Source organism: Parabacteroides caecihominis (assembly GCF_023656785.1).
GTDB lineage: Bacteria > Bacteroidota > Bacteroidia > Bacteroidales > Tannerellaceae > Parabacteroides > Parabacteroides segnis.
In genome coordinates, this window is sequence record NZ_JAMOKS010000022.1 from 1 (window position 1) to 57671 (window position 57671).

Here is a 57671-nt window from a genome sequence, read left to right on the forward strand (position 1 = left end):
CTGATTGCAACTCTACATCTCGAGATAGTTTACTTCTACCGATCGGTTAATTCAATTATTCATACAACAAATATATTGAATTAATCTTGCTTTGGTGAACTATGCAAAGTTAGAGCATCTCCAGTACTCCGGATAAATTAATCGTATGTTTCTTTATGTCCAGCTTATAATTCAGAATATTATTCCACACCCAGTCGGCTTGCCGATTATTAGTCATACTGGCCACATTCCGTGTATCCTGATAAGAAACGCTTCTTTCATCATAATAATATCCTCTGGAAGAGAAAGCCGGATTATAGGCAAAATTCGTATTATAAGTAAGGTTTTTTGCCAGATTGATCTCTGCAAAAATCCTGAAAAAGATCTTCCATTCTTCCGTTTTATCCTTGTAGACTTCATCGCTTTCATTCAGATACGGATTCTTTACAAAAGGATCGCCAAACGGGTAGGTATTGTAAGAACCATCAGCATCCTTCACCGACGTCAACGGAGACATCCTGATTACCGTACCGAACACATCCGGTTTATCATTTTTAATTGTATAATAAGCACGGTTAGAGATTCCGACTTTCATAAAAGGCAATACCTGATGGGATAAATCGGTAGTCAGGTAAAAATTATTGTAGTTATTATTCTTATAACGACTATCGTCATTCCGGTAATTAAACGAGATTTTATACTGAGTTTTGTCATTTCCTGAAGAAATAGTAACCAGATGGTTGGTCCAGAAACGTTTCCGGTTAAAGTATTCGCCCGTCCAGTCCGTATTCATTTTTCCCATATTGGACAGTTCTGCTCCGGAAAAAGCTTTAGCATCATCAGCTTCACTGTTCCATGTTCCGGCAGCTCGGTATGCTTCACGTTTGAATGCAATATATTCATCTGCATCCATCACTTCGAAAGAGCCCCAGTCATTTACTCCGACTCCGGCAAACCCATCATAAGAAACAATCGTTTTACCTTTCTTCGCCTGCCGGGTTGTAACCAGAATTACGCCATTAGCACCTCTTGCCCCGTATATAGCGGTAGAAGAAGCATCCTTTAATACATCAATCGATTCAATATCACCGGGATTTATAGAAGCCAACGTTTCATTATAAGGTATCCCGTCCAACACAATCAACGGGTCATTACTGGCATTTCGGGAACGTGTTCCACGGATTCGAATGGAACTACCATCCATTCGTATACCCGGAACTCCTACAAGGCTGGTCGTAATATCGTTGGCTGGTATTCTACCAATCTTTTCTGAACTGATAGAGGCTACCGAACCTGTTATATCTTTACGTTTCATAGAAGTATAACCTGTGACAACAACATCTTCCAATCCGATAACGTCTTCCGCCATCACAATGTTGATCTCAGTACGACTTCCAACTGTTACCTCCTGGGATAACATTCCTAAATAGGAAAAGACAAGTATGTCTTTGGGATTCAGATTAGCAAAAGAGTAAGCGCCTTCCTCATCAGTAATGGTTCCGGTTGTACTTCCTTTTACACTTACATTGACACCAAACAAGGGTTCCCCATTAATATCTTTTACGATTCCAGACACATAATTGTCTGTTTTTAACACGGGGGGGGGGGTTAACATATGTTTTGATTCCGCGGCAACCGGCAGAACCAAAACCGACATGACTAGAATCATTGGAATTTTCATTCTTCGATTCAAATCCTGAGCGAAAAGTTTAGACAATTGATTAACTTGTTTCATACTCTTTATTTTTAATTAGCAATAAATATTGTTAGATAAGAAGATTATATTATTTATATCACAAACCACGCATATTAACACAAGGCAATAAATACAAACATATAACAACATATTAAAACCTTTTATATCTGTCATAATATTTATCCGGGATTAAAGCCTACTACGAGTGCTCTCCCCTTTTATTTAAAGACAAAGTAAAAGATTCCATTTTACAAATTCATAATAAAATACTCCGATATTCTTATATTATCTTACTATATTATTAATTAGAATTTAGTTAAATAAATCAGACTACCGCTCTATTCCCCAGGAATAATTCGGTGTCGGTCCCATTTCCAATGTGAGAGTACCTCCTTTTAACAATTCGGAAGCCGGAAAACGGAAAGACTGGAGTTGCTTGCCATTCAGAACAGCACTCTGAACATATTTATTGACACGGGAAGCATTGTGTGCTTCTATCGTAAATGTTTGCCCTCTGCCAAAACGTTCGCCCAAATCAATGACAACCTTTTCATATAACGGACTAGCGATCTCATAAACAGGCTCGATGCTACAACCACCATCTGTCTGGAAGAGCCCCAGGGCAGCCATCACAAACCAGGCACTCATTTGTCCCTGATCTTCATCTCCCAGATAAGCATTTGCCATTCCGCCCCCGTAATAACGTTCAATGATGGAACGACTCCATTCCTGAGTTAACCAAGGTTGTCCCACCCAGTTAAACAAAAAGGCAAAATGCATGGACTGTTGATTTCCCTGAACTACCGGATAATCCCAGTACTGATCATTGGGTGCATTGTAACGCCAAGGTTCACTCGCTCCGAATCCCCATTGAAGACGTTCAACAAAACGGTCTTTTCCTATCATTTCAGCCAAAGCCGGAACATTTTGGGGAACAAAATAAGTCAATTGCCAGGCATTTCCCTCCACATAATGATGGTTCGCACCTGAATGGAAAGGATCAAAATCTTTACTCCAACTTCCATCACTATTCCGCATCTGAGCATAACCGGTTTCCGGATTTATCGCATTTTTCCACCACGAACCCCGTTCTGCAAATACTTTAGCGTCCTCCTCTTTCCCCAGTGCCTCAGCTAGTTGAGATACTGTCCAATCGTCATAAGCATATTCCAGTGTATTAGAAAAACGTCCGAGGTCTGCCGGAACATACCGGTGTTTCAGATAGGGCATCAAATCACGATTTCCTGCATAACCACCACAGACTTTCTGACTCGGGGTAGTCTGCATCTTTTTAACAGCAGCAAAAGCTTTTTCCCCGTCAAAACCACGAATACCCATTTGCCAAGCACTGACAATCAAAGGTATTTCATGTTCTGCTACCATTACCGGAATATATTCCATGCCAGCAGGACCTTTAGCCAACCAACCATTCGCATCATACATCGCCAATTGTGACTTTACCCAACGATTACTCCACTCCGGCGTCACCAGATTCCAAAACTGATTCAGATTCCAGAACGTATTCCAAAAAGCATCACATCCCAAAGCCACATCATCCGGATCTGAAAACCGACGGACCTTTTCATCGGCAGATACCCATTCTCCGTTTACATCGCTCCAGATATTACGGCTACACAATGCCCGATACATATTAGTATAAAAACGCACCTTCTCTAAACGGTCATTTGTCGAGATCAGCACACGGTTAAACAAATCGTTCCATACATTTACCTGATTATTCCGTACCTGATCAAACTGCCAGCCAAAAGGTGAACTGATTTCTTTCTCCAGATTTTCAGCAGCATTTGCTATACTGACCAAAGAAATACCTGAACGCGCCTGTACTACCGGTGATTTTTTTGCATCAAACTGTAACCAGACACCGGCATTCTTTATATTTTGGGCCGTCAGATGTTCCGTCTTTTCCCTCTTCTCATTGATCCAACCACCCATCGATTCTATAGGCTGGTCAAACTCTATCACAAAATGAAGGGTATATTCCTGATCTGCATCAGAACTCCATACATATTTAGACAACTGATGACTGTAGCCCTCGATACGAGTATCGCTGACTTTTTTTATTTCAACATCCTCTAATTGGTAATCATATTCAGCCGGGATATGCAGATCAACCAAGACCCGGGCACTATCCTTATCGGAAGGAAAAGTATATCGCTGAAAACCGCAATGAGTTGTGGCTGTCAACTCAGCTCTAATACCATAATCCGTAAGGTCTACCTTATAATAACCCAAAGGAGCTTCTTCCGTCAGTTTATCTATCCGGGAACGATAGCCTGAATCCGGGTCGGTTTCATCACCGACAATCGTTTGTAACGGTCCATTCGTCGGCATCATACCCAGCCCTCCCATCGTCCATTCGTGTATATGGCTAAAACATCCTACGCTCTCGAAAGTAGGCTGATATCCGGCCTGCCAACCGGCATTCTGATTATCAGGACTCAGTTTTACCATTCCGAAAGGCATCCAGGGACCAGGTGCAATCATCCAACGGGAATGGGCTGTGCCAATACGGGTATCTACATACCGGGCAAAAGTCTGAAGAGGCTGAGGCTTACGTTCCACCTTTCCTTTCTGCAATAATTTACCATCTGCCCGAACCTCGAAAGTACTGATCTGCGAAGATGCAACAGCCGGCATCGGAACTTCCAGGCAATAACGTGCTGTATCCAGCACAGTTGAAAATATCTCTTTTCCATCCAATTCGACAGCAAGAGCCGGCTGTCCTTCCAAATGTTCCACATCAACGAGCAAAGGCTGCTTGTTTCCACTATCGGTAGCCACTTCATAATCGGCAGCCTCCACAGAACGAACAAATGCTTTTTCCGGATTCACCAAACGGACACGTGAAGGGCCTTGCAAACCGACATGATCAAACAAAAGCCACGAACCTTCCAATACGGAAAGCGTAATACTGTTTCCTCCCTCACGTAATACTCCTTTCTTCACCGGAATAGACAGATGAATCGGTTTCGCCTGACTCATATCCCCTGTAATAGAAGCATCGCTTCCTCCTGAAGTCAATTGAATTTTCTCTTCCTGACTATTATTAATCAAGACTTTCAACAAAGGAGGTTTATGAGGAGAATTATCAGCCAAATCAACGATCAACGACCACTCCCCTTCTTCCGGAATATTTTCCAATCCGAAAAGGATATTCACGTCATGTGTCCTTAAACCTGCGGTAGACCAAGTCCCACCCCATTGATCGGCCGGACCGGGCAAAACATAAGGGAATGATTTTTTCACATCACTCTTCCCGACCAAGAAATATCGATCCTCAAAACCAAAGTCATTAGCCAGAAAATCTTTATACCGATCCGGTCCCAAAGCCAATTCAACAGTAGAACTATCAGGGACACCTATATTCCAAATCTGTCCCTTATTGTCAGGTATTGTACAAGAGGTTACAGCCAGTACACACAGACAACTTGCCAAAAGTATTCTTTTTCTCATAACTGCAAAGATTATTTATGCAGCAAAAGAAGCGATCTTCAGCGAATCCCGCAAGTCATATTATTCTGATTGAGTTATACTATGTTCTGATTCTTTCTTTCGGTATACGGAAGGAGAAACTCCCATCACTCTTGTAAAGATACGCGAGAAATAGGCGGGTTCCTCAAATCCCAGTTTAATAGATATCTCATTCAATTTAAGATTAGTAAGCACTATATACTGACAGGCTTTCTGAATTTTCAGCCGAATAAAATAATTAATCGGTGACATTCTCGTCTCTTTTTGGAAAAGCATTGAGAAATGTGATGGAGAGTATTTAAAGTAAGTAGCTAATTGTTCCAGCGTCAGATTTCGTTCCACATTTTCCTGCATATAGTGGATCACTTTCGATGAGAATGAATATTCTTTATGAGTAGGTAAATTATAATAACGGAACTGTTCCAGATATATGAACGAACTCAGGAACATATAAAGGCACATACTGGAATAGATCATATATTCCTTTGTGTATCCCATAGAGAAACAACTGTATATCTCCTCGAATAACCGTATCCTGTCCTGAAGCCGCGAATGTTCTCCCGGCAAAATATCTTTGGGCATGTTGTAGGACGGGACAAACTCTTTACATAGTTTTCCTTTAAAATGAAGGAAATAGATGGTCCACGGATCATGCTCGTCCGCTCCAAATGAATAGGGGACATCGGGTGGGATAATGATATACTGGTTTTCAACGACCGTATAAGTCTTTCCATAAATAGTATACCAACCCTTTCCTTCCGTACAATAGATCAGCATCGCATATTTAGAGCCCTGGTCCTTTTGTACATAATGATACTTTACCTTCGGAAAGAAACCGATTTTCCTAACATACAAATTTCCGATAAGCGGTTCGCTGCTGTACGAATCCAGTAATTCGTCCGGCAGGGAAACAAAACGTTCTCCTTTGAATCCTTCCTTAATCTTTATCATGGCTTCAATCATAAGACCTGTTCCAATAAAGAAAACCTTCGCTTTCTCTAACCGGGAACTTACGGTCGGTTTACGATGCGAAGATACAAAAAAACTCCGCCGGTTTCCCGACGGAGTTTCTATCTTTAATACTTTCGGACTTTTCAGTCTTTCGGGTACCTTATTTACTTAACAACAGTTTTAACTGCGCTTTCGCCTTCAACAGCTACTACAACGATACCTGCCGGAGCAGAGATTGTAGCATTGTCAGATGAAAGAACTGTTCTTGCGATTGTCTGTCCTAATACATTTGTTACAACAACTGTCTTATTAGCAGCACCCTGGATTGTTACAGAACCTACGCCACCGAATACGTTGAATCCATCAACTGTAATGTCTTCGTTGCCTACTGGCGGGCTGTAAGAATCTTCGTCAAACTGCATGTCACCTGTAACAGGTTCAGTAAAGATTGAAGTACCGAACTCAGCGATGTCAGATGAAGCAGATTTTACAATTGAAGGAGAATAGCTATAAGCTGTTACGCGTACTGCATATTCAGTCTTCGGCTGCAAGTTGATTGCTCTGATTGAAGTTGAAGTAGGACCTACTTCTTCTGATTCAATACCCTGAACAAAGAGGAAGTCCCATTTGTCAGATTCTTCCATGTAGCTAGCTACCGGCAGAGAACCGAAGTCAGGATTCCAGTCATTCTTATTGAATGCGCCAGTATTTTCTTCAAGACCATCTTTTTCGTCACGAGACAAACGAGTTGTGTTAGTGAATTCGAAGATATCGATCTGCTTGCCACCTTCTTTCAACAGAACTGTATAAGTGTTAGCCGGGCTCAAATCAGCGTCAACGTCAAATGCTTCAGCCTTATAAGCTTCATTCAGATGAGTATTTGTTGAAATAACATCCATTGTCTTATATTCAGCACCATTCTTCATGATAGTCAGCTTATAGTTGTGGTGCAGCAACGGATTGATAACTTCACCTGTTCCGTTGAACAATTCAACCATGATTGTACCTTCTTCAGCTTTCACTTCAGAGATAAAGATATTCTTAGAAGTGTTCTGTTTTTCGTACTGACCAAGTTCTACTTTATAGTAGTGAGCACCCGGAACTGCAGACCATCTGAATTCAGCCTTGCTACCGTTAATGTTGTCAGACAAATATTTAGTATCAACTACAGGAGCACCCAGAACCGGAGAATAATTAACCGGTAGATCTACTGTACAGTTGCACAATGTGCTTGCTGCTAATACGTCTGCAACCAGGTCATGGTCGCTCTTGTCAGCCAACAGGTCGATAGAAACCGGAATAATAGCTTCGCTTACATATTCAGCCTGGTTCTTACCTTCAGTAGAAGCGATCAATGCACCAGCAGGAGAGATAGCGATTACTTTAGATACTTCTTCAGTAGGATCAATTGCCGGCAGGTCTTTACCAATCAGATAGATTTGTTTAGTTGCAGCAATGTCATCATCAATGAATGTAACAGCACCGAAGTCTAACTTAGCCAACTTAGCAGCTTTTGTATCAGCTGTAGCAGCGAAATACAGTTCAGGTTGTTTAACATCACCATAGATACGAGTAGCTACAGTATCGTTACGATAAGCTCCATAGATATAGAACAAGTTTGTATAACTGTTAGTTTGTCCCTTATTGTTTTCTACATCTTTATCAGCATACTTTTCATCCAAACCATATACATAAGTCCAGCTGATCTGGTCTTTGATCTGCATCGGATACAGACGAACTGTGTCGTTTACATAATTATAGATGAAGTCTTTGTTATCTATTGCTGAATGGATTGTATCAGGAACGATACCAGCCTTGTCAGACGGTTTGAATGTAGACTTAACGTAAGCAAGTAATTCACCATATTTGTTAGGAATCAATTTGCCAGCATCCAAAGTACCAATGATAACAGTTGTATCGTGGTCGAATGCACCAATCTTATTAGACATGCTTGTTTCTACAGTTACCGGAGCAACAAGGTTCAAACCTGCGATAACGAAAGTACCATCTTTCACTTCGTAGCACTGTTCCTGACCCAGGTAATAAGTAGCATAGTTCTTAGTATAAAGATCACGGAATACGTTAGAATCATATTCACCATGTTCAAACTCATCAAGATTCTGGATATTTCCTAACAGGCTGGTATAAGCACCTACCGGTTTGTCACCTGTCAAAGTAGAAACAAGACCCTTAAATACAGAACCAACAACATTGAACTGGTTGAAACCTGTCAATTCTTTTTCCCATCCCGGATGATTAGCTTTACCGTCACCTGCATCATTTGTCAACAGACCGAACTGAGCCATATCGGTAAGGATTTCTTCTGTCGGAACCAAATCAAATTTAGCCTGAGGAGTATATCTAACCTTAACGGCAATACCGTTATTTTTCAGGGCATCCAGATTTGCTTGTTTGTACGGAACACGGATATACAATGTGTCACCAGCACTTTCACCACGCCAAACAGATCCTGGCTGCGGTTCAAGACCACCAACATCACCACGATTCCAAACGGCATTTGCATATTCTGTTGAGAAATAGAAGTTCTTATCTTGTACAACTTCTCTTTCACCAATTTCCATAGCCTGTTTGTACAGACGGATAGTTGTAAAGTTAGGATCGTCAGCATCCGGTTTCAAACCTGTAGCATATACATGAACGACATGGTTACGAGAAGAACCACCGATACCCCATACATAAGAATCTTTATTAGTAAAGTAAGGAGCTGCAAATACTTCAGCACCACCCTTAACAGCTTCACTTATATAACCGATAAGACCACTTTCTCCTGAATTTCTGTCAGCAGCAGCAAGTAAACCGTCTGTAATGTTCATTACATTAGCTAATGTACTTGATACAGTAGCAACAACGCCATCTTCTGTTTCAACACCTTTCCAGTTAGTCCATACGTGCTGAGTGCGAGCAGATGTAGTCAGAACACCCGGATAATAAACTTCACCCAGATTGATCAAATCCTGTCCTGAATAACCTTCGCAATCATCCTGAGTATTCAATGTAGCTGACAAGCCCCATTTTTCTTCAATATTATAAGCTTCATCCTGATCGATGTTCATGTTTTCTGAAGCAAAGTGGAAAGCAGCTTTCACTGTCCAGTCTTCATTCAGATTTCCTAAGCAATCGATAGCAGCATCCGGAATACATCTTGTATGTTTAAATCCAGCAACTAATTCACCTTCGAAGTACCAGTTGAATCCTAAGAATTCAATCTTATCTTCCCATCTGTCGGTAGAACCCGGATCAGCCGGAGTTAATAATTCCAGATTTAATGCACCACCATCACAAGGAGCCATAGCTTCCATTCTCACAGCAGCCTCAGGCACAGGACCAGAGCCTTCTGCACAATCTAAAATAAACTTAGGCAGATATGTGAAATCAATAGATGTTTCAAGAACTTCTTCATATTTTGTGAATACCAAGTCATCACCGAATTTGAATGTACCGCGAGCATCTACGCTATGTCTTACAAATGCTGTATCCGTACTGGATGCAGTAGTTGTAGCAAACATATAGTCAGCCAATTCCCACTGGTCTTTCACTGTACCCGGCTCTACATGATAAACAACCTTTACATTAGACCAGTCAACTGGATTGTAGCTATTAAACAAACCTGCACGTACATAGAAACTTCTACTTCCGTCAGCTTCTGTTGCTTGAGCAAAGTTACCTGCAGTAACAGCTGTATTACCAATCTTTTCAAGAACGATAGGAGCTTTCACATTCAGTTTCAAATAAGTAGCTTCAACGTGGTGAGGAGTTGCAGCACCAGCCATCTTATCATTAAACTTCCAGATCTTAACATCCATTTCAGAAGCTTCGCATTCAGTAGAACGGTTAACACCTACACGGAATTCTTTTTCTTCTTCATATACTATTTCTACATCCGGACGAACGAAATCAAGATTAACACTTGAGAACAATGTTACAGGTTCCAAAGTATTATCTGTTGCATTTTCATCAGGTTCAGACAGTTCTGATTCAAGAACGATATGTACAATAGAGTTATCAATATCGACTTCACCAGAATTAGCCATATTAAACATTACCTTATATGCATCAGGAGTTTTTACACCATCAACTTCAACACCATCTTTATCGATAGTGAATCCACCCTGATATTTTTCATTATAAGGCAATTCCTGAGCACCTGTACCATCCAGCTTATAAGCCTTAGCACTAGCAATCTTCCAAACCAGGTGACGGTTTACGTCATCATTTTTCAAACGACTAATGAAAAAATGGAAACTTGTTGCATCGCTCAAACCTCTTGTATCGAATGTAAATTCAACACGACCCTGTCTTGTTTCAGTCGGTCTAACACCCAGATAAGTAATATTACCTTGAGTAATAACACCATATTGAGGTTGATTTACATTATCATATAGCTTGTCACCAGATACATACTGACCACCAGCTACATTGCCTGCCGCAGAATCAAAAGCAACAAATACCCCTGGAATAAGAGTTCCAACATTCACATCCTGCAAAGGCAGAATATAATTCCAGTAACCGACTGTTTGATCATTGACATACTTTAAGGCACCTCTATTGAGAAGGTCAAATTTCGCAGCTTCTTTCAATTCATCCGCAGTCGGATCTTCAAAATCGGCCTTGTAAGTATCAGCACCTGTCTTGTACCAGGCTGGGACCGCATTTTGAGCAAAAATTGAAAAACTACTGCTTGCCACAAGGAACGCGGCGAACAAAGTAGAAAACTTTTTGTTCATAATCAAATAATTTAATTAGTAATAAAATATAAAGTTCAAATAAATCTTTCTATCAAAATAAAGTTCTGACGACTACTTACCGTCGCATTCATCTGTGCATACCTTGCACCTAAATTCTTATGCAAATATACATATCTTTTTTTGTTGCACTATTTTTTTGTTATATTTTTTTCCCTTTAACCATGCTTTCTTATCCGATTCTTACCTTAAATCGTACAAAGGGGACGGTTTTAAGGACATATCCAACCATTAGCACTTCATTTCCTGCAATATTCCCTATACATTATTATATATAACAAAAAACGGCCACCTCCTTTTCGGGAAGCAGCCGTTTCCGGTTTTATCTTGATGGGAAGATATTACATCATACCACCCATGCCGCCACCCATACCCGGGTTCATCGGAGGCATAGCAGGAGTATCTTCTTTCTTCTCTGCGATTACACATTCTGTTGTCAGGAACATGCCAGCGATAGAAGCTGCGTTTTCCAAAGCAACACGAGTCACCTTAGCAGGGTCGATTACACCGGCAGCGCACAGGTTTTCATATTTGTCGGTACGAGCATTGTAACCGAAGTCACCTTTACCTTCTTTTACTTTCTGAACGATAACGGCACCTTCCTTACCAGCGTTCTCAACAATCTGACGCAACGGTTCTTCGATAGCGCGTTTTACGATTTCGATACCAGTTGTTTCGTCTTCGTTTTCACCCTTCATGCCTTCCAATGCTTCAATAGCACGGATGTAAGCTACACCACCACCAGGAACTGTACCTTCTTCGATAGCAGCACGAGTTGCATGCAAAGCATCGTCAACACGGTCTTTCTTTTCTTTCATTTCCACTTCAGAAGGAGCACCTACGTAAAGAACAGCTACACCACCTGCCATCTTAGCCAGACGTTCCTGTAGTTTTTCTTTGTCGTAGTCAGAAGTAGTGTTTTCGATCTGAGTTTTGATCTGACCGATACGAGCCTGGATAGCAGCTTTGTCACCGGCACCGTTAACGATAGTTGTAGTATCTTTGTCTACAGTGATCTTTTCAGCAGTACCCAACATATCCATTGTAGCACCTTCCAGCTTCAAGCCTTTTTCTTCAGAGATAACAACACCGCCAGTCAGCACTGCGATATCTTCCAACATAGCTTTACGACGGTCGCCGAAGCCCGGAGCCTTCACTGCACAGATCTTCAAAGAACCACGCAGACGGTTTACAACCAAAGTAGCCAATGCTTCGCTGTCGATATCTTCAGCGATGATCAATAGAGGACGACCGCTCTGAACTGCCGGTTCCAGGATAGGAAGCAAGTCTTTCAATACAGAGATCTTCTTGTCGTAGATCAGGATATACGGATTTTCCATCTCGCATTCCATCTTTTCTGTGTTGGTTACGAAGTACGGAGAGATGTAACCACGGTCGAACTGCATACCTTCAACTACGTCAACTGTAGTTTCAGTACCTTTCGCTTCTTCCACTGTGATAACGCCTTCTTTCTTCACTTTCTGCATAGCTTCAGCAATCAGTTTACCGATAGTTTCGTCACCGTTAGCAGATATCTTGGCTACGTGTTCGATCTTTTCGAACTGGTCGCCAACTTCTTCAGCCTGTTCAGCGATCTTTTCAACCACTTTGGCAACGGCTTTGTCGATACCGCGTTTCAGGTCCATCGGGTTAGCACCTGCTGTAACGTTCTTCAAACCTACACCGATGATAGACTGTGCCAATACAGTAGCAGTAGTTGTACCGTCACCTGCATTGTCGTTTGTTTTAGAAGCTACTTCCTTTACCAACTGAGCACCCATATTTTCAAACGGGCAAGCCAGTTCCACTTCTTTAGCAACAGTTACACCGTCTTTTGTGATGTGAGGAGCACCGAATTTCTTTTCGATGATCACGTTACGGCCTTTCGGGCCTAATGTTACTTTTACAGCATTTGCCAATTCGTCCACACCTTTCTTCAAAAGGTCGCGGGCATCCATATCGTACTTAATTTCTTTTGCCATGATTATATTGTTTTATTATTTCCGTTTAATGAATTAGATAATAGCTAAAATGTCAGACTGACGCATGATAAGATATTTCTCACCATCCAGTTCGATTTCTGTTCCTGCATATTTTCCGTACAGTACAGTATCGCCACCTTTTACAACCATTTCTTCATCCTTTGTTCCGTTACCCACGGCAACAACTTCACCTTTTAAAGGTTTTTCTTTTGCTGAATCCGGGATAATGATTCCGCCAAGTGTCTTTTCTTCTGCTGCAGCCGGCTTGATAAGCACTCTGTCTGCTAATGGTCTAATGTTCATCTTACTATATTTTTAATTGTTAATAATATTATGTTTACATGTGTTTTTCTAATTCACGCTTATTCCTATGCGAAATCTGTGCCAAATTTACTGACAGGGAAAAGACTGCCAATTTTGCATAAACAGACGTTTAGATGTGCCGACATGACTGACAGGATGACTATACATCCGCCTCACATGCTTCCCGACTAGAACAAAAGTCATGGGAAAGTAGTTCATAAGTCACGGTCTTTTAACTGATAGGTCCTAAACTTTTATTCTTTTGAGCATGCCTTAATTTAATTTTCAGCTAGCTAAAAATAGATTTCGACCGTGCTAAAAATTAATTCCGAGCATGCTAAAAAGTAAAAAAATAAGGGACGAAAGAGTTAGAATCTGCCGTCCCTTACATTAATATATGGTATGTTATCGATTAGTCTATCAGCAGTGTTGCGATGGAATGAGCCGGTAGTACAGGCTGGTAGACGCGACCGTCGATTTCAACAGATACCTGGCGGTCCTCATTTCCTTCGTTTGCCAAAGCGACAACAATGCTTTTATCGGGGTTGACAAAGGCCATGAGATTGCTGAACTGGCCGGAGGTTTCCAGTTTACGGGCACCGGGCTGGACGTAATGGCTCAAATGTTTCATTACATAATATTCGGGAGTGTAATGAAAGGTTTTTGTATCGGGATCGACAACCACAAGGGAGTTTTGCGCCCATCCCCAACGGCTGATGCCGCCTTTATCCAGCGAGATATTCCAATACATATAGGCCGACGCACCGTTATCCAGGTAATGACGCATCAGGTTCCAGGAGTAAACGGCACCGCTCCAGTCATTCTTTCCGTCGCCGCATTCCTGCTCGGTCTGATAGAGTTTCATATCGGGATAACGTTCGTGTATACCTTTGATCGCACCTTTTCCCGCCCATTGGAAACCGACTGCGCTGATATACTTGCCGCTTGCCGGATCGGTCAGGATGGTATCCACCAATGCTTCATTGGCACGTTCCATGGTGCCGAACATCACTTTCACGTCCAATTCCTTCATAGCCGGACCGAGATAGTTGCCGACAAAGTTAGCCAAAGAAGCAGCCGTCCAGCAACAACTGGGGAATATCTGTGCCGAATTGAACTCATTCTGCGGCATGACGGCAAAGATGTCGATGCCCTGTTCACGATAGGCTTCGATAAATTGGGAGAAGTAAAGGGCATACGATTGCAGGTAAAGGGAGTCCTGGATAAACATATCCGTTCCTTCATAACCGACCTTATCGGCAGGCAGGCCGTTGCGGTACTTCTCGTTGTAGGCTTCGCCGGTATAGGCGGAGGCATAATGCTTATTATACTTCATCCAGGAAGGAGGACACCAGGGAGAGGCCCAGATACGCAGGTCGGAATTGTATTTCTGTGCGCCTTTAATAAAGGGGATCAATGTCTGCTGGTCGTTGGCGATGGTGAAGTATTCCATTTCGAAATCGCCTTCGGTCTCATTATAGGAATACCAGTCGCGGGAGAAGTCGTTGGCACCCACCGGCATACGGCAGATGGTGAAATTCGCCCCTATCTCCGGGAAGAAGAGTTCTTCCATGATCTCTTCGCGGACTGTCGGGTCAAGTTTGCTCAGGGAAATCCAGCCTAACTCATTGAAACAGGCACCGAAACCGTCTATCTTCTGTCCTTTCTTATGGGTATGGATAACCGCGTCGATCGTCGGAATCGTATCCGAAGAGGCAGAGACCAGGTCGGATTGTTCCTGCCACGGTTCGTTTTCCGTAGTTGTTACCCAGGATGCTCTTGGCTGAATAGAACAGGAAGAGAGGACTAAAGCGAATACGAGAATTAAAAGAGATGTTTTCATGAGACAGTAATATTAAGGATAGCATAAACCCGTTCCCGTGCTTGACACGGGATCGCAAAAGAACAGGTCATATGCCTATTTATTCAGACAGCACCTTTTCGGCCCCGTGTCAAGCACGGGGACAAGGCTGCTATCGGATTAGAACTTTGCGATCAGTTCTTCTACAGTGACAGGTGTTTGTTCGCCTGTAATCATATTCTTCAGGTTGATCTTGCCTTCGTTCATCTCCGTTTCGCCAACGATAGCGACATACGGGATTTTCTTCGTATCGGCATACCCCATCTGCTTCTTCATCTTGGCTGATTCAGGGAAAAGTTCGGTACGGATACCGGCGGCACGAACCCGGGCGATAATCGGTAACAGATAACTTTCTTCCTTCTCTCCGAAGTTGACAAATAACAGTTGTGTTGTCTTCAACGAATCGACCGGATACAGATCCAACTGATTCAGCACGTCGAAGATACGGTCTGCCCCAAAAGAGATACCGACACCCGAAACGCCATCCATGCCAAATACACCGGTCAAGTTGTCATATCGTCCGCCACCGGTGATACTTCCTATCTGAACATCCAGGGCTTTAACTTCGAAGATGGCACCGGTATAATAGTTCAGACCGCGAGCCAACGTCAGGTCGAGTTCCAGTTCCGAATGCATAGGCAGCTGGTCGATACGGTCGAGAATGAAGGTCATTTCTTCGATACCCTTCACGGCTATTTCAGAGGTAGCCAGCTGTTCTTTCAGGACGGCCAGTTTTTCTCGATTGCTACCCGACAGCATGATGATCGGTTGCAAGCGGGCAATCGCCTCTTCGGAAAGACCTTTGGAACGCAGTTCTTCGTTTACATTATCCAGACCGATCTTATCCAATTTGTCGATAGCCACTGTTATATCAACAATCTTATCCGCTTCACCGATAATTTCGGCAATACCCGACAATATCTTACGGTTGTTCATTTTGATGCAAACACGGATACCGAAACGGTGGAACACCTCATCCATAATCTGAATCAGTTCCACTTCGTTGATCAGCGAATCAGAGCCTACCACGTCACCGTCGCACTGGTAGAACTCACGGTAACGTCCTTTCTGCGGACGGTCGGCACGCCATACGGGTTGTATCTGATAACGTTTGAAAGGGAATGTTATATCGTTGCGGTGCTGCACTACGTAGCGGGCAAAAGGGACGGTCAGGTCGTAACGCAATCCTTTCTCACAGGCTTTCACTCCGAATCTCACCGGGTTACGTTCCAGCAGTTCTTCATCGGTAATGCCGGAGAAACAATCTCCCGAGTTTAATATCTTGAAAAGTAATTTATCACCTTCTTCGCCATACTTGCCCATCAGGGTCGACAGGTTCTCCATGGCCGGAGTTTCTATTTGCTGAAATCCGTACAGATGATATACTTCACGAATCGTATTGAATATATAATTACGTTTCGCCATTTCTTCGGGCGAAAAATCTCTGGTACCTTTTGGTATAGACGGCTTCTGCATATACTGTTTGCTCTTCTTTATCGTCGGAGCTAACCGACTTTTATATATTAAATTATTATTCGGAATGCAAAGGTAGGTATTTTGTTTCAAATTCGTTATTTATTGGATAGGTTCATTGTTTTGTCCGTTTCTTTTTGTTATGTTTGCAACATATTTAACAAAACGTATAGCTATGAAAAAGAAATTAAGGAGACAAAAGAAAGTATTGTACGGTGAACTTGGTAGTTTTTGCATCGACTTCGCCAAATACATGGCAACAGGAGTTGTCATCACAACATTATTAAAAGATCTTGAGGGATATAATGTGCTTATTTATTCGGGTGGATTTGTTTTAGTTTCAGGATTTTTGTTTTTAGGCCTATTATTCATTAAACTGAAGGAGGATTAGTTATGCCTGATTTTATATTTGTTTGTTTACTGTTTATGGGAATGGGACTCGGATTTTTAATCTGGGCACTTTATATGGAAGGTAAATTTCATAAAACGAAGAAAAAGAAGAAATAAAAAAGCAGCCCGAGTCATTTGAAATGGCCCGGGCTGCTTTTTTTATCTGATACGGTACTCGCTTAGTCGCGGCTTCTTCCTCCCAGGAAGATCATTATATAATATAATAATGTAGCCAGCGAACCTAAGGCAGCCACCACATAAGTATAAGCGGCAGAGCGCAAAGCATCTTCGGCCATACCATGCGTAGAGACATTCGTTATCCCGGCACGGCTCAACCATACCAACGCACGCTGGCTGGCATTGATTTCGACCGGCAACGTAATGAAACTAAACAACGTTGTCGAAGCAAACAGGATGATACCGAACAACAGCAACTGCGGAAACTGGTGGATCAGCAACATACCGCCCAGCAATACCCAGGTCATGATATTCGAAGCAAAGCTAACCACCGGTACCAACGCCGACCGCATCTTCAGCGGGGCATAAGACGTTGCATGCTGTACTGCGTGACCACATTCATGGGCTGCAACAGCGGCAGCGGCGATACTATTACTATAATAGACAGATTCGCTCAGATTCACCGTTTGATTGGCAGGATTGTAATGGTCTGTCAAATGTCCGGGAGTAGAGATCACCTTCACGTCGTAGATGCCGTTATCGTGCAACATCTTTTCAGCCACATCCTTTCCGGTCATACCGTTAGGCATAGGAATCTTAGAATACTTCTCAAACTTGTTCTTCAGTCGGGAAGATACCAGCCAGCTTAACAAGGCAAAACCAATAAATATGATCCAATACATGCTCATAATGTTCCAAATAATTAATTGTTATACAAGATATCTCTTACAAAAAGTCTGCCAAAAACAAAAATGGCAGAAGATTAGCCTGATTAGAGGTGGTCTTCTGCCATTTTGTATTAGTATGTGAGGTTTATTCTTCTGTATACCGGATGATTGTCTGTTCGCGGTCAGGTCCTACCGATACGATTTTAACAGGTACTCCCAGCTCTTCTTCAAGGAATGAGAGATATGCGTTAAACTCTTCGGGGAATTCATCTTCGCTCTGCATCTTTGTCATGTCAGTCTTCCAACCCGGCAGTTCAACGTATACAGGTTCGATCGTATCGTCGATCTCGAACGGGAATTCCGTCACTTCTTCGCCATTGATCTTGTAGGCTACGCAAGCCTTGATGGTCTCGAAGCTGTCGAGCACGTCGCTCTTCATCATGATCAACTGGCTTACACCGTTGATCATAACGGCATATTTCAAGGCAACCAGGTCGATCCAGCCGCAACGACGTTTACGTCCTGTTACGGAACCGAACTCATGTCCTACCGTACACAGTTTGTCGCCTGTTTCATCGAACAACTCTGTCGGGAACGGACCGCTACCGACACGTGTACAATAAGCCTTGAAGATACCGTATACCTCACCAATATTACGCGGAGAGACGCCCAGTCCCGTACAGCATCCGGCACAGATCGTGTTGGAAGATGTCACGAACGGATAAGAACCGAAGTCGATGTCCAGCATAGTGCCCTGTGCACCTTCCGCCAGGACAGACTTACCGTCTTTCAGGAAGTTGTTTACCACATGTTCGCTGTCGATCAGATTGAACTGCTTCAGGTATTCCAATGCTTCAAACCACTGGGCTTCGAGCTCCTTGATATCATACGAATAGTTCAGTGATTTCAGGATTGCTTCGTGGCGTGCCTTGGCGGCAGCATACTTTTCATCGAAGTTGTGCAGCAAGTCACCTACGCGGAGACCGTTACGGCTGATCTTGTCTGTATATGTCGGGCCGATACCTTTACCAGTCGTACCGATCTTTCCGGAACCTTTGGCAGCTTCGTAGGCAGCATCCAGCATACGGTGGGTAGGCAGGATCAGGTGTGCCTTCTTGGAAATACAAAGTTGTTTGGTCAGGTCGTGACCACTGGCAGCAAGCGCTTCGGCTTCCTGTTTGAACAATAACGGGTCGAGAACGACTCCATTACCGATAACATTCACTTTTCCACCCTGGAAAATACCTGACGGAATAGAACGCAGGATATACTTTTCTCCGTTAAATTCCAGTGTGTGTCCTGCATTGGGACCTCCTTGAAAACGAGTGATTACATCGTAGTTAGGAGTCAGCACGTCGACAACTTTTCCTTTGCCTTCGTCACCCCATTGCAATCCTAATAAAACATCTACTTTCATTTTATCTTTATAATAGGCTGTTAATATTCTTTTTTACTATTCTTCTGCTGAAGCTTGAACTTGCATTTACTGCATATCCCGTAGATATACAGCGCATGAAATTCCTGTGTGAAACGGGATATCTTCAGATTGTTGACCTCCTTTTTCAGCACGCTGTCTTTCATTTCCCGAATGGCCCCGCACTTCATGCAAACCAGGTGCAGGTGCGTTTCTGCCAATGCCCGCAGTTCGTACTGAACCGACTGGGCGTTGAGTTGATGCCGCACGATCAGGCCGCCGTCTTCCAGCACATCCAACGTGTTGTAAAGCGTTGCCTTACTCACATGGAAGTTCGCCTCTTCCAGCTTTTCCTGAAGAGAGTACATATCGAAATGACCGGCGAAGCGACATATGCATTCAAAGATCGCATATCTTTCCTCCGTCTTTCGTAGTTTTTTCTCAGTCAGATACTCCGTAAACGACTGCTTCATCTCTATGTACTTCTTTTCATCCATTTCGTTGCGACTCTACGCGACCGACAAAGTTAGCGCATTTATTTTAAACGCAAAGCCTTAGCTATAATATTCAAATTCAAATTTTAAATCATTATAGATTTCCTGCCCTTCCGGTGTCTTCATAAACTCCGGAAAGTCATCGAAACCACTCAACATTTGTTTCGCATGATCGGCCGACTGGCGACCGTAAAATTTCATTGCTTTTATCGCTGCCTGCTTCTCTTTCCAGGAAGCGCCGAAGTCGGGCCAGGCAATCGTCCGCATACATTCCACGATGAATGCGGCTCTCACCGGCGCAACCACCGTCTTCCCTACCCTGAACAGTTCCATCCAGATAAGGTAAGCCACCGTACGGGCATATTCGTCTTCCACATTAAAAATCAGTCCAAGCAGAAGGTTATCGACATACGGCAATTTGCAGAACAGATTACGGCTGCATTGTTCCGCTATTTCCAGATAGGGTATTTCTTTCACCCACTGTTCCGCCTGTTTAAAAGGAAAATCATCCACAGGCTGCAACAGGGATGCCAGTATCTTAAACTCGCGGATATCCTCTTTCCACAAAGCGGCTGCCAGCTCCGAACCGGGTTCGTGCCGGGCGGCTATCTGCTTTATTTCGGGCAGAGGGACACCGAAGTTCAGCTTATAGTCGATGCCCTTTTCGCGCATGCTGGTGGCTATGACACCGTTCATCGCCATGCGCAGTTGGGTACGTATTTCTTTCAGTTCGTCCTGCAACATATCTTTAATCGTTATAAGATGGCAAGAATGAATAATCTTTGCTGTAACGAAGCATCTGGTCTGCGTATCCTTCGGTATAATCGAGAACGATGTCGGTCACTTCGCCTTTGTCGTTCTTTACCTCTTTCATCACCGGGTTCACGAAACCTTTGTATGGAGCCAGGTTTAGTTTGGCATAGCGGGCAAGCACTTCGTCGTGTAAAGTCTGGTCTACTTTCACACCGTAATCTTCCACCAGTTTCTTTCCGGCGGCGAAATCGCCTTCGCTCTTGATGCGCTGCACTTCTGCCAATAAGGTGCCGAACAGATTGCGGAGTTTGGCATAATCGTTTACAACGACATATGTCTTGCCGTCACGCTTCTTATATTCGATAACGTTATCGGCTTTACCGTTCTCATAGGCCCACTGGGCGATCAACTGACGGTTGCGCATGTGAGCTTCTTCCACGTCTTTGCCGGCTTCGATACGGACAAGCTGTGTCATCAGGCCATTCATGATATATTTATAATACTCGGCCTTATAGGCTTCGCCATCCGGAACCAGACCTAATTCAACCAGCTTCGGGTCGGCCAGGTAATAAAGGCCGAAGAGGTCGGCACGGGCTTCTTCCAGGGTGGAATCGTAGGCTTTCAGTGCGCCCGATTCGGTATCGGGCAGAAGTTTGCCGGAACCATGTCCCAGGCATTCATGCAGGTCGGTATGCAGGTTATCAGTCAGGAAACCGTATTTTGCGAGGGCTTCACGCTCCGCATCACTCCAGATAAACTCTTCGTTAAAGCCATTGCCCTGCGACGCCTTGTCGTAAGCCTCGGTTATATTCTCAATTGTAACGGACTTTGAGCCGTGGTCGCGGCGAATCCAATCCGCATTCGGCAGATTGATGCCGATCGGCGTTGCCGGATAACAATCGCCTCCCAACATGGATACGGTGATCACTTTGGCACTCACCCCTTTTACCTTTTCCTTCTTGAAGCGTTTGTCGACCGGAGAATGATCTTCAAACCATTGCGCGTTATCGCTGATAATCTTCGTGCGCTTGGTCGCTTCCTTATTGATAAAGTTTACGGTTGACTCCCAACTGGCTTTCATACCCAGCGGATCGCCGTAAGTTTCGATAAAACCGTTCACGAAATCCACCTCCGAAGTCGTATCCTCTACCCAAAGGATGGAGTAGGCATCGAATGTCTTCAAGTCACCGGTCTGATAGTATTCAATCAGTTTTTCGATAATTGCCTTCTGGGTATCGTTTTCGGCAAAAGGAACTGCTTTCTGCAACTCGCCCACAATCTGTTCGATAGCAGCAGAATAAAGGCCTCCTACTTTCCATACCTTCTCGACAATCTTTCCGTTCTCTTTCACCAGCCGGCTATTGAGTCCGTAGGAGATCGGAGTGATGGTATCTTTACCCGCTTTCATAGCGGCATAATACTCTTCCACCTCTTTCTGGGTAATACCGCCGCCATAGTAGTTATTGGCAGATGCCAGGATTAAATCCCGGTCGCCGCTCTGTACAGTACGTTTTGCCAATACTGCCGGATCAAAGATCACCGGAGAGATTTCTGCAACAAACTGCTCCAAAGTCTGTCCTTCACGCAAAGGAAGTTCAGAGACATTCACCTGCTCCAGACAGCTCTGAAAGAATTCAGGGGTAAAGCCGGGAACAAACTTATCCTCTGCATAATGGTGATGGATGCCGCTTGAGAACCATACCCGTTTCAGGTACGTTTCCAGGGCCTTGAACTGCTCATCCTCGCGATTTCCTTTATATTCCTTGTAAACCGTTTCCAATGCGCGGCGAACCGGCAGGTTATAACGACAATTCTGGTCGAAGAATATGTCGCGCCCCATCAGCGCAGCCTGCGACAGATGATATAATAACTGTTTTTGTTTCAACGAAAGAGACTCGAATCCCGGAACCTGGTACCGAAGTATCTGAAGGTCTGCGAACTGGTCTACCACATAATTAAAATCCTCCTGCGGTGCCTGAACATTCTTTTCTTTCGGGCCTGCACAGGCGGTCAATGCCATTGCTGTCATAAGCGATACAATTGTATTTCTCATTTTATTTATACTAATTCTTTTGTTTTTCCTGAAGTATTACAACGAAAGGCTCTCCCGCAAAGGTAACGAATAAATCGAAGCCATAGGAATATCACCCTAATATTTTGTACCTTTGCAACCGATATATTTATTAAAGAATGGAAATAGCAGCATTAGTATCAGGAGGCGTGGACAGTTCCGTAGTTGTCCATCAGTTGAAGGAGGCGGGATACGATCCTACCATCTTCTATATCCGTATCGGTATGGAAGATAAAGACGGATATATCGACTGCCCCGCCGAAGAGGATATAGAAATTACATCTTACATAGCACGCAAATACGGTTGTCGCATGGAAGTGGTATCCCTGCATGACGAATACTGGGACAAGGTGGTCAGCTACACGATCGACTCGGTGAAACGCGGCCTCACCCCCAACCCGGACATGATGTGCAACAAATTCATCAAGTTCGGCTGCTTTGAAGAGAAATGGGGGAAAGACTTCGATAAAATCGCCACCGGCCATTATGCCACAACGACCGAGATAGACGGAAAAGTATGGCTCTCCACCGCCAAAGACCCGGTGAAGGACCAGACCGATTTCCTGGGACAAATCACGCGCCTGCAAATCCAGAAGCTGATGTTCCCGATCGGCCACCTGATGAAAGCGGAAGTCCGTGCCATCGCTGCCGAACAAAAGCTCCCCAGCGCCATGCGCAAGGACAGCCAGGGCATCTGCTTCCTCGGTAAAATCAATTACAACGACTTCATCGAGCGTTACTTGGGCAAACGTGTCGGCAAAATCGTCGAACTGGAAACGGGCAAAGTACTGGGCAAGCACAACGGCTATTGGTTCCATACCATCGGTCAGCGGAAAGGACTGGGCCTGAGCGGTGGTCCGTGGTTCGTTATCAAGAAGGATATCAAGCGCAATATCATCTACGTCTCCAACGGCTACGACCCGGAAACGCAATACGGGAAAACAATCAACCTGCACGGTTTCGACTTCATCACCGAAGATCCGTGGGGAGAATTTACCGATGAAAAAGAGATCACCTTCAAGATACGCCATACCCCCGATTTCACACCGGGACGCATCCGCCGTATCGGTGACCTTTACCGTATCGAATCGGAAAACAAAATACAGGGTATCGCTCCCGGCCAGTACGGTGTTGTCTACGACAAGGATCATCATCTCTGCCTGGGTAGCGGCATGATTATTGACGAAGAAAAATAAGTCTTTGTCAATAATTATATTTATCTTTGTATCAGACTATAATATATACGACTATGGAAGCAACAACATTAAAAACATTCGAGATATCCATTCCCGAAAAATACGCATCCGCCATACGCTCACTGGTTAAAAGTATGGGAGGAAGCATCAAAGTCCGCAAAGAAAAGAAATGCGGCCTGGATGAAGCATTGGAAGATGTGAAGGCCGGAAGAGTATATCATGCTGAAAGCACAGAAGATATGATGAAACAAATCTTCGGATGAATAAGAAATATACACTCAATTATACGGGTAAGTTCAAGAAAGATTTGAAACTCTGTAAGAAAAGAGGATACAAGATTTCTTTATTTGAAAAAGTCTCCAAACTCCTTGAAACAACCGGTACCCTCCCACCCGAATATCGCCCGCATAAATTGAGCGGCAAATACGAAGGCTTATGGGAATGTCATATTCAATCCGACTGGTTACTGGTTTGGAATCAAAATGATACGGAACTTATGCTTCTGTTTACAGATACCGGCACTCATGCCGATCTGTTTTAATAGAAAAGTTCAAAATTAGAACGACTGCGGCAGCTATCTCGAATGGTTGCCGCAGTCGTTTTATATGATTGCAGCACCTGTTTTTTACCGCTGCGGCAGCTATTTCTTACAATTGCCGCAATCATTTTCCCGGCATACCGCCTTTATTTCAACTATTTCACCCTATTATTTCATTTTTTTCGTCTTTAATTTGGTTTATAACATAAACCATTTTATATTTGCAGCGTGTAGGTAAGACATGCGCAGCTCCTTGCACTTTTTTAATCCATATATGGTTTATGTTATAAACTTATTTACATCCACCTTTAAAGTAGACAAAACATGAATACGAAACGAATCATACTATTTATTCTGGCAATATTCTTTACTTGCAATCTTGCCGAAGCACGGACAATCACCGTCAAAGTGAGCAACATACGCGGAGAAAACGGAACAATCCTCGTCATGGCTCAATCAGGGAAAGAGACAAAACCGGTATACGGCATGGCCAAACCGGAGAAAGGAGAAGCAACCATCACGCTTGAAAACGTCGAATGGGAACAGTTCGATATCTCAGTCTTCCATGACGAAAACGGCAATTACCAAATGGACTTCACCGAAGATAAAAAGCCGGCTGAAGGATATGCCATGAAGAAATGCAAAACGCAACAGGAAGAAGAGACAGTCAAACTGAAATTATATTACCCGGCAAGCGAGTAAGGCATGAAATGGCTGTTATTCTTTACACTCATCTTTGCTACCGGCTTTCCGGCTATGGCCCGGAAGCCGGCAACGGCAGAGATTTACTCCGGCCACATTACCGACGGGCAGGGAAACGGAGTTGAATACGCGACAATCGTCCTCTTGCAGGATGAGATTCAAAAAGCAGGTACGACAACCGACAACAAGGGTAATTTCACCATGGAAGCAAAAGCAGGAACATATAAAGTAATCGTCCGGTGTATCGGATATGAGCCGCTGCAAAAAGAATTATTGCTGGCCGCATCCATGCACGACACCCTTTCGTTGAAGGCATCTTCCTATGCCTTGAAAGAGGTTGTGGTACAGGCAAAAAATATCGAACGCAAGGCAGACCGCTTCATCCTGTCCGTCTCCCCTTCCGCCGGGAAAGACGGTACCGAATTATTGTCGCAGGCTCCCGGCGTATGGCTGGCAGAAGATAATATCTCCATCAACGGAGCACAGGGCACAAAGGTATTCGTCGATAACCGCGAAATAAAACTTACCGGCGAAGAACTTCTCACCTACCTTCGTTCGCTGAAATCGGAAGATATCAGGCGAATAGAAGTCATCCCGATAGCCGGAGCAGAATATGAAGCCAGCTCACGGGGCGGAATCATCCTGATCTCACTCCGCCGGCGGCAAACGAACGGTATCCAGGGGAGTGTCACGGCCGGGGGCGCCTTATCTTCTACCCTTACCCGTTACATGCCTTCTGGAACACTCAATGCACGCCTCGGGAAATGGACCGTAAACGCCGCCGCCTCTGGTAATTTCACACCGAAGAATGAGAGCATGATGACATCCGTCAGACAATATCCGGACAACGACAACCGCTTTTCCAGTCTCTCCAGGTTCGACACACGATCGGACTATGGTACGGAACGCATCGGAGCCATCTTCGAAATCGATACCGTCAACAGCATCGGAGCGGAGATAGAATATGTCGGACAGCTGTCTAAAGGCAACTCTTACAGCGAAACGGAACTGACAAAGCAGGAATGGTTAATAAACAGCACCGGCGATTATAACCAGAAGGATGATTACAACACTTTATCCGCTACCGCCAACTACCTGCATAAACTCGACGACAAAGGCTCCCTGCTCAAATGGATTGTCGATTATGCCAGCAAAAAGTCGACAGGGAAAAACAACTACTATGTCGTACAAAAGGCAGCAGGCCGGGAGATAGACAGTACGTACCGAAGTAACAGCGATGCAACCTACAAGATCGTCACCACCGATATTTCAATGAATAAATACTTCCGGAAAGGAATGTCGCTGAACACCGGCCTGAAATACACGCATACATTCATGGACGATAATTCCTGCTACGAAGGTCTCTCGGCCGACCAACAATGGAGTATCAGTCCGGCTTACGGCTACGCACTCAAATACAAGGAAAACATCATGGGAATATACGCTTCTTTTTCAACAGAAATCAATCGCTGGACGTTCATAGCCGGACTGCGGGGCGAATATACCCGGACCGCGAACGAGAGCGACCGGATCAAACGGGATTACTTCGACCTGTTCCCGAACCTGAGCGCCACCTATGCCTTCAACAACCTGAAGACCTGGATGCTGGTCGGACAATACACACGCAACATCGAACGTCCGGCCTTCTATACGCTCAACCCGAACCGGCTCCAGACCTCCGATTACAGCTACAACATAGGCAACCCCTACCTGCAACCGACCTATATCCACCGTTTCAGCACGACCCTTGTCTATAATTACCGTTACACGCTGACAATCGGAGGCAACCTGCACCGCAACCTGATCCGCGAATTCTGCAAGGTAGACGCCGTCGACCCGGACGTTTCGTATATCACCTACGAAAACCATGACGTCGAAAACCATTGGTTCGTTGCCGCCAGTATCCCGGTTCAGCCCGTCCCATGGCTTAACCTGGCAGCCAATTTCGTCGGTGTACGCCAGGATATCCGTATGACGGAGAAAGCCGCATTTGCCCACCATTATCTGGCATTCGCAAACGCGACCGCAACCTTCACGCTGCCGAAAGACATCACGCTCGAAGGACAATACAGCGGAACCAGCCGCCTGTATTCAGGAAACAGCGAAGTGGCTCCCCGGCACATCGTCAGCCTGTTTGCCCGGAAAAAGCTGGCCGGCAACCGCTTCCTGATAACTGTTTCGGCCGATAATATCTTCAACCGCTATAATGACTTTGCCAGCCATATCGAAACCTACACGTCACAAAGCCACTTCGAAAGCGGACACCTCGGACGTACCTTCAAAGCGACACTGACCTGGAACTTCAACAGCGGCAGGAAAGTCAAGAAGCCGACAATCGAACGGGGCGTAAACTCTGAAAGAAACCGGTTGAACGAAAAATAGACCGGAATAATTGACTGTTAAAAACAATGACATTATCTTTGAACAAACATAGTACGAATAATATAAAAACAAATAAAATCATGGAAGAAAGACTTTTAAACGAGAAAGAAAGCCTGGAACTCATCACACAGATGATAAACTCCAGCAAAAAGAATATGGAGATCGGCCAGGGGAATTACCTCCTGGTGTGGGGTTATTTCACAACTGCCCTGTCGATCATTCTGTTTACGCTGATCGCTCTTACCCACAACATGATATGGAGCTGGGGATGGATGCTGATGTTCGTCATGTGGCCCGTCATGTCTTACCGGCAAAGGCAGCAGCCCCCGAGGGTCATCACCTATACCGACAAAGTAATCATGCAGGTCTGGCAGGTAATGGGCTGGATGTTTGTCATCACTTTCCTGACAACTGGTACCATTGAGTTCATTTTCGGCAGATACGTCGACTTTATCCTTATGCTACCATTATCCCTGATATACTGCGGATTGGGAGTATCCATCACCGGTATTATCGTACAGGGACGCTGGATGATTTATACCCCTTTGGTTGCCTTCGTCATAGCGATTTATATGCTAACCATGCTGCTGATGGGTGAAAAAGCGACAACTTTGTGGTATCTTTACTTCGGTTTATCGTTCGTGTTTATGATGATCATACCCGGACATATCGTCAATAATAAAGCCAGGAAGCAATGTTTAAAGAACTAGATCCGTTACTTCATTCACAATTGCGGCTCGCCGTGATATCCATCCTCCTTTCGGTCGAGGAGGCTGAATTCGTCTATCTGCGGGAAAAGACACAGGCGACAGCGGGAAACCTGAGTGTACAGATAGACAAACTGAGCGAAGCCGGCTACATAGAAGTCGAAAAGAGCTTTGTCGGAAAGAAACCCCGCACGACCTGCCGGATAACGCCCGTAGGACGACAGGCATTCGAGAATTACGTAAATGCCCTGAAAGACTATATCGGAGGAAGCTAATCCCTCCGCCAGCTACCGCATACCAATAAAAAAGGCTGCCATCAATCCGACGGCAGCCTTTTTATATCATTAATCCCTGCTAATTAAATAGCGTATAAAGAACTGATAGATTCGCCACTGCAAACACGGCGGATTGCTTCAGCAAACATATCGGCAACAGATAATACTTTTACTTTCTCGCATTTCTTTGCGTAAGGAATAGAATCGGTAAAGATCATTTCCGTCAGTGAAGACTGGTCCACACGGGTAGAAGCCGGGTCAGACATGACAGCGTGGCTGGCGATTGCACGTACAGACTTCGCGCCATTTTCCATCATCAGGTTAGCGGCTTTGGTGATTGTACCGGCTGTATCCACCATGTCATCCACCAGAAGAACGTCCAGACCTTCCACGTCACCGATGATACGCATTTCAGCTACCTCATTGGCACGCAGGCGTGATTTGTGACAGATAACCATCGGCAATCCCAGGTATTTGGAATAGCTGCTGGCACGTTTCGTACCACCCACGTCAGGAGTAGCGATACACAAGTTATCCAAAGGCAGTTCTCCCTTGATATAATCCAGGAAGATAGAAGAAGCATACAGGTGGTCTACAGGAACATTGAAGAATCCCTGGATCTGGTCCGCATGTAAATCCATTGTAATCAGACGGTCGATACCGGCAGTGCTCAACATATCTGCGATCAATTTTGCACCGATAGACACACGGGGTTTGTCCTTTCTGTCCTGACGGGCCCAACCGAAATAAGGAACAACAGCAATTACAGAATGTGCAGAAGCACGTTTAGCCGCATCAATCATCAGGAGCAACTCCATCAGATTGTCCGAGTTAGGAAATGTTGATTGAACAAGAAACACGTCACGACCACGGATAGACTCTTCATAAGATACTGAAAATTCACCGTCAGCAAAATGTTGAATGTTCATCTGCCCCAGAGGACAACCAAGACTATTGCAAATTTTCTCTGCAAGATACCGGGAGTTGGTTCCCGAAAACACCAAGAAAGGAGTTTGTGCACTCATTATTCCGAATATTTATCTTAAGTAAATAGATTTGAATTGTGCTGCAAAAGTACAAAACTTATTTGCAATTATCCCTTTATCTTCGGAAAACTTTCAACAATAAGGGCGAGTCAACCCCGCCCCTGTTACTTTTTCTAACGAAATGAAAGACTCATTACTTATACGTAAACTTCAGAACCTTACCCGAATAAGCCGGCAAAACAAGCTGATACGGCCACGCCGCCGTCAGCGTACTGATGCAAGTCTCTCCCGTCAACAAATCCGTCTGTGTTGCGGCCTTGTTATCGTCAAAACCCAGTGTAAGAAATGCGTCGGAAGGAATCTTTACCCGCACCGTCTGTTCGCTTTTATCGAAATTCACAACAATCAGTACGACCTCGTTACGGTATTTACGCATAAAGGCATACTGGCTATTCGAATTGAAATACGGATTCCGCGAATTGGCATACATCAGGTCGAAGAAAGCCCCCTGAGTAATGGCCTGCTCCGATTTCGCCACATTCAATATCCTGACATACTTCTCACGCAATTCACGCTGCTCGTGCGTCAAACCGGCGCCATCGAACTTCCAGTCGTTGATCCATTTACGCAGGCTCTCCACGCTCCAGTAGTCGAAGATCGTCGTACGCCCGTCGCGTCCGCTGAAACCTTCCTCGTCCATACCCGGCTCGCCCAACTCCTGACCGCTGTAGATCATGACCGGGTTCGTATTCATCATGGCCGAAACAATCATACCGGGGATACCCGGACGGTGATCGCCGGCAAAGAAATAAGAGGCGATACGCTGTTCGTCATGGTTTTCCAGGAAGTTCAACATATGTGACTGGATACCTTCCAGGCTCTGCCAGCAGTAAGAGATCGTGTTGGCCGCAGCCTGATTGCACATCACCGCACGCACGGTATCGTACAGTCCAACCTTATCATACAAATAGTCAAAATGACCGTTGAAAATATAGTTACGGTATTCTGCCGGATTATAAACCTCGGCTATGAAACAAACAGCCTGTTTTTCTTTTACCTTCGGAATCACCCAGTTCCAAAATTCCACCGGTACCATCTCCGCCATATCGCAACGGAAACCGTCAACACCTTTATCCGCCCAGTAAAGCAGGATATCCAGCATCTTCGTCCAGGTGCCGGGCACCGGGTTGAAATGACCGATCCGGCCATTCACATAATCCACGCCATAATTCAGCTTGACCGTTTCGTACCAGTCGTTCTTTCCCGGACACGGACTAAAACAGTCATTTCCCGTCACTTTAGCGGGGAACTCACTATAATCGTAATCCCCGTGCGCTTCGGCAAACGACAGGTGCAACGGGCATCCCGGGATATAATAGAAGTTATTATTACGGTCGAACCCTTTGGTCGTATCATCATGCTGCCCCAGATCTTCGACATACGACATGCGGGCATCCGAGTAATATTCGCGTGCCACATGGTTCGGCACAAAGTCAATAATCACCTTCATCCCGGCATCGTGCGTACGTTTCACCAGCGCTTCGAACTCCTTCATACGGTTCGGCACCTTCTCTGCCAGGTCGGGGTCTATATCGTAGTAATCTTTTATTGCATAAGGGGAACCGGCTTTGCCTTTCACCACGTCCGGATGATCTTTACGTATCTGATAAGCGGAATAATCGGTCTGGGTAGCATGTTCTATCACTCCGGTGTACCAGATATGCGTCGTACCCAGTTCCTTGATCTTTGCCAGGGCCGTCGGTGAAAAGGCGGAGAACTTTCCTACTCCGTTTTCCCTTACACTACCGTTCTTTACCAACGGAGACTTCAGATTTCCGAACCAACGGGGGAATACCTGATAAATGATCATTTTATCCATTTGTTTCATCGCTTTTATCAACTTTAAATATTATCGGTAAAAGTTACCCGGGCAAGCGCCGGACAAAGCTATGGCAGGAGCATATTGTTCTTCCGCGCCATAATCGCTTTCACCAGAGTTTCATGTTTATTCTCTTGTATCACCAATTCGAATGCGCGGATCGCTGCATCATAACCGATGCGGGCAATCTGTTCCACATTCTCCAAATCAAAAGTTTTATACATGCCGAATTCTTCCGCCTCGATCAACACGTCGCACATCTCACGATCTTCCAGCGTATTGGCCCGGAACATATAATGATAGGAACGCTCTGCAATATGAAATATCGTCTGTTTGTATTTCTGGGGGACCAGCGGGCTGACATTCACCCCGATCACCCGCTCGCACCTGTCGCGGATTATGGAAACCGGGAAGTTATGAAACAAACCACCGTCCACATAATGTACCCCGTTAATCACTACCGGACTGAAAATGATCGGTATACTGCACGAAGCAGTCACCGCCTCCACGATAGGCCCGCTGTCGAACTCATGGCTTTCGCCGTTATCCAGGTCGGTCGCTACCACAATCATAGGGGTTTTCAGTTCTTCAAATGTCTTGGCTCTCAGATGGCGTTTCAGGAAATACCGGAAACGTTTGCTGTCGAACAAGCCGGACTTGGGAAGCTGGAGTTGTGCAAATTCGGAAAATTCACGGCCTGTAAAGAGTTCTTTCAACTCGTCCGCCGAATAACCGTCGGCAAACAAAGTACCCATTAACGCACCGACACTCGTCCCAACGATGATATCCGGCTTCAGTCCGCACTCCTCCAGTAATTTGAATACCCCAAGGTGTGCAAAACCTTTCGCGCCTCCGCCGCTTAAGGCCAATCCTAATCTATAGGTCTTATGGTTCGATTCTTGCGTCATTGTATGTTTTCTCTCTTTTACGGTGACAAATATGCTGTTTTTTTTAGAATGAAACAGTATTATTTACGAAAAAGTTTCTCTACGTTTTTATTTTTCTTACATTTACGGAGAGAATAATGTGCCAATATGCCAATGTGCTAATATGCCAATGGAAATAGCTACAGATTCTATTATTTCCTCATTGACACATCGGATTATTGGCATATTGGCACATTATTTATTTTAAATCTAACGACTATGATAACTAGTATTTTCTGGATTGTGCCCGTGGCGTCGGTTCTGGCGCTGGTATTTGCCTGGTTCTTCTTCCGGCAAATGATGAAAGAGAGTGAAGGAACGGAAACGATGGCTAAAATCGCTTCTTATGTGCGTGAAGGTGCGATGTCGTACCTGAAACAACAGTACAAGGTAGTAGCCTCGGTTTTCCTTGTGCTGGTTATCTTGTTTTCCATTATGGCTTACGGCTTCGGCGTGCAGAACGAATGGGTGCCGATCGCCTTCCTGACCGGCGGTTTCTTCTCTGGACTGGCGGGATTCCTGGGGATGAAGACGGCGACTTATGCCTCCGCCCGTACAGCCAATGCCGCCCGTTCATCGCTCAATAAGGGGTTGCAGGTCGCTTTCCGCAGCGGCGCCGTCATGGGACTGGTGGTGGTCGGCCTCGGACTGCTCGACATCTCTTTCTGGTACGTCCTGCTGAACGCTTTCATTCCGAATGAAGCCCTGAACCCGACCCATAAACTGACCATTATCACTACGACCATGCTGACCTTCGGCATGGGAGCCTCTACACAGGCGCTCTTTGCCCGCGTGGGAGGTGGGATCTATACAAAAGCCGCCGACGTGGGAGCCGACCTTGTCGGGAAAGTGGAAGCCGGCATTCCGGAAGACGACCCGCGTAACCCGGCCACCATCGCCGATAACGTGGGTGACAATGTAGGCGACGTAGCCGGTATGGGTGCCGACCTGTACGAATCTTACTGCGGTTCGATACTGGCGACCGCAGCCCTGGGTGCTGCCGCTTTCGTTTCGTCCGGTAATATAGAAATGCAATATAAGGCAGTAGTCGCACCGATGCTGATCGCGGCTGTCGGCATCGTCCTCTCTATCCTGGGTATTTTTGCCGTCAGGACGAAAGAGGATGCCAATATCCGGCAGTTGTTGAAGGCGCTGGCTATCGGGACAAACCTCAGTTCGGTGCTGATCGCAGTTTCCACCTTCGGGATACTTTATCTGCTCGGCCTCGACAACTGGTTCTGGATCAGTTGTTCGGTAGTGATCGGCTTGCTGGTCGGCATCGTGATCGGCCAGGCAACGGAATATTACACCTCACAATCCTACAACCCGACCAAACGGGTTTCGGAAGCGGGACTGACAGGGCCGGCCACCGTTATCATTTCCGGATTAGGACTGGGAATGCTTTCTACGGCTATCCCCGTGCTGGCTGTGGTAGTAGGTATCATCTGCTCTTTCCTTTTTGCCTCCGGATTTGACTTCGGCAATACGGGAATGGGACTTTACGGAATCGGGATCGCCGCCGTTGGCATGCTTTCCACCCTGGGTATCACATTAGCTACCGACGCTTACGGCCCGATTGCCGACAATGCCGGAGGAAATGCCGAAATGTCTGGTCTGGGCAAAGAAGTACGCAAACGTACCGATGCCCTCGACTCGCTGGGGAACACCACAGCCGCCACCGGTAAAGGATTCGCCATCGGCTCTGCCGCCCTGACGGGATTGGCGTTGCTGGCGTCTTATATAGAAGAGATCAAGATCGGCCTGCTGCGCCTGGGAGAAACCGTCTTGTCGTTTGCCGACGGACGTACGATGGAGGTATCGAAAGCATCTTTCTCCGACTTTATGATCTACTACGATGTGACGCTGATGAATCCGAAAGTACTGTCGGGCATGTTCCTGGGGTCGATGATGGCCTTTATGTTCTGCGGGCTGACGATGAACGCCGTAGGACGCGCCGCCGGACATATGGTAGAAGAAGTACGCCGCCAGTTCCGCGAAATACCGGGTATCCTGACAGGAAAAGCGGAACCCGATTACGCCCGTTGCGTAGAGATTTCGACGAAAGGGGCACAGCATGAGATGGTTGTTCCTTCGTTGCTGGCGATCATCGCCCCGATAGTGACCGGACTGATATTCGGTGTGACCGGCGTGATCGGCCTGCTGATCGGCGGACTGAGCACAGGTTTCGTACTGGCCATCTTCATGGCCAACGCAGGCGGCGCCTGGGACAACGCCAAGAAACACATCGAAGAAGGCAACCACGGCGGCAAAGGCAGCGAAGCCCATAAGGCAACCGTTGTTGGCGATACCGTCGGCGACCCGTTCAAAGACACTTCCGGTCCGAGCCTCAATATCCTGATCAAGCTGATGAGCATGGTGGCTATCGTGATGGCGGGGTTGACTGTAGCGTGGAGTTTGTTCTGAAACAGTTAATATAATCTAACCGAGATCAAATACTTTCATACGAATAGTTCGTAATTACGAGCTATTCGTATTTTTGTTGATAGTAAACAACTTTAAATAGATCCTGTATGAAAACAACTTATCTGCTCCTCTCCTCCGTCTTGTTACTGGGATGTTTATCCGCCTGCAACATTTTCACCCAGAAACAAAAAGCACTGAAAACGAACGACGGAAGTATCGTCACTGTTGAAACAGGCGGAAACGAACTGACCGTGTGCGACTTCGCCCTCGTGAAAGACACTATCGACGTGCCGCTCAGCGAATTTGTCGAAGACTGCCGCATCATACGTTTCGACAACTCTGACTCCGCCATGTTCAAAGCCTGGTTCACACTCGTCACCGACCAGTATATCGGGGTACGGCAACAAAGCGGCGGACCGTTCAAACTCTTCGACAAAGAGGGTAAATTCCTGCACGACATCGGCTCCGTAGGCAATGGGGCCGGAGAATATGCCGTATCCATTTACGATGAAGTCATCGACGAAAAGAACGACCGTATCTTCCTCTCACCTTTCTATGGCCGGAAGATCATGGTGTACGGCACGAATGGCAAATGGATCAAGGACATCCCGCTTCCGGGACAGATCAACAAACCTAAATTATCGCTCAATGCAGACGGCACATTATCCGTCGTACACATGCCATTCCAGGAAGGGGAACCGCTTGCCTTCCAAGTGGATATGGAAGGAAACATCCTGAAACAGATCCCGGCAACCGCCAAAACGACAGTGTCGGACTTCAACGGAGAAGTTTTCTCTTACAAAAACGGCAACGATTTCGATTTCTTCCACACCAGCATAGACACTCTTTTTGTCTACGATCCTGTCGGCAACCGGTTATTGCCTGAATTTACCATGACTTTCCCGAACCCGGAAGAGAAACCGATACATCTATACTACCGGCTCCCGAATCACTTCATGGTCAATTATTATTTCTGGGGGAAAAACGGTCCGGAAAATGGCGGAGATATCCTGATTGATAAAAAGAAGAATGCTTCCTCCCATTTCCGTCTGATAAACGACTTCTACGGAAACCTCCCCATCCCCGGATCAGGCCACAATTTCTACCAGGGATATTTTATCCGGAATATGGAACCGGGACAACTGGCCGAACAGATAGAAAAACATCTCGCCTCCGGCAAATGCCCCAGCCAGGACAGAAAGAAACTCGAAGAACTGGCCGCAACGCTGGATGAGAATGATAATAATGTGTTGTTTGTCGGGAAGTTGAAGAAGTAAAGGGGGTACGGGGATAGGACCCGAAGGGTCCACAATGTCGCTAAATAACTCAATCATTTCTAAATACGAAACCCCGGGGGATTCGTATTCCCGGGGTTTGTTTTGTCTGCCTTCGCTTTTCACAAAGATAGGACAGAAGAACTTTATTCCATGCAACCCGCCAGACAATTTATCCCCGCCCGCTACCAAAATGTTCCATGAAATTGTTTTTAACTACCCGTTGAAAGCATAAATGAAGATTTGCTTGTATCTTTGCAGCCGGTAAAACATTAAAATAATCCATATGTCAATCTCACGCTTTAATGCAGTGGAGAAAGCTTCCAACCGTAAGGCCGTAGAAGCCGTCACTCCCAAACAGAAAGTATCCGAGTACTATGGCGAGAACGTATTTAACCGCAAGGCTATGCAAAAGTATCTCTCCAAGGAAACGTACAAAGCCCTGACCCACGCCATTGATAACGGAACACCTATCGACCGCGAAATAGCCAACCATGTGGCAGCCGGTATGCGTATGTGGGCACTGGAAAAAGGAGTTACCCATTATACACACTGGTTCCAGCCCCTGACCGACGGGACAGCCGAAAAACACGACGCTTTTGTCGAACACGACGGTAACGGCGGTATGATTGAAGAATTTAGCGGCAAACTGCTCGCACAGCAGGAACCGGATGCGTCCAGCTTCCCCAACGGCGGACTGCGCAACACGTTCGAAGCCCGCGGTTATTCTGCCTGGGACCCCTCCTCCCCCGCATTTATTGTAGACGACACCCTCTGTATCCCGACAGTCTTCATCGCCTATACCGGCGAGGCTCTCGACTACAAAACACCGCTGATACGTTCTGTCGAAGCACTGAACAAAGCAGCGAAAGATATTTGCAACTATTTCAACGAAGATGTTCACAAAGTAATCACATACCTGGGCTGGGAACAGGAATATTTCCTGGTGGACGAGGAGCTTTACTCCGCCCGTCCGGACCTCTCACTGACGGAACGCACGTTGCTGGGGCACGAAAGTGCCAAGAACCAGCAGCTCGACGACCATTATTTCGGCGCCATCCCTTCACGCGTACAGGAGTTCATGAAAGACCTGGAAGTGGAATGTTACAAGCTGGGCATCCCGGTGAAAACCCGTCATAACGAGGTGGCCCCGAACCAGTTCGAGCTGGCGCCCATCTATGAAGAATGCAACCTGGCCAACGACCATAACCAGTTGTTGATGTCGGTCATGAAACGTGTTTCACGCCGCCACAACTTCCGCGTGCTGCTTCACGAAAAACCGTTCATGGGTGTGAACGGCTCGGGTAAACATTGCAACTGGTCGATGGGAACCGATACAGGCATCAACCTGTTCTCGCCGGGCAAGGACCGCGAAGACAACCTGCGTTTCATCACCTTCGTGGTCAATACGCTGATGGCCGTCTATAAATTCAACGGGCTGCTGAAAGCCAGTATCGCTTCGGCAACCAACGCCCACCGTCTGGGGGCCAACGAAGCGCCTCCCGCCATTATCTCTTCCTTCCTGGGTACACAAATCAGCGAGGTACTGGATAAATTCGAAAACAGTTCGATTGAAGATGCCATCGAGGTGGACGACAAGAAACGCCTGAGCCTCGGCTTCGGGCAGATTCCCGAACTGCTGCTGGACAATACGGACCGCAACCGCACGTCGCCGTTCGCTTTCACCGGCAACCGTTTCGAGTTCCGTGCTCCGGGTTCGTCCGTCAACTGCGGTTCGGCCATGCTGGCTGTCAATTCTGCCGTAGCCTATCAGTTACAACAGTTCAAGAAGGACGTGGAAGCGCTCCAGGCAGCAGGCAAGAGCAAGGAAGTGGCTATCTTCGAAACATTGAAGGCTTATATCAAAGAATCCAAACCCATCCGTTTCGACGGCAACGGTTACTGCGACGAATGGAAGGCGGAAGCTGCCCGCCGCGGCCTGGATTGCGAAAACAGCGTTCCATTGCAATACGACGCTTACCTGAAGCCGGAAGTAATCCGCATGTTCAGGGAAACAGGCGTATTGAGCGAAAAGGAGCTGGAAGCCCGCAACGAAGTGAAATGGGAAATCTATATCAAAAAAGTACAAATCGAAGCCCGCGTCCTGGGAGATTTGTCCATGAACCATATCATCCCGGTCGTATTGCATTACCAGTCTTTGCTGTTGAGCAATATCACCAAGCTGAAAGAGACGTTCAGTCCGGAAGAATATGAGGAACTGTCTGCCGAACCGCGCCGCCTGGTACGCAAAATATCCAAGCACGTAAATGCCGTAACACGCATGACGGACGAGATGATCGAAGCCCGCAAGAAGGCGAACGTCATCACCGACTACCGCAGCAAGGCGATCGCTTATCACGACACGGTCGTTCCGTTCCTGGATGATATACGCGAACATATCGACGAACTGGAATTGATGGTGGACAACCAGATGTGGCCGTTGCCGAAATACCGCGAACTACTGTTCATCCGGTAAAAGTAACAGAATCCAAAATAACAGGAGGTGCATCAAAAGTTTATTTTGATACACCTCCCCTTTTTTACATTGACCTGTTAAAATCAGTAAGTGCTTGATAAAATGCCTCGATATTCTCAGCCGGAATATGGGGCGGGACATCACAACCTGTCGACAAAACGAAATTCTTCCATGCTTTGGTCTGCTGTAACAGATTCATAGTCGCGGTATATACTTCTTCTGACGAGGACTGTTTAAAAAGACCGACCGGGTCCAGATTCCCCATCACCAGACGGTCTTCCGGACAGTTGGCAAGGGCATCCTGCATATCGATCTTATTACCGAAATGAAGTGCAGCCGCTCCCGACTGAACCATAGCCTCCGTACAATGGCCTGCATTTCCGCAGTTATGCAGGATTACGATAAAATGTTCGTCCTGCACGGCCTCCACCACCTGGCGGACATAGGTCGTCGAATAAAGCAGCGAATCCTCATTTGAAATCAGCCCGGCAGCCGGTTCCGCCATTATCACGCCATGAACGCCTGTCTCCTTAATCGCACGGCAGTAATCGATCAGGAAACGGGTACATTTCTCCAACAGGACAGTGATGTTCTCCGGCTCCACATAAAGGGCAATCATCAGTTCGGACAAACCGAACAAACGTCCTGCCAGTGAAAACGGACCGATACAGCCGGCAAAGACAGGCTTGTCCTTCACACGTTCCGCCGTCAGACGGTTCGCTTTCAGATACTCGGGGACACGTGCGGTATCCAGAGACGGTATCTGTAAATTATCAATCGACTCCTTATCGGATACCAGCGGTTCCGTTACGCTGGGCACTTCGTCTTCGGGGAAGACCACCTTCGCTCCGAAAGCCTCCGCCTCTACCGTCAGATCCATAATCACGGTCGGGGCGGCCGAAGGATACTGCTCGTTCAACCGGCAGATAGCGTCTGCATGCACCATACCACAGGTGACTGCGTCTCTCACTGTTTTTCCACAGAGTTCAATGCCCGGATGGGTCATGATAGGGATAGCCCTACGTTCTTTTTGCCTGATTGTCTCTTGCAACCATTCTTGTATTTCCATTATTTCTTCTTTCTTTTTCGTTTATAACAGGTTTCCAGTTCACAATACTGGCAACCGTATTTTTTCTCATCTACCTCCGGACCAATACCGATTATTCCGCTGATCGACTTGATGGGAGTCATCAGGCAGACATCAGACAGGCTGATGCCGCAGGGGGCTCCTCCCATGAGCCGGAACAACGTTTTCTGTCCGGTGAGGTGCCAACCGCAATAGCCGGGGCTCAGGCGGTTCGTATGCCGTTCGCCTCCCAGTTCTTTTTCAAGCAGGCGTTCCATCCGGTCGCCGGCTTTCTCGGCAATGCAGGTCCCGATAATATCGGCAATGAAGCATTTCAGGATATCTCCCTCCGCTTTCAGGCTGTCCTGGTATTCCTGAAAAGCCATCCCGGCCGTGGCGGCAAACAGGGCGAACCGTTCGGAGCCTTTCAGCAGGGAAGCGATAGTTCCCCCTACGGGAAAGGGTTCTCCGCCATCCAGGGTAACATATCCGTCATCCACCGTACCGTCGAACAGGCCGAAAGTACAACGGGGAACAGTCCGGGAAGAAACCTCCTTCAGCATGGAAAGGGCCAGTGCCTCCACAGGTTCTTCCGGGGCCGTGTTGCCGTATCCCATCTCGGCAAACAGGTCGTTTGCCGTCAGGGATAACGTGCTAAAATCCAAATTACAATCAAACATACAATCAAGCGGATAACAATGATTTTGCCAGCGTCACGGCGGCATTCGCATTATCACTGTAGCCGTCGGCTCCAATCTGACGGGCAAACGATTCGGATACAGGGGCACCGCCAATCATGACCTTCACCTCCTGGCGGATACCGGTCTTTTCCAGAGCGTCGATCACTTCCTGCATATAATTCATCGTAGTGGTCAGCAAGGCGGAAAGACAAAGAATCTGCGCCTGGTTTTCCTTGATCGCCGTGATAAATTTCTCTGAAGAGATATCCGTTCCCAGATTTATCACTTCAAAGCCGCAACCTTCCAGCATGGAAGCGACCAGGTTCTTTCCGATGTCGTGCAAATCGCCTTTCACCGTACCGATTACCACCTTGCCCAACCGATGCGAAGCAGCTCCTTTCATCAGCGGCTTCAACAGGTCGAGCGCCCCTTTCATGGCACGGGCCGCCATCAACAGTTCAGGGACAAAGGCTTTTCCTTCCTCAAAACGTTTTCCGATATCCTCCATGGCCCGCGACATATACTCATTGATAATCAGTTGCGGGTCTACATTCTCTGCTATCGCCTCGGTTGTCACTGCCTTGGCGACATCGAGTTTTCCTTTTAAAATAGCTTCATACAAACTCTCTAAATCTGCCATAACTTTATTTCTTTTAAATTATTGATTCCGTAATTCACGCAGGGTTTCAATCATTGCCACCACATTCCTGACCGGCGCATTGGCCTGGATATTATGGACGGCATTGAAAATGAATCCTCCGTCTTTTCCCAGTATCTCGCATTCCTGCAAAACATGGCTGCGCACTTCTTCGGGTGTTGCATTCGGCAGGATACGCTGGGTATCGATACCGCCACCCCAGAAAGTGACCTGGTTGCCGTATTCCTTTTTCAGGACCACAGGGTCCATATCCTTCGCATTAATCTGCACCGGGTTGATGATATCGAAACCCGCCTCCACCAGACCGGGAAGAATCGGCAGGATAGCCCCGCAGGTATGCTTGAACACTTTCCAGGTAGTATGCTCATGAATCCAGTCGTTCATCCGTTTGTAATGGGGAAGCCACAGTTCCCTGAAGGTATCCAGCGAACAGAACTGGGAGTCCTGGGTACCGAAATCGGTCCCGCAGGTGAAGACCACGTCTACCTTCTCGCCGACGGTATCCCACAACCGTTGGTAGTTTGCGATAGCTATATCGGTCTGTTTCTCAAAGACCGTCTGCACATAGTCGCGGCGCATGGCGGTCGACATATACCACTCGGCCACGTTGCGGATACCTTTCGGGTTCTTCAATCCCATGCCGGGCACAAAAGCGATATCGCCCAAAGCCGTCCCGCCGAAGCTCGCAACAACGGCCTTTCCGGTTGCTGCGGCCTGCTCCACAGTCTTTTTATAGTATTGCAAATCTTCGTCGGAAACAGGGCCGAACTCTTCCAGGTTATCCTCCGGAGTAATGGCCTCGTCGTCCACATATTCCTGCCTTTCCGTCGCGTTGATGAAATAACAGCCCGAAGGCATGATGGCACTGGGCGGATAGGAACGGTCGCCACCGGCATAAATGTACACGTCGCCTTCCTTATCCGTCGTCAGGTCGATGCCGGAGGCAATCATTACTTTTTGCCCCCAGGGAGTAACCTGCTCGTGTAATTGGGTTTCGTCGATATCGAACATATCCTTGCGTCCGAAGACGGGGACACAGTCAATACCCATTATTTCCTGCAAATCCTCCTCTATCTCACCCAGCATCTGAAAGGGTTCGATGACACGGACGGGGTGAGGGTCCAGTCCGTAATGTTGTCTCAGCGCCTCCACGACCTTGCAATGGATACCGGTAACGGAAGTGGCTCCGAAGTCCACCGGTATCCGGTCGGGGGTGCTATGGTTCAATGCGTTTTGAACACGTTGTTTTGATGTCATATTCATGTGTATTTAAGATTACCATACTTTGATTCTGATCGTTCCGTCCTTGATAGATTCAAGAGGGCCCGGCTTGGGTTGATTGCCACGGGCATTACCCAGATAGTCGGTGGCAATATCGATCGGGCTGCCGTCCGGTTGTTCGTAAGCCTGCCGGGGTAGTTTCGCTTTCCCGAGTCTTCCGGTCGTTACGCGAGAAGTCTGCAAGCCGTCCAGGCCTTGTACCGAAAGAGAGAGGTAGACGCCATCGGCGGTTTCTTCAACTTTCACATCCGGTTTAAAGTCAGGGAGAACGACTTTATTCTTTTCTCCTTCGAAAGGCAAAGCGCCGTTGTAGTAGACATTTCCATCCACCATCATCGGATAGACGGTCTTATTATAATCTGCCAGGCCGTATTTCCGTTTGCTGTCTTTCTCGTTTGCGGGAAGGACCGTGGCAAAGAGGTTGTTGATATAACGGTCGTCCCCTCCCGGGATGATGGATAAGCCGGCAACCTCTGTCGAATGAGGAAGGAAATAAGGGGTATACCGTCCGTGTTCCACATAGCGGTAAATGTCTCCGGCAATCAGGTTATGCACATAGGCGCCTCCCTGGGATTGTTCCAGGATGCTCCGGCGGGATGCAAAGATATTATTGTCTACCAGGAACGGGCCGTGGTTTACCTCCAGGAACAGGTCCTCCATGTCATTATCATAGAACAAGTTGCCCGATACGCGGGTTCCCTGCGTCATCCAGTCCAGCCAAAGGGCACGGCCGGCGTTATGGATACGGTTATGGATAATCCGTGTATCCACAGCGGCATGGAATTTGATACCTCCGATCTCGGCGCCGGTAAACTGGCGTTTCACCCAGATATCGTGGATATGGTTGTTTTCGATCAGGCTGAAAGCGGCTCCCATACTTCCGCATATACCGGTCTGCTCGCAATGGGATATTTCATTATTGCGAACGATATGCGAACCGATATTCTCCTTATTCCATCCGTTCCGGATTGTATTGAAAGTGACTTCGATATAATGCAGGGAACCGTCGAGGCTTGTATCGTTCAGCCAGACGTTATGTCCGGTCTTACGTTCTTTTCCCAGAGTGATACCCGAACATTTGGAGTTGCTGATGATATTGTTTTCGATAATCCATCCTTTATTCCAATGGGTCGCTATCATACCGATCTGTTCGGCAGTCGGCGCTCCCCACTGGGTTGCAGCCTGGCTGATATAAAAGCCTTGGATAGTCAAGTAGTCGACCCCTTGTTTCTCCGGATAAAAGCAGGTGGGGCGGGTACTTATTTCTACCAGTTCTTTATTCGGGTCGTATGTATGGAAATTGGCCCAGATGGTGGTATTGACACCATCGTTTTCACAATACCAGGTGTAGGTGGAACCTTCCTTGTCCTTACTTTTTTCATTAGGGACAGGGGTCAGTACCTTATCCAGTGTTTCCTTTTCATACAGGGATTTGTTATTCAGGAATACCTCTCCGGTATGATGTTCACGCCCCATACCTTCAAACCAGTCACCGTAGATCAGGTCGATATAAGGATTATAATCCCCGAAGAAAGTATTCGGTATCGTTACCTTCCAGACGCCGTTTTTCTCCTTTGTCCAGTTAGTGATCCTTTCCGAGCCTTTTATCTCGACCTTTTCACCGGGGGCCGCCCGATAGACAATTCGTTTATCATCGCTCTCACCTCCGCGGGGTGGATTTACCCATTCCCGGTACGTTCCCGCATGTACGGTAATTATATCACCCGGAAAAGCATATTCCGCTGCTTTCCCGATAGTCCGGAAAGGGGCTTTTTCGGTTCCTTCGTTTGCATCGTTCCCCTTGATAGAAACATGGTATTCTTTTGCCTGCACTGCTGCGCAACACAACAAGAGTAGTGTAAAAAACAGTTGTTTTCTTCTCATGGCATCTCTATTGATTTATTGTATATCGTACTGTAAGTATGATGCAAATATAGAGGGTACCATGCCGATAAAAAATAGCAAAACATTGCTTATTTTGTGGATTATTCCTGCATAAAACAGGACAGTAGTGTTAGGTCTCCCCACACTACTGTCCTGAATAGAGTAACACTACTGTGCTACCCCTGCTAGCACTACTATACTATCCCAAATAACGCTTCTTAGTATTCCAATCTCAATGTTATTTGTCCATACGGAGCCATCACCAGATTGCCGTCGGTTCTCTCTCCGGCTATCTCTTCCCGGTCACAGACAGAAATACGCACCGGGACCTTTTTAGGAAAAGACAGTTTTACGCATTCCTCTTTGTCGGACAAGGAACGAAGGCGGACGATCAAAGCACGGTCGCTTTCCAGTGATTTGATAATCGTCGAGTACACTTTCCGGTTGTCGACAGCTATCAATGGCTGAACCTGCGGATCTTTATCTGCCGTAACGTATACCAGCGGTTGCGATTGTTCCATTCCGAAACGGTTCGCTTCCACCACATCGTAAGCTTCATGCGGATACAAACGGTAACGGAATTGGACAGGACCATCTTGGGTCAACGGGAAGTTCGTATGCCAGTGGTTATTCATCACCCATGAATAAACGGTTGAACTCGGTTCGAGCTTCTCCAACCAATTTCCCTTGTCTCCCCAACCGAGTGCGATGTTTGCCGTACGGTTGCCATACTCAAAGAGAGGAGCATCCAACGAGCACCAGGTGACGCCATGAGTCGCATTCGATACGTCCAGCCACCGCTGCATCGCAAGCCAGTTACGGTTACCCTGCGGCCACTGGTCCTTTTCCACTTCCATCACTCCCCAGGGAATATCGACACGGGTCTTTGAGTTCGGCAGATTGAAGGCAAAGCCAAAATGAATGCCGTCTTTCTCCACCAAAGGCAATTTATCCACGACATTGGAGATTTCCACCCATGGCTGGCCTGCCAACAAACGGACAGAACGGGAGACACTCCGGCAACCGGTTGCTTTCGATACCACGCGCAGTTCTACAGCCAAAGGACCTTCTTCCACTACAGAAACAGATAATACCGTATCCGCCTGAGGAGCATCCACATTCGCCGGCAACCAGGAGAATGTATTGGCTCCCTCGCCGATATAGTTATATTCAGCACCTTTCTTCAATAAAGAAACAATATTACCGGTTGCCTGGTCCACATGCACCGTCAGACAATCGTTTTCCAGTGTCGTTCCCTCTATTTTGCAACTGCCCGACAAAGAACATTTGCCTTCCACTACCCGAAAATGACGGGAACTCAATGCTGGTACTTCCGGGACATAGAACAACAGCTCACCGGTAGAAAGGCGTTGGGAAAGTACCTCTTTACCATGCTGATCGACCACTTTATCCCCTTTCAAACTCTCCTTTGCCGTCAACCGGATCACACCGCTCTGCGGCCATGAATGCGTATTAAAGACGGCGATACCTCCGTTTGCCGGACCTTCCTTAGGACCCAGTGCCCCATTCGACTTATCTGTGGCAGGAGCCAGCGATTCATCCAGCATATCGATCGAGCGATCTTCGGCTTCATGGAAGTAAGACTGCTTCACTTTCCAGATGGCATCCTGGAAATAAGGTTCGGTTGGGTTCTCAAAGCACCAGGTATGTTCCGAACCTAAAAGGATATAACGCCATGCCTCATCGAAATCTTCACGTGGAGCTTTCCCGCCATCTGCCAGCATGGACCAGATTGTTTCCGCCTGCGTCAACCGCTCTTTGGCATTTCGGTTTTTGGCGGTCAGGCCGGCTGCCGTACCTAAGCCGTCCGTCCAGTATTCCGTATAGTCGCCGGATACGACCGGCAACTGGTCTCCATATTTATCCTCTATCATCGACATGATTTCGTGGCCACCACAAATACGAATCTTCGGGTAGGCATATTTTTCATTCCACTCCTTCACCGCAAAAGGGATATCGGCATCCAAGGGATTGTTGTCCCACAAGGACCAGGAGAACAAGGCAAAATCGTAGGGGTAATTATCTTTCTCCATAGACTCTAACTGCTTGGTAAAGTCTACATTCGCATATCCGGTACGTATTACTTTCGGAACCTTTTCCGGATCACGCTGGCCGAACCACGGACGTCCCGTCTCTCCGCCTTTTCCCATACTCCCGCTATTGGCATAACTGCCAGGTTGGAAAAACAAGACTTTCGACTTTCCATCCGGCCCCAACCACCAAAAAGGCTTACCATCCATATTGGCATGGGCATTTCCCGCCCGGTCGGAATTAGGCCAGGAAATGATATACCGAACTCCCTCCTGTGCCATTACCGGAACAAGTCCCCACGATATGCCCGGAATATCGAACTGTTGGAAAACGTCTGCGGGTTGTCCGCTTAACCGTTGCATTTCCCGTGTAAATTTAAAAATGTGGAACATCTCTTCATCTGTACAAATGCTAGTATTCAGGTTCAGATAACTGGCATCCACACACACTTGTCCCTTCTTGATTGCATCTATGACCCCATCCCGCATCTCCGGATTGGATTGCCATAAGCGTTCGAGCGGCCATCCAATTTCAGGGTTCCACACATAGCGGGCACCCTCCGGATGGCTCTTCGTCTCTTCTGCAAGTTTTATCCCTTCAATGATATTATTCTTGTGAAGCTGTTCTACGTTCTTATGCGTATTGGTATATCCTATATCTACGTGAGCATGGTTGTACAAATAAACATTCCAATGACGCATAGGCATAACACTGACTTTTTGCTTATACACCTTATCCGCCCCACGAAGAACCAAGGTGACTTCCGACTTCTTCCCTGTAGGTACTGTGGAAGGTAACAGAATTTCGACCTCCGTCGAATCTTTCGCATTCAATGCAAAATGGTTCTTTTCTGTTTTTCCTTTGGCTATCACATCTACGGAAAGCTCTCCTTTCAGTTCCTTTCCTTTCAATTTAACCGTTACAATACGCCCGGGAGTTCCGTCCGCCCTGTAACCATAGAGAGGACGCACCACATAATCGACTGAAGATGGAACAACATCTGCATAAATCACAGAAGATAATACAGATGCAAACAAACAATAAGCTATTTTCTTTTTCATTGTATTCAATTTAGGTTCTTCCCCTAACTCTAGTTTTGTCTCTGATATTTTATAACTAAATCACCTCTTTTCAACACCAAATTCTCAGTCGTAAGCTCTTCTATCTGCAATGTGTCCGAAAAAGATATAGTCTGGTAGTTACCTATACTTTTACCCGACAACACCAGCTTGTCTCCATTTTTCACCCAAGACTCATATTGCAGGGTGGCCATATTGATGGAAGTAGCCCTTCCCCCATTCTCTAACGTAACACCTTGTACCATCTCAGGCATACCGGGGACAGGCTCGATCCAGGAACCTTCAATCTGCACATTGCTGCAAGCAGCCAAACCGACTACAGTAAAAAGAGTAAACACACCTTTTGATATATTCATCATCATAACATCGTATTTAAATAATTCAACTTTAAAGCAATTTGAAATGTTTCATACATATTACTTTTTCCTAAACAGAAGACAAGCACCACCACCTGGAGCCAGTTTCAATTTCAAAGTATCCGATTTCGTGACCTTCTTCTGAGAGATCTTCAGTGTCTCGCGGTTCGTCAAATAGTGGGCATCGTCACCGTCTTCCATAATCTGAACATCGTAAGAATCTTCAAGAAGGAAAGAAAGAGGCAAGTCAATTATCCGTCCCGACTCATTTGTGGCTGCTGCTACCAGAATCGCATCATCCGTCTCCCGCATCATCACGATATACGCTCCGATCTCTCCTGCCAGCGTACGGCTTTCTTTCCAGGGCATTTTCTGTGCAGAGAGGAAGTCGAGCAATGCCGGATATTTTTTATAATACTCCGGAATGTCCGGTAAGATGGTTGCTCCGGAAAACACGATTAACGTACGGGCCGCCTCTGAAACCAAAGTAGAAGGTACCAGTTGGTTTTCGTCGACACGGGTTGTATTACCCTGGCGAAGATCAAACATACCATTATTCATATCTATAGGGCCAGCCACCATATTGACGAATACCGTCGTACAGAAAGTAGTCGGAGTAAATACCCGATGGGCATCCAACTGAGCATGGCAAAATTCGCGTGTCACGGCATTCGGCCAGGTACGCATCTGCCCGTAAGGATGTACCGGGCCATCGTGATAGTCGACCAACAGATGATTCTCTGCACAAAGCCGGGTAATCTTTTGTGTCCACAAGTTCTTCTCTTCCTGGCTGCCACGCATGAAACCGTATTTCACCCCGGCAGCCCCCCAGTCGCCATACTGTTTCAATGTTTGTTCGATCGGATATTTCCGTCCGCCCACGTCATTCAGGTATAGCCAGATGCCAACCCCTTTCTCTTTACCGTAAGCGATCAGGTTTTGCACATCTTTCGCCTTATCTCCTTCCACCGGATGGGAATCCGATTCAAACTCGGGACCGTACCAATTGGCATCCAGCACCAAATATTTGAATCCCTGCTCTGCTGCAAAATCAACCATTTTTATCCACGAAGGATAGGACATCGAATAGGTAAAGCCGTCCCATTCTGCCCCGTCGATACGCCAATCCCAAACAGCGACACTCGGTTTCACCCATGAGAAATCCATCTCCGGATCAGGATCAGGGTTCAGCAATTCCAACAAATGGCTATCCACCAGCGCACCAGGAGTCTTACCCGCCATGACCACCCGCCAAGCAGAAGTAAAACCACCCTTCAACTGTCCGAACACACCCGGAGAAGAGGCGACAGAAAGCGTATGCTCCCCTTTGTGCGAAGCCAGCCGCAACGGATCGCCCTCCGTTAAGCAAGCCTCATGCACATTCAGGAACAAATCGCCTGCCACCTGCAAAGTCACATTTGACGGACGAACCGCATCCACTTCGCTCAACTTGACTGGTCCATAGTTTGCATTTTCACCATTATAAAACCAAGCCGTAGGATCTGCTACATAATTATATTGTGTCAATTCACACTCGGCAGCTTCATCCACCCCTTCCGGGATCAGATAACGAAAAGCCAGCCCATCGTCGTAAAGGCGAAATTCGACTGTCAGTTTATTAATACCGGATTGACTGTCCTTATTTTCCAACAGAAGCGTGAGCTGGTTATATTTATCCGGAACTACAGAGCGTTTTCCCCAAACGGGATGCCATTCACCATCCCTACTTGTCTTTTCCTCCTTTGTGACAGTCCAACCGTCTGCCGGAAACTCATTTCCATCTTTCAGACGGTACCCCAAACGGGATGAATCGATCACCATGGCATCCCCTGCGTAAAAACGGTAGATAAGATCACCTTTATCCGACTGCCCGACCTTTACGGACAGACTGCCATCGGGAGATTGCAGCACATACTTACTCTCTCCGGTACAACCAACCAATAATAAAGTCAGTAAACTAAAAATCAAACTATTAACAATGCGTTTCATCTTGTACAAAACTTAATCATGATACATGCTATAAATCAGTCATTATAAAAAATAGGCAACGGCGGAGCATCGACAGGCGTATCGCTATGAGGCAGTTCCTCCGGAGCCACTCCTCCCAATTGAGAACGATACACTTTTAAGCCACGGATCGGTGCATTCCAGATACTGACCAAAGTCCCTTCGCACCCCCGGTCGGGCATCATCTGCGCATGTGTTTCCATATATTGGTCGAATAACAACAAAGCCCGGTTGCATATCTCCTGTGCACGCAGTTTCTCCGATTCAGAGACACTGCCATCAGCCTCTTTACGAATGGTCCGGATCTCGGCTGCCTCCAAGAACGCATCCATATAAATCACCGAACAAAGAACACGGTTCCCCATAAAAGCGAGGTAATCATAAGCCGGGCTCGTTTTATCTACCTGTGCGATCAGTTCAGCCAATAACTGTCCCGCTTCAAAATAATACGTGCGAGCTGTTTGTACATGCTCCTTATTCATCCAAGGGAAAGAACCTCCCGACCGCCAGGCTCCCATCCAACAGAAGCCAATATTACCCAGATACGTCCGGGAGTGATCATTGGCTTGCTGGAGTAATGTCAGTATCTTCTTATATTTCTCCACATCCTTGATAGCCAACCTTCCGGCATACTGTTCGTAAAAGACATCCGGAATCGTTTCCCCTTCCAAAGTAGAAGTCATGGCATAACGGGCTGAAGTCCGGTTTTCTGCTGTCCGCCAATGATTGTATAAGATAGAACCTTGTTGTTCCTCAGGCAACAGCTTCCCGATATGCTCCATCAGGCGTGCATTCCCATCAATCGAGTTCTGATAGAGATACATGAGTCCGTCAAACTCGATCCACGAATAAATTTCGGTGTGACGCATATCGTCCGCTGTCCGGATAAGGTCGGCAACAACTGTTGCCGTGCCACCACTTCCGTGCGAAGCCATCAGGCAGATTTGCGTTTCCGGCAATGTCAGACGAGCCAGGCGGTAAGCACCGTTTGTGTATCGTGTGATCGTGGAATAAATACCCAATTTCAATTCCGGTCCGAAAGCCTCTTTCGCCTGCAACTGTCCAATTGCCTGGGTAATAATGCCCACCTGTGTGTATAACGCATTCAAGTCGGTTTGCTGGGGCTGTATCGGGGCACAAACGATCGAGTCATTCGCGATTTCATTGGGAAAATAAGTTTTCAAGGTGTTCTTTACCTCCTCTGCCGTACATCGTGGTCCCCAACCACCGGTTTCTTCCGTAATCATTTCAAGTGCGTTTATACGGGGATAGGTTTTCCGGATATCTTCGGCAGTCTGCACAGCCTGATCTACACTTGCCAAACGTGGTTCGAAAGACATTTGAACATAAAATCCCAGATCAGCCGCATAATTGACCAATTCCTGCATCCAAGCAACGGCAAACCGGCTACGCTTGCCGGGATCAGTAAATATCGGTTCCGCTTCCGGAATACAAAAGACACTGTCGTTCGTGGAGATATGCTTCTTCAGGAATTCGCTGTCATACATAAAATGAGTATCGCCATAAAAGAAGTTTCCGGCTAATGCCAGACTATCACCCACCTGTGTTTCATACCATTGTCCGGGATAGCTATGGAATGCGATTTTATTGAAACGCATACGCAACAAGGAATTGATATATTCTTTCGCATCGTCAATGGAGTAAGAAGATATATCCATCGGGAAATTCACATGCTGGCGGATACCTCGCCAACGTACTTTAGGAGTAATGCTTTTATCAGTCAACAACGATAGGTCTTTCTTCACAGCCGGTACAGATACCCCTGTCACATCGAACGTATAGCCCAACTCTTCCAGCAAGGTATAAAAAGCATGTGTCACACCGATCTCGTCACCACCGAACATCCTGACCTGATTGTCTTTCAATTGAAAACCGAAGGAGCCATCCGTGATGGTCTGATCCAGACAGAACAGGTAATCCCGATTCGCGGCACCGGGAACCTCTGCCATGTACTTTCTCAAATCACTTTCTACCAATCGCATAGAAGCAGAGGGTGAGGATGAAAAACCTTCATATTTTACCTTCATATTCCTGCAGCCGGTCATAAAAAGACTACAGACAATCCATAATAATACCTGTAACGTTTTGCTATTTGTTTTCATATCTGTTTTTAATGAATGGTCTGAAAAAACTCATGCATCTGCACATCATATTCATCCGGAGTCGTATGCCATTCGGAAAGGCGGGTCACGCCAGTCTTCCGGCAAAGCTCTACGAACTCATCCAGGCGAGTGATCATCTCCGGACGCACCTGCCACTTGCCATTTACCTGCTCAAAACAACGGCCTTCGGACGTTCCCCGCTTCTTGGCTATATTGAACAAGGCATAAGTCAATGGCATATGGGCAACTTTCACCCGCAACAAGATGTCGGGTTGTCCGCTAACAGCCTCCATTGCCTGTTGAAAAAGAGCTTCATAACGCTCCATCAACTCATCACGCAGAAAACCTTTCTCGCTATAATCTTCCGGGTTCATAAAAATCCCCAGCTTTTCGCCGGAAGCCTCCGATTCATCATGTATGATATCTATATACTGGCGTATATAAGGAGCTGCCTCCCGGTAGTAATGCTTCAGGAAATCATCCATCTCCGCCTCCACGTCACAATCCGGATTCCAAAGCAAGCGGGAGATCAAATACTGGCGCAATTCGTAAAACTCACCACCTATTTCACGATTGCCCTGTTGGAAATGCGCATTGGTACCGTTCTCTACAAAAAACTGGATATTGGGCTGCAAGACGCGTAAGTTTGGAAACGGGCTGACCAGATTCCGGAATTGCACCACATAATCCCAAATCATGATATTCCGGGTCAATTTGCCCCATGCACGAAGGTCTTCCCCGAAATCGTCATCCGGATTCGTTGCGATCGGCTTCTGGCGTTCCGACTCAATATCACAAAGCATGATCTGTACATTTTCACGCGGCACAATCGTGCGAGGCGGCTTGCGGCTATATTGATAAGCCAATGTCGAGATCATCTTGTCAGGAAAACGTTCGGCTACCCGATTGACAAAAGCCAGGATCGAACCGCTATGGCTCCCTTCCTGTTCATCCATCGCCGCACACTTCTCGCACTGGCAATACCCATAATTGTCATTTTGACTGACCGACCAGTAAGAGGCATTCGGGAACTGGCCCATCGCTTCTTCCAGATTCTTTACCAGGACATCAAACACATCCGGATTGGAAAGACACAACTGCGAAGTATTCCGTTTCCCGTCAATCAATGCGTAATATTCCGGATGAGTTTTAAAATACAGCGAAGGCGGCACCAGCAGTTCAAACGTATGGACCATATATCCCCATTCGCCATCTGTCACCCCGTCCAACGTACAGTGATCTATTTTATGCCAATCCGAATAGAATGGATCAAACGCATCACGGTAATGCGTATCCCGAAATTGATTAACAGGCACTTGCGTATCATCTATTTTTCCGACCTCCACTTGTTTCAGTTTCGGATAATCCAACACCTTCGACGACAGGCAACGATAGCCGAGATATTGATCGAAAAACGAATAAACCCCATAAAGTGTACCTTTGTCCTTGCCACCGACAATCGCCAATCGCGATCCCTCCGTCCGAATCGTAAAACCGTCCTCTCCAAGCGGCACCGTATCTATGTCCGTACGTTGCGAAGCACCAATAAGGATTTCATGTCTTCTTCCGGCTTCCGTATCCAAAACCACCGGGAGGATAACACCGCTGCTCAATGCCAACAGCCGGCTAAACTCATGGGCGGCATGTTGCTCACTCTCGGTTGCCTTTGGCGAAACAACAATCACATACTCACTCTGTCCCTGATCGGCCAATATCAGCGGCCCCTTTTGACACGAAAGGAGTAGCGACATTACCGCCACTCCTCCGACTATTAAATAATTTTTCATGATATCCCCAATTAATGTCTGATGCAAAATTAACATCATTGCCTTTATCAAAAAATAGCATATTATTGCTAAATCGGTATACTATTATTACAAAACCACAACCTCCTGCACTTCCCCCGGAGACAAAGAGACTGTTCGCTTTTCTTTTCCGAAGAAACCGGACAGGGGTATCCTTGCTTCCTTACCCGTTTCACTAAATATCGTTACCTCTGCCGGGAAACGGGTAGGGTTCGTCAGTTTCAGCACATAACGTCCTTTCTCCGATTTAACTCTTTCTGCCTGGATATTGTCGAATACCGCCAATACATCTTTATCCGGTTGCACATAGATACCGGGGATTTCCGTCACCGTCAACGCCATCGCGCACTCTACCCAAGAGCAAGAGCCGAAGATGCTGCCACCGACATTCTCCTTTCCTTCCCAATCGCTCAGGTTGACACGTTCGCAAGAACCTCCCGGAGGCATGTTCCCGATAGGACGATCTGCCCTGCTGATATATTGGGTTGTTCCGTGGGCTATATCCGTCAACAAATCCAACGCATACCGGTTGCCGGTTGCCCGATAATATTTCAACAGGCAATCGCCTGACCAGGTACAAATCGCTGGAGCACCGTGTTTATTAGCTACACTTGCCCAGAATGCGCCGCACGAACGGGCATCTATCTTACCCATTTCAGACTGAGAGGGGAAACGGAAATCATAAGAGACCGTCCAGCTGGCGCAAATAGGCAATAACTCCGAACAATAGGTGAGCCATTCCTTGTCGCCGGTCACTTCATAAAGCGCCATGTAAGCTTCAAAAAGCCCGAAGGCGGACTCACTATCCGGTGTAGACAATATCTCGCCCGGTCCTCCGGTGGTATATCCCTTCCGGACATAATCGGTATAGTATTTATGTCCTGCCTGTTTGGCAACTTCCAAGTATTTCGGATTCGAATACCTCTGCGACGCCAAAGCCAGGCCGCCACAAACAATCGCGCCTGCCGTTGAATTACCGATACAGATGTCTCCGGTCTCTACATCTACAAAATGCCCGAACTGTCCTTCGCGGTCCCACATCCGGGTAAACGCATCTGCCTGTTTCTGCATAGCCGACTTCCAGTGTGCCGGAACAACCTCCCCTTCCGACTCCAAATAATCGAACTGGCGAAGCGCCATATACAACCAGTCGCCTTGCGAACGAACCAACGATTCATTGTTCTTTAAAGGAGATCCATAACCGAAGCTGACAAACTCCTTCCCATTCCCGTAGGCATTGAACAAACCCGAACGTGCCTGGCTTTTGGAAATAATCACCTCTATATTCTTCTTCGACCGTTCTCTTCCTTGTTCTCCTCCCTTCATCATGATCGGCAAGGTATTCTGGCCACCCCCGACCCATCCCAGTTGCCAGATAAAATTCCAACTGGGATTACCTCCAACTTTACTCAGCCAATACATATCGATATCTTCATCCCAACGCTCCGTCTGATACAGGTTATTCACCAGTTTCCAAGCCTCGCTAAACGGAAGATCCTCCCGACGGTTTACCGGATTATATCCTTTCCGTGCTTTCAAGAAACGTTGGTACAGATCGTTCAAGCTCTTTGCCGGAAAGGTATATACCCGGAAACGGATAGAGACGGTATCCCCTTGTTTGTAATCTGCCGCTTCATCCCCCGATGCAGCAAATCCGGCTCCAACAGCCCGTTTCTCACGCACGGCAGGCGAAGTGATCGTAAAGACACTTTCCGTCTTTGTGTCATTTTCAGCAATCGTCAAACCGTGGTTGCCATTGTTATTTCCTTGGGTTGTTTGTACCATCCAAGCCTTTTTCTTGTCCGGTGCATAAAAGGCCATCAAGGGGGTGGACGCATTCCCGGTTGTCAGCTCTATTTTGGCGGCACCGCTTCCCTTCTTGCCCAAGGTTGGCTGAACCGTGGTCGTCGTCGGCATATCTTTCCGCCACTCGCTCTTGTCATACCAGTAAGGAGGATAGCCGATATTCTTGACATCGAAACGGTTTCCATCATAGACGATAGCGGGAACAAACACATAATTGTCGGCCGACCAGTCCCGGAAAGCAAAGTCAACCCCCACGACAATATCATCCGCATGGCCTTTTTCTAATTTCCAAGTGAGTTCATAGTCGGTTGCATCGGGTTCGTTGGGGACAGACTTCTTATGCACAGTCATTTTCCAACCCGCATGGCTACCTGTCTGTATATTCTCTTGCGTTTGAAGAGATAACGAGGTTTTATTCTTCACCTGTGTTCCCTCATAACTACTAATGAACGGGATAATATCCCCGGACACCGGTTTTAAAGATTGGGCGTTGGCCAACATGACATTCATTCCTGCCAACAAAATCAAATTAATACACGATCTCATAACTCTTCCATTACTATTTTATCCAAACTATTATTTAATTCATTTATCTACAACATCTACAATCATCACCATAATAAACTGTTTATAATATAGTTGTAAACAGTTGTAGATAAAAAAGCATCTACCATATTTCCGTATTATCTACCACTATTTGCCACTTTTCAGCCATTTTTTTGTAAAACAAATCATCTTCCATCTACCAAGTCCGTCCTCCTACTACCATACGCCCAAGTAGTTTTCCCCTAAGGAAACTTTTGTTTTGCGCTTGGAAAACTAAAGTTTCCTGCTGACAAAACTTTAGTTTCCTAGGCAGAAAACTATTTTCACTACCTTATTCCTTTATCCATAGCTTTTCAAGAACGCACCCAAAAGTAAAATAGAAAGATAAAATATCCACATACAGTGGTAGATACAGCTAAATAATTGTAGATACTTTCCTATCTACAACCATCTACAACTAGTTTGTTTTTCATACCCCTAAAAGCATAGTTGTAGATATTGTAGATATTAAAAAAACTTTTCCTCTCCCTTCTATTCTAATACCTTATACTTCAAGTATGAATAGTCTGCCGGACTCCCGATTTCAAACTCCAACATGCCATCCGGTGATACCTGTTTGGTAAATGTCTTTCCTGTCCGAATATCTGTTATGCCCAATTTCTTTCCTGCCAAAAACTTCAAACGGATTTCATGGGCTGGCTGCTGGTTGTGCAACTCACGGAACAGCAAGAAGTATCCACCATCCTGTTTGTCATTGATAAACTGGAAACCGGCCCAAGCCTCATTCGTCGGGGTCTCCCCGATCGGGAAACTATAACAATCGAACATCTCCTTGCGGTGCTCCTTATAAAGAGCTATCAGTGACTTCAACTCCTGACGGCCAGCTTCGTCCAAGTATTGTGCACTCTGGAAAAAGACCGGGATAAACGGCAATCCCATGGCAAAACAATACCCATGCCCGTGCTTGTCGGCATCGCTATACCGTGTATCGACCCGCTTCGGATTTTGGAGTAATACCTGCAACTTGTTACTGTTAAAATATTTACTCATCAGCCAATGTTGACGCAACACATGATAGGGCACCATGATCAAATGTTCGGGGAGTGCCTCCTGTATGTTCTGGAAATAGATACTGCCATATTCCTTCGCATAATACCAGCCATAACGGGGATCGTCATATTCCGGACAGAAAGAGAACTGTGTTTTCATCCAACGACGCTTCATGATCTCACGGATGTTCTTAAAACGGTTCTCGAAAGCCTCCCGGTTATTCAGATGGTCGAAATCGACTTTCCAAGTCACCACATTCGCATCTTCCAGATTCCATAATAGGTCTTTTTGCTTCGCACGTCGGATGGCGATCCACAATCCCAGATCCACCTTGTTCTTTTCACAAGCCGCCTTGATGTTTTTCCATTGATCCGGATAGCTGGGAAGAAAGACCTCCTTTTCACCGCCCCACGGATTGATCTGCCAACCATCGTCGATGCGCAACACGTCTACGCCCAAATCTGCCAAGAGAGGTATTTCTTTCAGTAGATAATCCTCTTTCGCGAACTGCGCGCCACCCGGATCGGCCGGTCCCCAAGTATCATTGATGATCATGATGTCGCGCTCCGGAAAAACCGGATAGCGGGCACGGTCGAAACGTTTCAAGGCAAGCTGCATACCATCGTTTCCACCTTCATAGACAATCGTCCACGTCGCCCAACACTCACGGAAACGATCCGTCACGATCTCTTTCGGCTGCAAGCCCCATCCCGTTACCGAAAGCCCTTTCGGACCGGCATAGAAACTTCCGGTATTATGTCCTTGCTGATTGACACATTTATGGGATTCTTTCACTACACAAACACCGTTCCCGTCGTAATCGACACCGACACCACTCGCCCAATTTATATCTTCGTCCTGAAAGACCGGATAACCCACTACCCGTTCCTCTTTCAGCATATCCCGACTTTGGTCGTGGCGTGACCCCGGGTTATTGTAATAGCCCCAATAGAGGCGTTCGTTCTTGACCGAGAAATCCAACGGTACATATTCCGTCTGACCGCTGGGAACCGACAGGGTATGCCCGAAATAATTCCGCGTCGTTT

General features: G+C 46.5%; 39 protein-coding genes (1 of these 39 running past the window's edge). 11 read left to right on the forward strand and 28 right to left on the reverse strand.

All coding sequences use genetic code 11. From position 1 onward, the window contains the following. Positions 1-109 precede the first annotated feature (109 nt). The 8 genes from NBH14_RS17980 to hisS form a co-directional block, all read right to left on the reverse strand. Positions 110-1555, reverse strand: a complete 1446-nt coding sequence (locus NBH14_RS17980) for a SusC/RagA family TonB-linked outer membrane protein (RefSeq protein ID WP_250817695.1) — start codon at positions 1553-1555, stop codon at positions 110-112. A 450-nt stretch (positions 1556-2005) separates the two neighbouring features. Beyond that, entirely contained in the window at positions 2006-5149 is a 3144-nt protein-coding gene (locus tag NBH14_RS17985) for a glycoside hydrolase family 92 protein (protein ID WP_186960477.1), read from the reverse strand. A 60-nt stretch (positions 5150-5209) separates the two neighbouring features. Next, positions 5210-6118, reverse strand: a complete 909-nt coding sequence (locus NBH14_RS17990; RefSeq protein ID WP_044246026.1) for an AraC family transcriptional regulator — start codon at positions 6116-6118, stop codon at positions 5210-5212. A gap of 164 nt (positions 6119-6282) precedes the next feature. After that, positions 6283-10863, reverse strand: a complete 4581-nt coding sequence (locus NBH14_RS17995) for a DUF6383 domain-containing protein (RefSeq protein ID WP_186960476.1) — start codon at positions 10861-10863, stop codon at positions 6283-6285. 359 nt (positions 10864-11222) lie between these two features. Next, a complete protein-coding gene (gene groL / locus NBH14_RS18000) occupies positions 11223-12863 on the reverse strand; it encodes a chaperonin GroEL (protein WP_186960475.1) in 1641 nt (546 codons plus the stop codon). 33 nt (positions 12864-12896) lie between these two features. Further along, positions 12897-13166, reverse strand: coding sequence for a co-chaperone GroES (locus NBH14_RS18005; RefSeq protein WP_007654644.1), 270 nt, complete (start codon positions 13164-13166; stop codon positions 12897-12899). A 412-nt stretch (positions 13167-13578) separates the two neighbouring features. Beyond that, positions 13579-15009, reverse strand: a complete 1431-nt coding sequence (locus tag NBH14_RS18010; protein WP_186960474.1) for a glycoside hydrolase family 30 protein — start codon at positions 15007-15009, stop codon at positions 13579-13581. Between the two features lie 138 nt (positions 15010-15147). Further along, entirely contained in the window at positions 15148-16503 is a 1356-nt protein-coding gene (hisS, locus tag NBH14_RS18015; protein ID WP_186960473.1) for a histidine--tRNA ligase, read from the reverse strand. Positions 16504-16675: 172 nt separating this feature from the next. On the opposite strand from hisS, the gene NBH14_RS18020 reads away from it, so the two are divergent. Beyond that, positions 16676-16891, forward strand: coding sequence for a DUF6722 family protein (locus tag NBH14_RS18020; RefSeq protein WP_186960472.1), 216 nt, complete (start codon positions 16676-16678; stop codon positions 16889-16891). Between the two features lie 178 nt (positions 16892-17069). On the opposite strand, the gene NBH14_RS18025 is transcribed toward NBH14_RS18020, so the two are convergent. The 5 genes from NBH14_RS18025 to NBH14_RS18045 all read right to left on the reverse strand — a co-directional run bounded on the left by NBH14_RS18025 (position 17070) and on the right by NBH14_RS18045 (position 22449). Further along, positions 17070-17756 (reverse strand): zinc metallopeptidase, encoded by a 687-nt coding sequence (locus tag NBH14_RS18025; protein ID WP_122353353.1) that lies wholly within the window; start codon positions 17754-17756, stop codon positions 17070-17072. 124 nt (positions 17757-17880) lie between these two features. Then, on the reverse strand, positions 17881-19152 hold the full coding sequence (locus tag NBH14_RS18030; RefSeq protein ID WP_010802093.1) for an adenylosuccinate synthase: 1272 nt from the start codon (positions 19150-19152) through the stop codon (positions 17881-17883). A gap of 20 nt (positions 19153-19172) precedes the next feature. Continuing rightward, positions 19173-19646, reverse strand: coding sequence for a Fur family transcriptional regulator (locus NBH14_RS18035; protein ID WP_128134832.1), 474 nt, complete (start codon positions 19644-19646; stop codon positions 19173-19175). Between the two features lie 57 nt (positions 19647-19703). Then, positions 19704-20387 (reverse strand): DNA alkylation repair protein, encoded by a 684-nt coding sequence (locus NBH14_RS18040; RefSeq protein ID WP_128134833.1) that lies wholly within the window; start codon positions 20385-20387, stop codon positions 19704-19706. A 4-nt stretch (positions 20388-20391) separates the two neighbouring features. Next, positions 20392-22449, reverse strand: coding sequence for a dipeptidyl-peptidase 3 family protein (locus NBH14_RS18045; protein WP_186960471.1), 2058 nt, complete (start codon positions 22447-22449; stop codon positions 20392-20394). A gap of 137 nt (positions 22450-22586) precedes the next feature. Between NBH14_RS18045 and mnmA the strand changes: the two genes are divergently transcribed. The 7 genes from mnmA (at position 22587) to NBH14_RS18080 (ending at position 28267) form a co-directional block, all read left to right on the forward strand. Further along, positions 22587-23663 (forward strand): tRNA 2-thiouridine(34) synthase MnmA, encoded by a 1077-nt coding sequence (mnmA, locus tag NBH14_RS18050; protein ID WP_007654661.1) that lies wholly within the window; start codon positions 22587-22589, stop codon positions 23661-23663. Between the two features lie 53 nt (positions 23664-23716). Then, positions 23717-23926 (forward strand): hypothetical protein, encoded by a 210-nt coding sequence (locus NBH14_RS18055; RefSeq protein ID WP_007654662.1) that lies wholly within the window; start codon positions 23717-23719, stop codon positions 23924-23926. Next, entirely contained in the window at positions 23923-24204 is a 282-nt protein-coding gene (locus NBH14_RS18060; protein ID WP_186960470.1) for a type II toxin-antitoxin system YafQ family toxin, read from the forward strand. Before NBH14_RS18055 ends, NBH14_RS18060 begins: the two co-directional genes overlap by 4 nt. A 321-nt stretch (positions 24205-24525) precedes the next feature. After that, a complete protein-coding gene (locus NBH14_RS18065; protein ID WP_128134835.1) occupies positions 24526-24903 on the forward strand; it encodes a DUF2141 domain-containing protein in 378 nt (125 codons plus the stop codon). 3 nt (positions 24904-24906) lie between these two features. Then, a complete protein-coding gene (locus NBH14_RS18070; protein ID WP_186960469.1) occupies positions 24907-27285 on the forward strand; it encodes a TonB-dependent receptor in 2379 nt (792 codons plus the stop codon). 80 nt (positions 27286-27365) lie between these two features. After that, entirely contained in the window at positions 27366-27995 is a 630-nt protein-coding gene (locus NBH14_RS18075) for a hypothetical protein (protein WP_007654668.1), read from the forward strand. Next, entirely contained in the window at positions 27980-28267 is a 288-nt protein-coding gene (locus NBH14_RS18080) for a winged helix-turn-helix domain-containing protein (protein WP_007654669.1), read from the forward strand. The genes NBH14_RS18075 and NBH14_RS18080 overlap by 16 nt, the downstream gene beginning before the upstream one ends. Before the next feature lie 83 nt (positions 28268-28350). Here the strand turns inward: NBH14_RS18080 and NBH14_RS18085 are convergent, their stop codons facing one another. The 3 genes from NBH14_RS18085 to NBH14_RS18095 all read right to left on the reverse strand — a co-directional run bounded on the left by NBH14_RS18085 (position 28351) and on the right by NBH14_RS18095 (position 32040). Further along, positions 28351-29292 (reverse strand): ribose-phosphate pyrophosphokinase, encoded by a 942-nt coding sequence (locus tag NBH14_RS18085; RefSeq protein WP_046145272.1) that lies wholly within the window; start codon positions 29290-29292, stop codon positions 28351-28353. Positions 29293-29446: 154 nt separating this feature from the next. Next, entirely contained in the window at positions 29447-31141 is a 1695-nt protein-coding gene (locus tag NBH14_RS18090) for an alpha-amylase family glycosyl hydrolase (RefSeq protein WP_186960468.1), read from the reverse strand. 59 nt (positions 31142-31200) lie between these two features. After that, a complete protein-coding gene (locus NBH14_RS18095) occupies positions 31201-32040 on the reverse strand; it encodes a patatin-like phospholipase family protein (protein WP_128134837.1) in 840 nt (279 codons plus the stop codon). A 237-nt stretch (positions 32041-32277) separates the two neighbouring features. On the opposite strand from NBH14_RS18095, the gene NBH14_RS18100 reads away from it, so the two are divergent. From NBH14_RS18100 to NBH14_RS18110, 3 genes are all read left to right on the forward strand, one after another. Then, entirely contained in the window at positions 32278-34482 is a 2205-nt protein-coding gene (locus NBH14_RS18100; RefSeq protein ID WP_186960467.1) for a sodium-translocating pyrophosphatase, read from the forward strand. Between the two features lie 107 nt (positions 34483-34589). After that, complete coding sequence (locus tag NBH14_RS18105; RefSeq protein WP_186960466.1) at positions 34590-35759, forward strand: DUF4934 domain-containing protein; 1170 nt, start codon at positions 34590-34592, stop codon at positions 35757-35759. 283 nt (positions 35760-36042) lie between these two features. After that, positions 36043-38232: a glutamine synthetase III family protein gene (locus tag NBH14_RS18110; protein ID WP_186960465.1), complete on the forward strand. Its 2190-nt coding sequence runs from the start codon at positions 36043-36045 to the stop codon at positions 38230-38232. 64 nt (positions 38233-38296) lie between these two features. Here NBH14_RS18110 and NBH14_RS18115 read toward each other — a convergent pair whose 3' ends face one another. The 12 genes from NBH14_RS18115 to NBH14_RS18170 form a co-directional block, all read right to left on the reverse strand. Then, on the reverse strand, positions 38297-39301 hold the full coding sequence (locus NBH14_RS18115) for a uroporphyrinogen decarboxylase family protein (protein WP_186960464.1): 1005 nt from the start codon (positions 39299-39301) through the stop codon (positions 38297-38299). After that, a complete protein-coding gene (locus NBH14_RS18120; protein WP_250817696.1) occupies positions 39301-39978 on the reverse strand; it encodes a vitamin B12 dependent-methionine synthase activation domain-containing protein in 678 nt (225 codons plus the stop codon). Before NBH14_RS18120 ends, NBH14_RS18115 begins: the two co-directional genes overlap by 1 nt. Before the next feature lie 4 nt (positions 39979-39982). Beyond that, positions 39983-40618 carry a cobalamin B12-binding domain-containing protein gene (locus NBH14_RS18125; RefSeq protein WP_046145284.1) on the reverse strand — a complete coding sequence of 212 codons (636 nt, stop codon included), beginning with the start codon at positions 40616-40618 and terminating at the stop codon, positions 39983-39985. A gap of 18 nt (positions 40619-40636) precedes the next feature. Beyond that, positions 40637-41893, reverse strand: a complete 1257-nt coding sequence (locus NBH14_RS18130; protein WP_446500456.1) for a uroporphyrinogen decarboxylase family protein — start codon at positions 41891-41893, stop codon at positions 40637-40639. Between the two features lie 18 nt (positions 41894-41911). Beyond that, on the reverse strand, positions 41912-43801 hold the full coding sequence (locus NBH14_RS18135; protein WP_250817698.1) for a right-handed parallel beta-helix repeat-containing protein: 1890 nt from the start codon (positions 43799-43801) through the stop codon (positions 41912-41914). 218 nt (positions 43802-44019) lie between these two features. Continuing rightward, positions 44020-46914 carry a glycoside hydrolase family 38 C-terminal domain-containing protein gene (locus tag NBH14_RS18140; protein WP_250817699.1) on the reverse strand — a complete coding sequence of 965 codons (2895 nt, stop codon included), beginning with the start codon at positions 46912-46914 and terminating at the stop codon, positions 44020-44022. 29 nt (positions 46915-46943) lie between these two features. After that, positions 46944-47294, reverse strand: coding sequence for a lipocalin-like domain-containing protein (locus NBH14_RS18145; RefSeq protein WP_250817700.1), 351 nt, complete (start codon positions 47292-47294; stop codon positions 46944-46946). A 54-nt stretch (positions 47295-47348) separates the two neighbouring features. Beyond that, the gene (locus NBH14_RS18150) at positions 47349-49277 is read right to left on the reverse strand and encodes a glycoside hydrolase family 97 protein (protein WP_186960447.1); all 1929 of its coding nucleotides are present in this window, start codon (positions 49275-49277) and stop codon (positions 47349-47351) included. 35 nt (positions 49278-49312) lie between these two features. Then, positions 49313-51418, reverse strand: a complete 2106-nt coding sequence (locus tag NBH14_RS18155; protein ID WP_186960446.1) for a hypothetical protein — start codon at positions 51416-51418, stop codon at positions 49313-49315. 8 nt (positions 51419-51426) lie between these two features. Further along, the gene (locus NBH14_RS18160) at positions 51427-53205 is read right to left on the reverse strand and encodes a glycoside hydrolase family 20 protein (protein ID WP_186960445.1); all 1779 of its coding nucleotides are present in this window, start codon (positions 53203-53205) and stop codon (positions 51427-51429) included. Between the two features lie 87 nt (positions 53206-53292). Then, the gene (locus tag NBH14_RS18165; RefSeq protein WP_186960444.1) at positions 53293-55575 is read right to left on the reverse strand and encodes a hypothetical protein; all 2283 of its coding nucleotides are present in this window, start codon (positions 55573-55575) and stop codon (positions 53293-53295) included. Positions 55576-56106: 531 nt separating this feature from the next. After that, a protein-coding gene (locus NBH14_RS18170; protein WP_186960443.1) for a hypothetical protein crosses the window boundary here: on the reverse strand, positions 56107-57671 show its 3' portion. The gene runs 505 nt beyond the window's last position; 1565 of the gene's 2070 nt are visible here — the last part of the coding sequence; the start codon falls outside the window, past its right edge; the stop codon is at positions 56107-56109.

Coding starts and splice junctions, on each gene's coding strand:
- NBH14_RS17985 (WP_186960477.1), bottom strand. CDS start 5,149: ATGAGAAAAAGAATACTTTTGGCAAGTTGTCTGTGTGTACTGGCTGTA.
- NBH14_RS17990 (WP_044246026.1), bottom strand. CDS start 6,118: ATGATAAAGATTAAGGAAGGATTCAAAGGAGAACGTTTTGTTTCCCTG.
- NBH14_RS17995 (WP_186960476.1), bottom strand. CDS start 10,863: ATGAACAAAAAGTTTTCTACTTTGTTCGCCGCGTTCCTTGTGGCAAGC.
- groL (WP_186960475.1), bottom strand. CDS start 12,863: ATGGCAAAAGAAATTAAGTACGATATGGATGCCCGCGACCTTTTGAAG.
- NBH14_RS18005 (WP_007654644.1), bottom strand. CDS start 13,166: ATGAACATTAGACCATTAGCAGACAGAGTGCTTATCAAGCCGGCTGCA.
- NBH14_RS18010 (WP_186960474.1), bottom strand. CDS start 15,009: ATGAAAACATCTCTTTTAATTCTCGTATTCGCTTTAGTCCTCTCTTCC.
- hisS (WP_186960473.1), bottom strand. CDS start 16,503: ATGCAGAAGCCGTCTATACCAAAAGGTACCAGAGATTTTTCGCCCGAA.
- NBH14_RS18020 (WP_186960472.1), top strand. CDS start 16,676: ATGAAAAAGAAATTAAGGAGACAAAAGAAAGTATTGTACGGTGAACTT.
- NBH14_RS18025 (WP_122353353.1), bottom strand. CDS start 17,756: ATGAGCATGTATTGGATCATATTTATTGGTTTTGCCTTGTTAAGCTGG.
- NBH14_RS18030 (WP_010802093.1), bottom strand. CDS start 19,152: ATGAAAGTAGATGTTTTATTAGGATTGCAATGGGGTGACGAAGGCAAA.
- NBH14_RS18035 (WP_128134832.1), bottom strand. CDS start 19,646: ATGGATGAAAAGAAGTACATAGAGATGAAGCAGTCGTTTACGGAGTAT.
- NBH14_RS18040 (WP_128134833.1), bottom strand. CDS start 20,387: ATGTTGCAGGACGAACTGAAAGAAATACGTACCCAACTGCGCATGGCG.
- NBH14_RS18045 (WP_186960471.1), bottom strand. CDS start 22,449: ATGAGAAATACAATTGTATCGCTTATGACAGCAATGGCATTGACCGCC.
- mnmA (WP_007654661.1), top strand. CDS start 22,587: ATGGAAATAGCAGCATTAGTATCAGGAGGCGTGGACAGTTCCGTAGTT.
- NBH14_RS18055 (WP_007654662.1), top strand. CDS start 23,717: ATGGAAGCAACAACATTAAAAACATTCGAGATATCCATTCCCGAAAAA.
- NBH14_RS18060 (WP_186960470.1), top strand. CDS start 23,923: ATGAATAAGAAATATACACTCAATTATACGGGTAAGTTCAAGAAAGAT.
- NBH14_RS18065 (WP_128134835.1), top strand. CDS start 24,526: ATGAATACGAAACGAATCATACTATTTATTCTGGCAATATTCTTTACT.
- NBH14_RS18070 (WP_186960469.1), top strand. CDS start 24,907: ATGAAATGGCTGTTATTCTTTACACTCATCTTTGCTACCGGCTTTCCG.
- NBH14_RS18075 (WP_007654668.1), top strand. CDS start 27,366: ATGGAAGAAAGACTTTTAAACGAGAAAGAAAGCCTGGAACTCATCACA.
- NBH14_RS18080 (WP_007654669.1), top strand. CDS start 27,980: ATGTTTAAAGAACTAGATCCGTTACTTCATTCACAATTGCGGCTCGCC.
- NBH14_RS18085 (WP_046145272.1), bottom strand. CDS start 29,292: ATGAGTGCACAAACTCCTTTCTTGGTGTTTTCGGGAACCAACTCCCGG.
- NBH14_RS18090 (WP_186960468.1), bottom strand. CDS start 31,141: ATGAAACAAATGGATAAAATGATCATTTATCAGGTATTCCCCCGTTGG.
- NBH14_RS18095 (WP_128134837.1), bottom strand. CDS start 32,040: ATGACGCAAGAATCGAACCATAAGACCTATAGATTAGGATTGGCCTTA.
- NBH14_RS18100 (WP_186960467.1), top strand. CDS start 32,278: ATGATAACTAGTATTTTCTGGATTGTGCCCGTGGCGTCGGTTCTGGCG.
- NBH14_RS18105 (WP_186960466.1), top strand. CDS start 34,590: ATGAAAACAACTTATCTGCTCCTCTCCTCCGTCTTGTTACTGGGATGT.
- NBH14_RS18110 (WP_186960465.1), top strand. CDS start 36,043: ATGTCAATCTCACGCTTTAATGCAGTGGAGAAAGCTTCCAACCGTAAG.
- NBH14_RS18115 (WP_186960464.1), bottom strand. CDS start 39,301: ATGGAAATACAAGAATGGTTGCAAGAGACAATCAGGCAAAAAGAACGT.
- NBH14_RS18120 (WP_250817696.1), bottom strand. CDS start 39,978: ATGTTTGATTGTAATTTGGATTTTAGCACGTTATCCCTGACGGCAAAC.
- NBH14_RS18125 (WP_046145284.1), bottom strand. CDS start 40,618: ATGGCAGATTTAGAGAGTTTGTATGAAGCTATTTTAAAAGGAAAACTC.
- NBH14_RS18130 (WP_446500456.1), bottom strand. CDS start 41,893: ATGACATCAAAACAACGTGTTCAAAACGCATTGAACCATAGCACCCCC.
- NBH14_RS18135 (WP_250817698.1), bottom strand. CDS start 43,801: ATGAGAAGAAAACAACTGTTTTTTACACTACTCTTGTTGTGTTGCGCA.
- NBH14_RS18140 (WP_250817699.1), bottom strand. CDS start 46,914: ATGAAAAAGAAAATAGCTTATTGTTTGTTTGCATCTGTATTATCTTCT.
- NBH14_RS18145 (WP_250817700.1), bottom strand. CDS start 47,294: ATGATGATGAATATATCAAAAGGTGTGTTTACTCTTTTTACTGTAGTC.
- NBH14_RS18150 (WP_186960447.1), bottom strand. CDS start 49,277: ATGAAACGCATTGTTAATAGTTTGATTTTTAGTTTACTGACTTTATTA.
- NBH14_RS18155 (WP_186960446.1), bottom strand. CDS start 51,418: ATGAAAACAAATAGCAAAACGTTACAGGTATTATTATGGATTGTCTGT.
- NBH14_RS18160 (WP_186960445.1), bottom strand. CDS start 53,205: ATGAAAAATTATTTAATAGTCGGAGGAGTGGCGGTAATGTCGCTACTC.
- NBH14_RS18165 (WP_186960444.1), bottom strand. CDS start 55,575: ATGAGATCGTGTATTAATTTGATTTTGTTGGCAGGAATGAATGTCATG.